Raw genomic sequence first — 57,671 nt, forward strand, 5'->3', positions numbered from 1 at the left:
TTCAATGCAGGTTCAAAACGAACAAATGCAGGAGCTACCGTATTTTCTATAGCTTGAATTGTAGGAATATAGGCTCTCCATTGATTAGATAAAGTAAGATTATTACCAATTAATTTCCACCCATAAGTAATCATAGGTTCTACAGTATAATGACCAAATAATCCAGATAAATCTGAGTTTCCTGTAGGAAAGTGCATTTTCAAACATGCATTCATACCTAAAAAATCACCATTACTCGCGGGAAGGATTTTTCTTGTGTAAGAGATATTCATATCACCTGGAGAATAGATTTTTCTACCTTCTTCTGTGTATTGGGTGCCTATTAGTTCCACCAATAAATGGCTGTTGTCTTTGAAAGTTATCCCTCCTTTTAAAATAAAGTAAGTTGCCTGATGAGTAGAATTGAAATTATAATATTCTTTATGCAGACTTATAGATGTAAGCCTTGTCTTTGATTGAAGATGATCTTCCTGTCCATATGCTGATACTATATGTAGTACAAGAAAAAGCATAAAAAGAGAAACGCGATGAATCATAATAAATCGATTAAGTAGTAAATGTTGGGGGTAGTATTCTCCCCCCTTTTTTAGTGATCTATATTGTTGGTTCTACTACTCTTTTTATAAAATTGAGTAACCTCGTTTCCACAGGAATTCGTCGAGCATCACCAGACATAGACGTGGCCCCTGCCGGGTAAAAGTGCCCAAAACCGGGTACCCAAGCAAACTCATATTCCACACCTGTTTTCTGATAATGTTCTATCATTAATGGATTGGCAATTCTTGCCCCTGTAAGGTCTGTCTGTGCTAAAAATTGAAGAATTGGAGGATAATTTTCTCCTGCCTTTATATTGTCAAGCTCAAAAACAATCGGTGCACCTGATAATAAAAATACTGCAGCAACTGGCTCTTTTAATCCATAAGCTACATTCCATGAAGTAACCGCCCCTGCAGAAAAACCTCCAATAATAATCTTGTTCTTATCTACAAATAATTCCTCCGCATTTTGTTTTACATATTGAACCGCACTTTGCAAATCTTCGGCAGCTGCTAATACAGCATCGGATTGTATTTTTATATGTGATGGATTGTTTGGATCTAATGGAGGTAAGTTCATATCTGCTCTTACTTGCGATGCTCTATCCATCATTAATTTAATACCATCTCTATTTAAAAGAGTATTCTCGTTAATACCTTTAAGGTGAGGAATTGGTAAATCTGGCGTAACTCTATAATTGATAGCAAAGCATACATATCCTTCTTGTGCTAATCGCTTACAATATTCTTCCGGAGAAGTATCTTGTTGTCCATCAATTTCATAACGTTCATGAGGTGTTCCTCTTTGAAATGCTCCCCCATAAGTAAAAAATACTGCTGGGCGTTGCTTATGATCTGAAGTGATAGGCTTATAAATATTCATCAATAGATCAACAGAAGTAGGTTGACCATCTTTAAGAATTAAACCTTCTCCATATTTTATGTTTCTTTCTATCTCAACTTCATATTTATCATTAGCATAAACGACATCATTAAATAATAGTACGCTTGAGAATAACACTACAGTTAAATAATAAATCACTTTCTTCATAATTATTGTTTTTTATTGTTATTGAAGACCTTTGTTTCTAATCACAACACAAAACTAAATATGAAAGCTGCTTAACGCATTATACTATTCCGTCTTAATATATAGCAAAAACGTCAAATCAATTGATACTATTAGGACTTTCCCCAAAGTGATCTTTAAAAATTTTAGAAAAATGGCTAGGAGAACTATAACCTAATTGGTAAGAGACTTCAGTGATTGTAAAAAGACCTTGCTCTAACATTTGTTTCCCTTGTTCCAACTTCATTCTTTTTCTATAGGAGTTCATAGACTCTCCAAAATGGGATTTAAATAATCGTTGAAGTTTGCGCTCACCAATAGCATACTTTTGGGTTATTTCTTGAATCGTCATTTCATTCTCATGGTCTTGTAGTAACAAATTACCGACCTCTAAAACTACTTGAAGATCTTGTTGGTAAATCTTATTGACTCTCCCTTCTTTATTTTCGCTGATTCTTTTTAAAGACCAAAGAATTAAAGTCTCCAAGTTTTGATGAAATAGACTTTTATCTAAAGGTGTTTCAATATCAAGTTCTACGAACTGCTTTATCAAGTTTCTTATTTCTAAAGAATGTGAAGCCTGAAATAACCATCTCTGATCACTCAAGTAATGTTCATATAATCCTTTTGGAAACTGATATCTTTCACAGATTTCATTCAATTTATTTTTATGAATAAATAAATGATACTGATGTATATTAAGGTATGCTGGGTAATATTGATTGAATCGATAATCTTCATCAAAGAACAGAAGTTTCTGCTGAGCCCAATCTTTACTTTGGGGATTATAGGTTAATAAAGGTGAGTGTATCAAAAAGTAAAGTGATAAATAATTCTCTTGCTTATCGATACTTCTTGTAAGGAACATATCTTCATAAATCACAAACTTCTCTTCCTGAAAAATTAAACCATTGTTTAACTCTACTTGCTTTATAAATCCTCGACCATAATTAGAAGGAAAAAATAAAGTATTGTTACTTATAGATGCTTCCATTTGATCACTTAGTCCCTCAAGGAAGTTTGTAATAGAGTTAATATTTATATTCAGCATGATATAATTTATTGATTACAATAAATTTAGAGGATGTTTCTTAAATAGAACGAAAAATTTTGATCAAAAAAATCCCTCACAACTTAAGTCATGAGGGATTATATTGAAATCTATTGAGATAAACAGCATGGCTGTTCTTATCTACATTAAATTAAAGTTCCGCAAAGAAATCATTTCCTTTATCATCAACAATGATGAATGCAGGGAAGTTTTCGATTTCAATCTTACGAACTGCTTCCATTCCTAAATCTTCGAAATCAACCAATTCAACCGATTTGATATTTTCTTTCGCAAGAATTGCAGCAGGACCACCGATAGATCCTAAGTAGAATCCACCATGTTCGTTACAAGCATCTGTAACTTGTTGCGAACGGTTACCTTTAGCTAACATAATCATAGAACCGCGTTTAGCTTGGAAAGGTCCAACGTAAGGGTCCATTCTACCTGCAGTAGTTGGTCCGAATGATCCTGAAGGCATTCCTTCTGGAGTCTTCGCAGGGCCTGCATAGTAAATTGGGTGATTTTTGAAGTACTCAGGCATTTCCTCACCGTTATCTAACATCTGCTTGATACGAGCATGAGCAATATCACGAGCAACAATCAATGTACCTTTCAAATTCAAACGAGTTTTGATAGGATACTTCGTTAACTCTGCTAATACTTCTTCCATTGGACGGTTCAAGTCGATTTCTACAGGATTATCCATTTGTGATTCTTCTGTAGGAATTAAACGACGAGGGTTTCTTTCTAATTCTTCTAACCAAATACCATCCTCATTGATTTTTGCTTTGATGTTACGGTCAGCTGAACAAGAAACACCAATACCAACAGGACAAGAAGCGGCGTGACGAGGTAAACGAACTACTTTTACATCATGTGTGAAGTATTTACCACCGAATTGTGCACCAATTAAACTTTCCTGACAGATCTTTTGGATTTTTTCTTCCCATTCAACATCACGGAAAGCTTGACCTCCCATATTACCTTCTGTTGGTAAATGGTCATAGTAACCTGCTGATGCTTTCTTTACAGTAGCCATATTTGCTTCAGCAGAAGTACCACCTACTACAAATGCCAAGTGATATGGAGGACATGCTGCAGTACCAATAGACTTTAGCTTTTCTTTTACGAAAGCTGTTAAGCTCTCTTCGTTTAGTAAAGCCTTAGTTTGTTGGTATAAGAATGTTTTGTTGGCAGAACCACCACCTTTAGCCATGAACAAGAACTCATACGAGTTACCTTGCTCAGAGTAAATATCAATTTGTGCAGGAAGGTTCGTACCTGTATTTTTTTCCTCAGTCATGGTTAATGGAACCACTTGTGAGTATCTTAAATTTCTTGATTGGTATGTTTCATAGATACCTTTTGATAAAGCTTCAGCATCATTAGAACCAGTAATTACACCTTCACCTTTTTTAGCCATTACGATAGCAGTACCTGTATCTTGGCAAGATGGCAGTTGACCTTCTGCTGCAACTGCTGCATTTTCTAATAATGTACGAGCAACGAAACGATCGTTGTCTGATGCTTCAGGATCATCTAAGATTTTAGCAACTTTTTCTAAGTGGGCGGTACGAAGGTAGAATGAAACATCTGCCATCGCTTCTTTAGAAAGTAACTCCAATCCTTTTGGATCTACTTTTAAAAATTTACGTCCGTCTACTTCGATAGTTGATACATAATCCTTTGTAAGTAATCTATACTTCGTTGTGTCTTTCTTTATTGGGAAAGGCTTTTGATAGAAAAAATCGCTCATAATTTTTCAGAGATTTATAATAATTCCGTGTTCAGTTTGTTTGATTCGTGCTAATAGTATGAACCAAGCCCCGCAAAAATACATAACACCTTGCTAGTCATCAGTGAGATAAGTCATACTTGTTAAATACATTTTAATGATTCTAATAAAAAATTGTGATAATACTACTGTAATTGCTTTAAAAATGAAGATGAAGTAAAAAAATAAGCGTGAAAAGAACATTTTTTCACTTTATGTTATGCATGCATAATATTTTTACATATATTTGAAAAAGAATGTTATGCTTGCATACATTTTAAATGAATAATCACTTCTGTAATACGATTTGTATTTAGTGATTAGATGAACCGATCATCCAATAAACAATACACATAATTGTAAATCATGTAAGGGATGATCACATATTCACTTACTACTTAAATAGAAAGTCTAATGTGATCATTCCACTTTGAATTACATCCAATAACAACACTAAACATTTTCAATTTATTATGAACACTGTAACCAATAAGAAAGCAATCAAAGGTGGAGAATTTTTAATTCGCGAAACAGAAGCAAATGAAATTTTTACTCCTGAAGGGTTTTCGGAGGAGCAAGTAATGATGGCACAAGCCACTAAAGATTTTATTGACACAGAGATTACACCAAACGCTAAAAAAATCGATGGCCATGACTGGGAATTAGTAGAGAAAATTTTCCATAAAGCTGGAGATTTAGGTCTTTTAGGTATTTCTGTACCAGAAGAGTTAGGTGGTTTGGGTATGAGTTTCAACACTTCTATGTTGATTGCCGATGTGTTTGGAGAAGCAGGTTCATTTTCAACAACTTATGGTGCACATACGGGTATTGGTACATTACCAATTATGTATTATGGTACTACAGAACAAAAGGAAAAATATCTTCCTAAACTAGCAACAGGTGAGTGGGCAGCCGCTTACGCATTAACAGAACCGGACGCAGGTTCGGATGCCAATTCAGGTAAAACAAAAGCGGTTCTTTCAGAAGATGGAACTCACTATTTGGTTACAGGCCAAAAGATGTGGATTTCCAACGCTGGGTTTGCCGACCTTTTTATTGTATTTGCCAAAATTGGTGATGACAAAAACCACACTGCTTTTATTGTAGAAAACTCGTTTGGTGGAATCACTATGAACGAAGAAGAAGAAAAATTGGGTATCAAAGGATCTTCTACTCGTCAGGTATTCTTTACTGATTGCAAAGTTCCTGTAGAGAACATGCTTTCGGAAAGAGGAAACGGTTTTAAAATCGCTGTGAATATCTTGAATATCGGTAGAGCTAAATTAGGTGCTGGTGTTCTTGGAGGCTGCCGAGCAGTGATTAATCATGCAGTAAAATATTCGAAGGAGCGTAAACAGTTCAAACAACCTATCGCAAACTTTGGAGCAATCAAACAAAAGTTAGCTCAAATGACTACAAAGACTTATGTTATTGAGTCGATGTGTTATAGAGCTGGTCAAAATATTGAAGACCATACAGAAGAATTACTTGTCGGAGGAATGGACGAAGCAAAAGCGAAACTTAAAGGTGTGGAGCAATTTGCTATTGAATGTGCTATTCTTAAAGTATTCGGATCTGAAGTATTAGACTTCGTAGTAGACGAAGGTGTTCAGGTATATGGTGGTATGGGATTCTCTGCTGAAGCACCAATGGAAAGAGCTTACAGAGATGCTCGTATTTCTAGAATTTACGAAGGAACAAACGAAATCAACCGCATGCTTCTTGTAGGCATGATGATAAAAAGGGCGATGAAAGGTGAGTTAGATATTGTTTCTCCAGCAATGGATGTAGCAAAAGAACTAACTTCTGTTCCATCGTTTGAGACAATTGATACTTCAATCCTATTTAATGTTGAAAAAGACATTTTAAAACGACTCAAAAAAGCAGCTTTAATGGTTGCAGGTAGAGCTGTTCAGGTGTTTGAAGCAAAAATTAACGATCAGCAAGAAATACTTATGAATATTGCTGATATGTTAATTCAAATCTATGCTGCTGAATCTACAATTCTTCGTACTGAAAAAATGGTAGAGGACAAAAGAGAAGAAGCTTGCAAAGAACAAATTAACATTGCAAAAGTGTTTATCAGAGAAGCAGCTGAAGTGATTGCTACTTCAGGTCGCGAAGCAATTGGTGGAATTGCTACAGGAGATGAACAACGAGTAATGTTGATGGGATTAAAACGTTTCACTAAGTATGATTTAGAGAACGTACATGTTTTAAGACGCGAATTAGCTGACACTATTATTGAGAAAGAGTCATATCCTTTCTTCGTAGTTTAAGTCAGTGATTTACATAGATTTTTTATCTGTCTACTTAAAGTAGAAGGATGAAATAGGACGATTAAATACTTGGTTACATGATGAAAAAGCTAATCCGTTTCGGGTTGGCTTTTTTATTGCTGCAAATATTCTTATTCAAAAACGCTTTTAAATTACTGATAAACTTAACTATGAAAATTGTAGACCTTTCAAAACCAATTCAATTCAACAAGAAAGACCCTTGGTTTATGCGAGTAAAGATTAAACATAAACCTCACGCTAAAGCAAAATGGTTGATTCGTTTCTTAGGACTACCTTTTAAATTATTTCCGAAAAACTTTATCGGTTGGGCAGATGATACCATTGAAAAGATGGGAGTTCATTCTACAACACATATAGATGCTCCTTGGCATTATTCCCCAACAGTTGCAGGAAAAAAAGCAAAAACTATTGATGAAGTACCTTTGGATTGGTGCTACGGAGAAGGATTAGTGATTGATATGGAACACAAAAAAGATTTTGACCCTATTACAAAAGAAGATATCACCAATTTTTTATCAGATCATAACCTTTCCCTAAAAAAAGGAATGATTGTATTGATAAAAACTGGTAGAGATAAATTTAATGGAACGGAAGACTTTCATAAGGTAGGTACAGGAATGAGTGCTGAAGCAACGCACTACCTTATTGATCAAGGAATTAAAGTGATGGGTATCGATTCTTGGGGCTGGGATTTACCCTTACCTTATCTTATTGAACAAGCAAAGAAAACTGAAAACCAGGATTTATTCTGGAATGCCCATCTTGTAGGTCAAGAAAAGGAATATTGTCATATGGAACAATTGGTGAATTTAGGATCCCTGCCGTACACTGGGTTTAAAGTAGCCGTTTTTCCTTTAAAAATTGTTGGAGCATCGGCAGCGCCTGCTAGGGTTGTTGCAATGTTTGATAATTAGCCTTCAAGAAATTAATTATTTAAAAAACCTTTCTGGATAGTTCATTAAGAACAACTCCGATTTTGCTCGGGTTAATGCTGTATACTGCCAACGAACAAAATCGGAGTCTAGCATATCATCTCTCAAGAAACCAATATCAACAAAAATTGCATCCCATTGTCCGCCTTGTGCCTTATGGCAAGTAAGTGCATAAGCAAATTTCACCTGTAGAGCATTTAAGTATTCATCTTCTCGGATTCTTTTCATTCGAGACCTCGGATTTTCAATATCGGCATACTCTTCAACAACAGCATTGTACAATTTTCTATTTTCCTCATTGCTTAGTTGAGGGGTAAAAGAATGGAGGGTATCTAAGATAATTTTTGCCTCTACCACATTATGCTCATCATAATCCAATAACCTGAAACGGATATCACAAAATCTTAAACCATATTTCTCTTCAATACCACCCACTCTAGTCACTTCAATAAACTCTCCATTAGCCAAAAAACCAGCAGGTGAATCCTCATCTAACCAAAAGTAATTATTGCGGACAATCATTAGGTAATCACCAGCATCTAGTTCATCTTCTCTATAATGAATTTGCCTTCTTATATATTGATTGTATTGTGTTGCTGCTCGGTTTGATCTGGTAACAATCACCGTATTCTCAATTCCATATTTATCATATCCATATAATAAACCATCTTCCAAACGATCTGACCCCATTTTAAAAATGTCTTTAAAAGGAGAAGTCACAAACTTTATATCTTCATTAGTAACCAATGTATTTCTAAGAAGAGTTGCGTTGTAAAGAATACCAGACTCTGAGGCTTGGCGAACAACCTCTGTCAATTCATGACTAATAATATTCAGTTTGAAGATATTCTGAAGATAAATTTCATCTAGTGCCGGACTAATATCTTGTTTCACAGGAGGTAGCTGTGCTGTATCTCCAATTAGTAATAATTTATTATTGGCCTTAGGGTCTTGAAAAACATATCGGATTAAAGAACTCAATAATCCTTCCCCTTGCATATGTGATTGATCATCAATCATAGAAGCTTCGTCTACAATGTAGATAGTGTTTTGAGCATTATTCTTTGTTCGCTCAAAACACATGGCTCCGGTATCAGGATCTTCCGTTTGCTTATAGATAATTCGATGAATCGTAAACGCTTTTCGTTTTGCATAAGATGACATCACTTTGGCTGCTCTTCCTGTTGGCGCCATAAGTAATGTTTTGTAGCTATAATAACGTAGAATATTAGATAGAGCAGTAATTACAGATGTTTTACCTGTACCTGCATATCCTTTTAATAGAAAAGTGTTCCTTCTGTTGTTTTTCTCCAGAATAAATGGGTCAAATAAATCAAATAATACTTTTTGACCTTGTGTAGGTTCAAAAGGAAATTGTGAACTGATACGTTCAGAAGGTGTGATCATCTATCTAATAATTAATTTATCTATGAAGCTCTCATCGCTTCTACAGGATCCATTCTGGCAGCTGAAACGGCAGGTGCTAACCCCGAAATAATTCCGACTAGCCCAGAGATACCCATTCCTATGATCAAATTTTGAATATTTAGAGAGATAATAAAAGTTTCTGTTGAGAATATTGATAAACAGGAGACCAAAATAAGTCCACCGACCCCTCCAAAGAAACTAAGGAACATCGACTCACATAAGAACTGTAATAAGATAAAGTAATTTTTAGCACCCAATGCCTTCTGTATACCAATTTGTGATGTTCTTTCTTTTACAGACACAAACATAATGTTGGCGATACTAAACCCTCCAACAAGGATGGAGAACATACCAATAACTCCACCAGCAATTTTTAAAGAACCTGTTATACCATTAATAAAATCTGCAATTGCATCCGTTTTATTTAGGGCGAAATTATCTTCTTCTTTTGGCCTAAGTCCTCTATGTCTTCTAATTAATCCTCTAAGTTCTGCATGCATCTCTCCCATATCTTCATCTTGTTTATATCCTTTTGCAATAAGCACTGGAGAAATATTTCGTCCTTTTGAGGTATACATTTTCACTAAGGAATTATAAGGAATAAGGATAATTTCGTCATTACTTGGAGTGGAAAGTAAACTTTCTCCTTGCTTCTCGAAGATACCGATTACCTTAAATTTTTGTCCTTTTGATTTAATCGTTTTTCCAAGAGCATCACCTCTAGGGAATAGTTGTTTGGCTACATCATATCCAATTACAGTATTTTGAACACCTGCAGTCATTTCACTTTTAGTAAAGTATCTGCCTCGATCAATAGGCATAGAAGTGATCTTATTATACTCATATGAGCATCCTACTATCTTTCCATCTTCAAAAGAGTTGTTTTTATATTGAATAGTATTTCCCCTTTTATCTTCAAAGATAGCTATGTGTTTTACCCATTTTGCATTGTCTTGGATAAACTTAAATTCCTTTACATCTGGGCTAGGTCTTCTATAATATTTCCACCAAGGGTAATTGGGTTCATTGAAAGCAAAAGGCCATTTTCCAACATACATTACTTTATCTCCAAAAGCAGATAAACTATTTTGGATACCATTATTCAATGCATCTACTAAGGTAAAAATGGCTATAATCGCAAAGATACCGATGGTCACTCCTAATAGTGAAAGAACTGTTCGTAATATATTTTCTTTCAGTGCATTGACTGCAAATCGGAAACTCTCAAAAAAAAGTTTGAAGAAAAGCATTATTTTCAAAAAAAATTGAAAGATTTTAGATAATAAATCCTTTATCTATTGATCTATTGGAAATTATCTGATCTTTATTTGTTAAATTTACCGTCTTGATTTTCAAGGTACGCATTTTGTGTGTATAGTAGAAAAGTTAAGCGATAATATATCGATATTAATAGATAGATTAAAAATAGTAATTTCACTCCATGAAGCTATCCCAATTTCAGTTTGATCTACCTTCAGATCTAATAGCACAATACCCGGCAGAAAGCCGCGACGAAGCACGTTTAATGGTATTACACCGTTCTACAGGAGAAATTGAGCACAGATTGTTCAAAGATATTGTAGAGTACTTCGAGGAGGGTGATGTATTAGTGACGAATGACACTAAAGTTTTCCCTGCAAGATTATATGGTAACAAGGAAAAAACTGGTGCTAAGATCGAGGTATTTCTTCTTCGTGAACTAAACAAAGAGTCTCATTTATGGGATGTTTTAGTTGATCCTGCTCGTAAAATTCGTGTAGGTAACAAATTGTATTTTGGCGATGGTAGTTTAGTGGCTGAAGTCATTGACAATACAACTTCAAGAGGTAGAACTATCCGTTTCTTAGTAGACGGTGAAGATGAAGAATTCTACAAAACAATTGAAGAACTTGGAGAAACTCCAATTCCAAGAGACTTAGGTCGTGAAGCTGAACCGGCCGATCGTGACCGTTACCAAACAATTTTTGCAGAAAATAAAGGTGCTGTAGCTGCCCCATCAGCAGGTTTACACTTTACACCACAAGTTGCAAAACGTTTAGAGATTAAATCTGTAGATATCACTCCTATTACTTTACATGTAGGTTTAGGTGCATTTAGAGATGTAGACGTTGAAGATTTAACAAAACACAAAATGGACTCTGAGCACTACAAAGTAGGTGAGCAGACAGTAGAGATTGTTAATAAGGCGTTGACTGAAAAAAGAAATGTTTGTGCAGTAGGTACTACAGCATTACGTTCTTTAGAAACTTCAGTTTCGGCATCAAATACATTGAAAGCGAACGAAGGTTGGACAGATAAATTTATCTTCCCTCCATACGATTTCAAAATTGTATCTTCTATGGTTACAGGTTTCCATAAGCCTAAATCAACATTATTAATGATGGCAGCTGCATTTGGTGGTTATGATTTAGTAATGAGAGCATACGAAGAAGCAATCAAAGAAAAATACCGTTTCTTAAGCTACGGCGACGCAATGTTGATTCTTTAATAGAATTGAACATTTTTAAGAGACATCAAAAGAGACAAAGGGTTGGTCTACGAGATTTTAACACCCTTTGTTTCTTTTATTAGTAAAAAATTTAAAAAAAATTAAAATTAAGGGAAACCTTAATGAAGTTAAACCGTATACATAATGACCAAAGTAGACGTTAATGTTGTACAAGAGAATGACTTCACACTAATCAGTGTAGTTGGAGAATTAGATGCAAGCTCATCTATTGAACTTGATACTGAACTTCAAGAGTGCATCGATAAAGGTGATAAGAAGTTATTAATTGATTGTGTAGGATTAACTTATATTTCTTCTGCAGGAATTGGTGTATTTACTTCAAGATTAGACGATATCGAAAAAAATAGTATTACTATGGTATTGTTTAATGTTGCTGACAACATCAAAAGTGTATTCGAAATTTTAGGTGTAGATCAATTTTTAAACTTGGCAGCCAGTAAAGAAGAGGCCATCAATATTTTATAATTTAAAAACAGTGATGTTTAGAAAAAAAGTCAACTGTGAAACGACCAACCTTCATGAAATCCGTGAGTTTCTGCTCTCGGCTTTAGACAACTACAGTGTACCTCTTTCCCAAAGAGATATGATCGTTGTAGCAGTCGATGAGGTCTGTGCAAACAGGATGATTCATTCTAACAGCTGCGATCCTACCAAGGAAATAGAAGTTTCTGTTTCTACTCAAGACAATGAGAAAGAGGTAGTGATTGAAATTAAAGACGATGGCGAAGCTTTTGATATTAAAGCATATCAATCTCCTGCTATTACAGATGTAATAAAAGAACATCGTAAAGGAGGAATGGGACTTAGATTGGTTAAAAATATTATGGATGCCGTTCAGGTTGTACAAGTCGGTAAACATCAAGTATGTAGACTTGTAAAACAGCTTTGAACTCTTCCAAATTGAAAGAGATACTTTTTGTATCTCTTTTTTTGTGCCCTATATTTTCAAAATTTATTATTTACAATGTACATTTGTGCGGTTACTCCCAATAACATTAAAATGGATTGTAGCCGAGAATTTTTAAAGGTCTTTTGAGTTACAGCACCATGAAAGAAATTTTGCTCAATAACGTAAGAGTATCAAATACAACTTCCCCTTATCATCAACAAAATGTTTATATCTTAATTAAAGATGGTGTAATCGATGAGGTTTCAACATCTCCAATTACTGCTCCCAATGCAAAATCGATTGATACAGATGGATTATGGGTATCTGCAGGTTGGTTAGATATGCGTTCTACTTTAAACGAGCCAGGTGAAGAATTCAAAGAAGACATTGCTTCTTTATGTAAAGCAGCTGCTTTTGGTGGGTTTACAGATGTAGCCACTTTACCGAATACAAATCCTACAGTACAGACAAAAGAAAGTGTACATTTTATTAAACAAATGAGCGCTTTTACTCCAGTTCAACTTCACCCAATGGGAGCATTAACTAAGAATGCAAAAGGAGAAGAAATGAACGAGTATATCGATATGCATGAAGCCGGTGCGGTAGCTTTCACAGATGGTATACATCATTCATGGCACTTAGGTGTAATGAAAAGAGCTATCATGTATATGCAAAAATTTGATGGATTGATGGTAGAATTAGCTAATGAGAAGACATTAGACAATGATGGCCATATGAACGAAGGCGTTCCGAGTACCTTAATGGGTACAAGGGGAATTCCTAATGTAGCAGAATGGCTAGCCATCCAAAAAATCCTAGCTTTATTGAGTTATACAGATGGTAGAGTACACTTTGCCAATATATCAGCAAAAGAATCTGTCGATTTAATTCGAAAAGCAAAAGCTGATGGCCTTAAAGTTACTTGTGACATCGCAGCACATCAAATTGCTTTAACAGACGAGTCTTTATCAGACTTTGATACAAATAAAAAAGTATGGCCTCCTTTCCGCTCTCAAGAAGATATTGACGCTCTATGGGAAGGAATTAAAGATGGAACTATTGATTCCATCGTTTCATCACATACACCACAAGATACTGAATCAAAAAGGTTAGAATTTGATTTGGCTGATTGTGGAATCTTAGGTTTAGAAACAGCTTTCGCTAATATCATCTCCAATTTACCTCAGGGTATTTCTGTTGATACAATTATTGAGAAGTTATCAACTACGCCAAGATCAATCTTAAAAGCTGATTCAGCTACTATTAAAGAAGGAGAAAAAGCTACAATAACAGTTTTTGATCCGTTCCATGAGTGGACTTTTGAGAAAAAAGATATTCAATCTAAATCAGATAACACTCCATTTATTGGCACTCAATTTAAAGGAAAAGCGATAGCGGTTATCAACAAAGGACAATTGGTAGAAGCGTAATATTTTTACGTAGCCATATAAAAAAGCACCATATGTATCTTCATATGGTGCTTTTTTAGTATCTCCTAAATGCCTTTCAAAAAGGCTTTATGAGCTTACCCTATAACTATAATGATTTATATCTTTCTAGTGTGAAACATGATAAATAAACTCACCAACTTTTTCACCCACTTTTACAATCATAAAGAATGAGAATCCTAAACTCATTAGAGTGAAAGAGAATTTTGATAATGAGTTTGCTTCGAATAAATTTTTAATATTTTCCATTTAATTATTTGATTTTTCTTAAATAACCATTGAAGGTTAATCGAGTTTTTATTTGGGGTAAATAAAGTGCAATTATTATTAACAACAGATTTAATATTATACCAATAATACTTCCTTCTAACCCAAAATCACCGCCAGTTATATAATCTGAAGTAGAAATAAAATTAGAATTGAAATATCTAACAGGCATTGTTATTCCACTTACATTAAGTCCCAAAAAAGATTGTGTAAAGTTCCAACTAAGATGAATAGATATTGGGTAAATTAAGTTTTTTGTCTTCAAATAGCTTATTCCTAACATTACACCAGCTAGAAATAAATTTAAAGCTCCTATTAGAGTAAGATTTGGGTTAGATAGATGTAAGGATAGAAATACAATTGAACTAATAAGTAAAGCAATAGATTTATTTGAATATAATTTCACTAGTTCTCTTAAAATATAACCTCTACACAATAATTCTTCCTTTATACTGACAAAAAGATAAATAGATACAAGAAGAAATAGATCAGATATATAAATTTTAGATCTCTCGATATCAATTAGATTAAAATAATATAATAACAATACTGAAAAAGAAATGAAAATTAGAGGTAAAATTATACCTATAATAATATCACTAGTTCTAACTGAGATTAATCTATAATATTTGACCTTATACCATTTTATAAATTCTCTTCTATATAAAATTATATATGATAAAATTGCAGCTGATAATGATATACAGTTAACCAAAAATATCATCCGCATTGAACTGAAGTCCTGATAAGAGATATCAGATTTGAATAAAGTATTAACTATAAAAGTTATAAACAATTCAATAAGAATAAATAAAATTATTATTGTAAAAGGTTTAATTGTTTGAATGAGAATTTTCATAGTATATTAAAATATATCAGTCTCATAATTAAAAATTATGAGACTGATTTTGTCTAAATTAAATTCCGTATTTTGTTCTATACCGAACGCTATAGTTAGGTCTACTTGTTGTTTGAAAACTTCCAATTATATAACCTAAGTCATACCAAAAATTTCCACCTTTGATATTGCAAAGCTCTTTTTTATTTAATTTTTTCATATTTTTTATTTTGTTGATTCGACACCATCTCTAAACCCTTGGATAAAACTAGAAAGGATTAAACCATAGGTTACTGCTCGAATTACCCAGAATCCACCTTGAATCTGTCGTACTTCATTAAGTTCTAATTCCTGAAATTTCATAATAATTAGTTTTCAGTTTTATACCTACTCTAAAAAAAGTTTCTATTTATAATTTTCGGTATCCTTATAAATAGATAATCAAATAGTTAGCTATCTTATTTTGATACTTCAAATCTATTCTTTGACACGGAAAAAAAACTTCCGTAATCAATTAACTTGAAAAAAATCAATAAATCATTTTAATATTTCTCCAGAAATCTTTAATAATCGTACCTGAGAAAGAATAAGATCATATTGGGCATTAAAATAATTGAGAGAGGCATTCAAATAGCTATTCTGTACTTGTCTAAAATCAAAAGCAGAGATACTTCCTATATCTAATTGTTCTTGGGATAGTTGTAAGTTTTCTTCCGCAGACTTTTGACCCAATAGTCCTATTTTAGCTTTTTCTTGATTATATAAGTAGTTTGCAAATAGTTGGTACGCTTCTTTTTTAAGACTTAGCTTTTTATTTTCTAATTCTAAGTGAGCTTTATGATATTGAATCTTAGATGACTGTAATTTTCTATCATTTTGTCCTCCATTGAAAATTGGAACCGAAACATTTACTCCAGCAAAGGCTCCATATAAATGACCATTATTAGTTTGAGAAACAATATCTCCTTCTAGAGTAGGATAATCAGCTTTAAGCCAATTTAGATTTCCTTGATACCCACTTTCAAAGGCAACTATAGGTTGTTTGTTTGTTCTTGTAATATCAATATCTATTTTACTTTGTTGTAATAATGATTGAGATATTCCTAATTGGCTATTTTGCTTCATCATGTTATCAATAATTGTTGTTGGGGATAACATAAGTGTTGGTACTTCTAGATTATCCGTCAGAATAAAAATCGTATTGACTTCTTGTTCACCCAATAGAAAATTGAGTTCCCTTAAATCATTTTCGACAGTTAATTTCTGATTTACAAGATGAATAGAATCAGTGAAATATGTCGTTTTTTCTCTACTTAATTCAAACCTAGAATTTTCACCTAAGGTAACTCCTTTTTCAATTCTAGATATTCTTAGTCCTGCGTTTCGATGTACTTTTCTTAGAACATCTAGTTTCTCTTTTTCAAGTAGAATCTTATAGTATTGAAATATTACCTCTTCAATTTTATTTTCTATCACTAATTGATATTGAAGTGATGTTAAATGTTCCTGTTGATCAAATTGTTTTTTTTGAAGACTAACTTTCTGTCCATTAAATAATATCCATTGCAAATCAATAGAAGCATCTAGTTGAATATTATCATTTTGACCTTCTAAAGAAAAAGGAGACGCTGGTTGATTAATTTGAGAAGATGCTCGATTCCTATTAGATATATTTACTTGTGGTAATTTACCTGAGTTTCCCCACGTATTTTGTTGTTGAGCATCTAATACATCCTGATAAATTATTTGTATTTCAAAGTTATTTTGAAGAGCCTTATTTATAGCTTCTTGAAGAGAAAGCGTATTTTTCTGAGCGAAAATCTGGAAAGAACATAGACTCACAAGTAGTATTATAGATATCTTTTTCATCCTAATTAACTTGTTTTATTGAGTTTACAGCATCTTCATGTATGTAGCCAAAGAAGAAACGATGTGGTTTACTATATACATAGCTCATTCGATGAGAATCATAATAAATCTCTGCTCCTAGTTCTCGCATTTGAGCTAAAAGTGAACGTAGAGTACGGTCTGTAATTTCAAGTTTATGAGCAAGCTCTTTTGGTGTACCTGTTCCTCTTTTTCTGATTAAATGATCAATTCTCTCAATTCTTAGTAGTTGTTTTTGAAGTAACATTGTCTGCTTTAATTTAATATTTAGGCTATTATTAATTCTTTTAATCCTTTAGGAATTTGGGACTCCCAAAGTTCATGGTATTTTCCATTTTGTTCTAGTAATGAAAAGTGTACACCTTCTTCTACTAGTTCTCCTTTCTCTAATACAAGGATCTTATCAGCATCTTGTATTGTGGATAATCTATGGGCTATGATTATCACGGTTTTCTCTTTCAGCATAAGCTGTTGTATTGTTTTCTGAACAAACTCTTCTGATTTACTGTCGAGTGATGCTGTGGGCTCATCAAGAATTAGTATTTCAGGGTCACGGTATAAAGCTCTTGCGATAGCCAATCTTTGACGTTGTCCACCGGATAAAGTACTTCCTTTTTCACCTATTTCCGATTGAAAACCATTGGGTAAAGACTCTATAAAATCTATAATACCTAAATCTTTACATATCGAAATAACTTTTTCAACATTTGGATGCAATTCTCCTAGGGCTATATTTTCGATTACACTTCCTTTAAAAAGTTCAATTTGTTGAGGGACAACTCCAATAGTATTTCTTAGAGAGCTTCGTGATAGGTAATTAATATTGATATCACCAATTATAATGTGTCCTTCTTGAATAGGATAAATCTTTTGAATCAGTGCCGCTAATGTAGATTTTCCTGAACCACTTTCACCAACTATTGCAGTTAATTTTCTTCTAGGGATACTAAGGTTTAACTTTTGAAAAACATCTACTCTTGAGCCATAACGAAACGATACATTTTGGAACTGAATATCTCCAATTTTTGAAGGAGTCAGCTCAATTTGTTCTTCTTCAACATTAGATTGTTCATTATCTAAATCTAATAATTCAAATAAACGATCTGCCGCAATTTTTGCATTTTGCCACTGACTATTCATACCAATCAGAGCCGTTACAGGACCTGTTAGGTAATTCAGCAAGGCATTAAAGGAAAGTAACTCCCCAGGAGTAAGTTCTTTATTTAAAACAAAGTGAGCCCCAACACCTAAGAGTACCACAGTAAAAATGACCGAAACAAAATGAGTACTATTTTCTGAAAAGATATTCGTTTGAGATATACTAAAAACATTCTTCAAGGTATCTACAAACCGAATTTCTGTTTTCAAGTTTGAAAAGTCCTCTATACCTAACCTTTTTATGGTCCGAATAGAGTCAATAGATTCTACAAGTTGAGATTCAAGTTCTGCACTACTTTCCATTAGTTTACGTTGAAACTTTTTGTTTCTATAATTCACAAACCAATAAATACCTCCTGAAATAGGAAGTAGTAAGAGCATTACAAGTGCAAGTCTCCAAGAGTAGATAAACATCGCAGCAAATGAAAAAATAAGGATACAGACATTTATTACTAAGGAAATCGCACTATCATTAATAAAAGCTCTGATTTTGACTGCATCATTGATTCTTGAGACGATTTCTCCAACCCTCATTGTATCAAAAAATTGTTGAGGGAGTTTAATAAGGTGTTGGTAATAACCTAATATCAATCTGGCATCTATCATTTGTCCAGTACGTAGTACTAATTGGCTTTTTAATACACCTAATATTGTTTGGAACATTAAAATAACAACCATCCCAATACTCAATAGCCAAAGAAGATTTTTATTACCATCAATAAGTACATAATCAATGATTTTTTGAATATAAATAGATGTACTCAACCCGAGTATTGTAAAGACCAAAGCTCCAATAATAGCCTGAATTAAGACATTCGTATGAGCACTTATCAACTCATAAAATCGACGTGAAATAGAAATAGCTTCATTCTTCTTCTTAAAAGAGATAGCAGGTGTAATTAACACTAAAACACCTGACCATAGTTTTGAAAATTCTTCAAGTGAATAACTATGGAATTGCCCATCTCCTGGGTCCATTACTGTTACTTCTTTTTGTTTTACCTTATTGATAACAACAAAATGATGTAATCCATTTTTTAAGACTAAATGAGCAATAGATGGAGTTGTAGCTTCTGGTAAGGCAGAAATATCCCCCCTTACGCCTTTAGCATCAAATCCAAGTGTTTTAGCGGCTTCGATTAACCCTAATAAATTAGTCCCTTTTTGATCCGTAGAGGCCATCTGACGAATTTTGGCAACCGAATAATCAGCTCCGTAAAATCTAGAAATAGAGAGCAAGCAAGCTGCTCCACAATCTGTAATATCGCGTTGCTTTACTTTGGTTTTAGTCAGTTTCATATATGTACAGTAGAAAAGTTTGCTTTTTGGATTTTATAACTTCGCAACTTTATTAGTAGTTACATGTCTTGAAGGGTTTAACCAATCATCTGTTTGGTCATACAATAGATCAAATAAGCTTCTTTGTGTGACAACAAACCGTGCTTGTAAGGTCATTCCTTTTTTGAGATAACCTTTATAACCATTAGATAATGAAAGAAAGTCTTTATGAAAACTACATTTTACCTTAAAAACAGGTTGACCATCAAGCATAGTAACATCATGGTATACTTGCGTTATCTTACCTTCTAAGGTTCCCCAATCATTATAATTATAAGCATCAATCTGCATAATTGATTTCATATCATTATGTAACCAACCTATATCTTTTGGAGAAACATAACATTCAGCAATCAGTTCTGATTGTGGAGTAATTTCTCCAATATTCTGATTTGCGAATACCATTGTACCTTCATGTATTCCATTAAAATTTTGTAATACTCCAGTAACTGTAGATTTGATATAGTATTTATTGATTTGCTTATTTAATTGCTTGATCTCTGAATTAAGATTTTCAAGCTTTATTTTATGATCATCTAATTCCATAGCCCATTCAGAATGTGCTCTTTTCCACCTTAATGTAAGTTTTGTCTCATTTCTTCTAACAATCAGTTTACTATTTTCAACCTCTTTTTCTGGTATTGCTTGAGTTTGAGCTAAACGCTTTTTTCTTTTTAACTGTTTCTGAGAAATCTCTAACTCTTCTTGTAGAAGTAGGACATCGTTATAAAATTCTTCATACTTTTTAAGGTAGTTTCTTGTTCTTAGTAATTCAAGTTCTTTCAGTTCCTGGACTTCTTTCGTCACTTGACACAAGTGTATTAAATCTTTGTATTGTTTTTCCAGAATTTTAAAATGTTGTAATTCAAAATCTCTTTTTAGAGAAAGTTCTGTGGTATCAAGTACTAGTAAAATTTGTCCTTTAGAAATAACGGTATTGTCTTTAACAAAGATTTGAGAGACATTTTCAGTTAATGGAGCTTTTAGGGTGAATTTTTCTTGAGTAGGACGTATTAACCCTAGTGACTTAATTGTTATCGGAACCTTAATTATTGGAAGACATCCTAGTGCTACAATTACTAAGCTTAAAATAGTAAGATAAATAGCATTTGAAGTTTTATTTAGTTGAGTATAATATTTTGGTAATATTACTTTAATTAGCTCTTTTGGGAGAAGCATTGCGTGAAATGTTATTAATAGTATTTAGTTTATAGGTTAAAATTTTGAAGTTTTTCATTTAAGAAAAAATTAAAATTTGAAATATATCTTTAACCTCATAATGATTCATGAAATAATGATATAATTGATCATTGTTGTGATCTTGAAAATTCAGATGATCAGCTATCCCCCAACAAAGACTTCATATGCGAATAACAATTCTTTAATAGTTTTTAAGGCTTCTTTATCTATCATACTAGATTAGTAATAGTTGGTAAAAATTTCATTATCATGACTAACGTTATACAATAGTTTAATTATTAGTATTTCACTTGCTAGTTGGTACTTATGAGTTAGTCAAAGTTTATCAAATTTAAATTTAGCTACGGAAATAATTCTTCCGCGGTATGGTTATTTTGAACTTTTTATTAACGATATATCATAACAAAAAAGTCCTACTTAACTTAATAAGTAGGACTTTGTTATTGAAGATTATTTAGGTTCTTTATCTAAGGTTTCATGAACCACTTTAATTGAGGTTCCGATTAATACAATTTGATCGTATTGATCTCGATATGACTTTTTCCTATAATCTAACTCTTGTATAGCTAGACCGTTTTTCATAAAAAAGTCATATAAATTTGACCCTGATTGTGAGTTGGTGTATTCTAGCACTCTTCCACCAATTAGATAAACTTCGACATATTCATTTTCACCAAAAGTATATAGTTTAAGGTCTTCTACTCTTTCTATATTTTCAGTGTTATATATTGTTGCAATTTGTTGCCCTTCTAAAATATTAGCTGTTTTCATGTAATAATGAACATCTACATTATTTTCATTAGGATAGTAAGGCTCTACTTCTTCATTTTTATCACATGATGACATAAATCCTAATAATGATAACAAAAATAGAACGTAAGTAAGTTTTGAAGATTTTCTCATTTTCAATTCGTAGTTGTTTAACATACTCATTCTAACGAGATTAATTCGTGTTGTTTTTCCTAATTAGGCCCAAATCACTTCCGAATTCGGTAACTCCTCCTAGTCTATTGGTTGTCTATTACCTCTTTTGGGAACAGAAGCTTTTAGAATTTCCATTTGCTCTTCTGTCAACACTTGGGCTAACATCTGAAACTGCTGTTTTTTAAGGGGTATTAAAGCGTCTCTCATAGCTTCTCTATCTCCTTTATATTGTTCTTTAATTTTAGAAATGACTTGTTCATTAGATGCCTGTATTGCATCATATTTCTCTTTTTGATCAGGTGTCAATTTTAATTTGAGAACTAAAATATATTCTCTTCTTTCTCGTCGATCCAGCATTATAAATTCTTCATAGGTAGTATATGCAGTATCAGGCATAAAATCTTTTACCTTCTTCAAGTGCTTTTGTCGGTACCCATTTAGTTCTACTTTAAGATCCTCTTGGTTGATGTCTCCTTCTTTCTTGGCTATAATCATTGTATTAATGACATCTTCTTGAAGGCGTACATAAGCTTTATTTAATTTTTTCTCAACATCTTCGTTGATATTCAATTTGTCGACAAGTTCTACTGGTAAATCTTTTGGAGAAATATCAGGGAATCTTCGTTGTGCAAATACTGAGAAACATATACTAAATAAAAGAAACGTTGTGATGAATATTTTTTTCATAATCTGTAATTAATTTTAAACTAAAATGGCATCATGCCTCCTCTACGCATACCACCTCTTTCACCGCGTTCTCCCTTCGGGTTTGTTTTTCCTTTTGGACGGTATATAAATGATAGCATAAAGTATCTTGGTAATACATTATATGTACTGGTTTGTATATAACTTTCTGTAACAGTTCTATTAATACTACTATTTTGATTGAGTATATCAGAGACTGAAAAACGAAATTCTCCTTGGCGTTTTTTAAACAGCTTATATGCGATAGCAGCATTCCACTTATAAATATTCTCCTGTATTAAATCATCATCACCGATATAGATATTACCCGTAAACGAAGTGCTTAATTGGAGTCTTTGAATTGGTTCTACTGTTAGTTTTGCTCTGATTTTATTGTGTAGATAATTACCATTAAGAGTTTCATTCTGATCATTATTAATCCAATGATAAGTGGCCATTCCCGAAATATTGAAATCTACATTTTTACTAATATTACTTGCTAGTTTAATCCCCTGACCTAATGAACTATCGAAAGTATACGATTGTAGATCATTAGTAATACCAACATTTCTTGTGTACCCGCCTGTAGTCATAAATGAAATATTGGTTTTAATAGGTTGAATAGGTTTAGAGTAAACTAAAATTCCTCTGGCAGTAAGATATCCATCTAAATTTACAGGGGCTGTATAGGAAGAACCTTTCTTTAACGGTACTCCATTGATTGTAGTATCACTTTCGGCTATGAAAGAATATTGAGTGATCTTATTGTTGGTTTGCTGAGCTGTAAAATTCACAAAGAACAATTCTTTTCTAGCAATATTGAAATTTTTAAAATTGATACGCAGTACATGATTTTCTTCTCCTTCCAAATAAGGGTTACCTGTCGATACATTTAATGGATCACTATAATCTACTACAGATTGTAAGTTGCTCACCGATGGAAGTGTTACATTTTTTTGATAAGAAAACCTTAACCTTTTACTTCTTGAAAAAGCATAGTTGATAAATACACTTGGTAGCAGATAACCAAAATTGGTACTAGTAACTTCCTCATAGGGATAAATACTTTCATTTTGAAGAGTCGAATATTGATATTTTACTGCCGTTGTGATATTCAGTTTATCTTTCTTAAATAATAACCCCGCTTCAGGTCTATAAATATTCTGCTGAGATGTGAAAGTGTTGGATAGGTCTTCTATAAATTCTCCTCCATCGATATTTTGTCCTAGTATATCATAAGTTTTTCGATCAGATTTCTGTTGTTCCCAACTCTGAAAATAATTCAATTTCAACTGTAGGTTTGTGGTTAACTTTTCTGTGAAAATAAGGTTGGCTGACGTTCTAAACTTTTCAGTTTCTCCAAGTATTCGCTGAGCTGTGGAATCATTTTCGATATTATCACTCTCATAATAATTGATGTTCGTAAATGCATCTTGATTGGTATTATCTTGATGGTAATACACTTTCCAATCCAAGGTGATAGTTCTTCCTTCTTGGTTTAACTTATGTCTCAATAAGAAACTATTATTGATATCAGCAGAGTTGGTTGTACTATAATCTGACATCACTGAGCTATTAAGAGCTGTTCCATCTTGAAGATTGGTATTTGATAAGCTAGAAGCAGAACTATTACTATTTTCAAGTTTAACAACAGGACGTATTCGAATAGATGTATTTGGGTTGGCTTCATAGTCTAATCGGAGATTAAAGTTATGATTTTCCTTATGTGAATCTATATCAAGGATTTCATCTACCACTTGATTTGTTGACTCTGAAACAAAGTAATCTGTAGTGGAAGTTTCATCAGTTTCATTGTCCACAATCTTATAAGTATAACTTCCATTGACATCCCATTTATCTCCCCAAGAGTCGATATAATTTGTACCAAGAGAATGTGATGTGTTTATACCATTAGACTGAGCAGTTAAGTTGTTAGTGGGTCCATTACCATTACCTCTTCTTCCTCGACGTCCTCTTTTAGGACCTTCCGATAAGTTATCAGACATAAACCCTTGTTGGTTTACATTATTACTTAATCCAGTAAAAGACAAACGCTGTTCACCCTTAAAAATATTGATATTTCCTCCTGCACTATAGCGTTGGTCTGTTCCAACTCCTACTTCTGCTTTTCCGAAGTAAGAGTATTTTGCATCCTTATTAGTCACAAAATTGATGGTTTTACTTCTTTCTCCGTCATCAAATCCAGTAAACTCAGATTGATCACTTTTTTGATCAATAATTTGTACATAATCTACCATTTCGGCAGGTAAGTTGGTTAATGCATTTTTTGGATCATCGCCAAAAAACTCCTTCCCATCGACTAATATTTTTTTTACTGATTCTCCTTCTGCGGTAATACCTCCATTATCATCGGTTTCTACTCCTGGTATTTTTGTAACAAGATCTTCAGCTGTGGCATCTTCATGGGTTTTGTAATTACTTGATGAAAACTGTATAGTATCCTCTTTAATTACAATAGGAACATCCCCTACAACCTCTACTTCTGTTAGTTCAGTAAACATTGGTTCTAATTCAATGCTTACAGTTAAAGGTTCACTATCATTAATCAACAATTCTTTAGTGACATTCTTATATCCTAGATACATTGCTTCGATTTTGTAGGATCCTTTTTCTTTTAAAGTGATTTTAAAATATCCATCTAAATTGGATAGAACCTGATATCTTGATGTTGAATTTGATATTGTGATTAATGCATTGACTAATGCTTCGTGATTGTCTTTCCCTGTTATCTTACCCTCAATAACTGTAGTCGATTGTGCAAGACCTAGATTTGGTATTAAAAGAAAAAGAATAATATATGGTTTCATTGCTTTATCGAAATGGAAGTGAAGTTGGTAATGACTCGATAGTACAAATAAACCCAATTGATGTATGCAGAGAAGAAATATTCAACGAACGGTCGCTTATTTTCAACAAACGCACCGTAAGTTTTAGTATCTTCATTGCAATCATCAAAGTTGTCACAGTTTCATTCTCTATGATATGATTTTTGTCGGTATTTTAATTTTGGTTTTATTTTACTTTATGATCAGAAAGGAAGATCGGATCATACCTTACGGACAACTTAAGGGTAAACATCATATTACTGTAAATACTAAAAACTATTATGTCGAAATAGTACATTTTAAAACTTACGCTAAAGCACACTCATCCTATTTTAAAGTAGTAGAAGCAATTTCTAATTATGGAAAACAAGTTGATGGTAAGTACGATCTTTATGATTGGAATTATTCTATCTATGAGTTTGAGGATACATTAATGGACCTTAGATATTTTAGAAGTCTACACAGTATTATGCTAATTAAAAGTGAGTCTCCATTAAAGGTAAAGCAGTATTTAAAAGATGAAGCAGCAGTGATAGAAACAGCTAAAAAACTAGTCAAATAACACGGTTGATGTAGAATTAAAAATTTAACTTATTTTTTTGATTTTCATTGTAACCTCTTTAAAACAACCGCCGTATTATAAGCTCTCAGCAAACATCACATAATAATTATTGAAAGATTTAATAAACAAATCTCACCTACTATCTGTTTAACAATAAGGTTTTAATATCCTGAAAATCAATAGTCTTCTTTATTTAAAAGATCTCTTTTAATGACCATTAATAACTAAATAAACCCCAAAGAGAAGCTTTATGGAAATTATAGGAAGAAGTGACAAAGTAGATTTCCCTGAACTGCATTTAGAAAATCTTGAAGTGAAAGTAGATACTGGTGCTTATACCTCTTCAATACACTGTCACGATATAAAAGAAATTATTATTGACGAAGTAAAGCACCTAAGTTTTAAAGTTTTAGATCCCGAATATTCGAAATATCATAATAATACGATTACAGTCAGTAATTATAAATCAAAAATGATAAAAAGTTCATTTGGTGATGTTGAAGAACGTTATGTTATCAAAACATTTGTAATCCTTTTTAATAAGGAATACCCAATTGAACTATCACTTTCTAACCGAAGTGAAATGAGATTTCCTGTATTAATAGGAAGGAAGTTTCTCAACAAAAAATTTATGGTAGACACATCTGTGAAAAACCAATCTTTTCTCTCAAAACAACCTTAATAACTTAACAAAATACTAAAATGAAAATTGCCATCCTTTCTAGAAACACAAACTTATATTCTACAAAACGTCTAGTAGAAGCTGCAGAGCGAATGGGGCATGAAGCTATCATTGTAGACCATCTAAAATGTACTATCGAATTAGAAAAGAAAAGTCCTAGAATATTCTATAATGGAAGTTACTTAGATGATGTTGATGCTATTATCCCAAGAATTGGCTCTTCTGTAACATTTTACGGTACGGCTGTAGTACGTCAATTTGAGATGATGCAGGTATTCTCTGCAGTAGACTCTCAAGCATTGGCAAACTCAAGAGATAAACTTAGAAGTTTACAGATCCTTGCTAAGGCAGGGGTAGGTTTACCAAAAACGGTGTTCACTAACTACGCAAAAGATGTTGACCATGTAATTGAATCTGTAGGAGGTGCACCGTTAATTCTAAAATTATTAGAAGGAACACAAGGTTTAGGTGTTGTATTAGCAGAAACTAAAAACGCAGCTAAATCAGTAATAGAAGCTTTTAATGGACTAAAAGCAAGAGTTATTGCTCAACAATTTATTAAAGAATCAGGTGGAGCTGATATACGTGCTTTTGTTGTTGATGGTAGAGTTGTAGGAGCAATGAAACGTCAGGGCAAAGAAGGCGAATTTCGTTCGAACCTACATAGAGGTGGAAGTGCACAATTAATAGAATTATCCAATGAAGAAGAGCTTACAGCATTAAAGGCTACTAAGGCAATGGGACTTGGAGTTGCCGGTGTGGATATGTTGCAATCTAAAAATGGACCTTTGGTTCTAGAAGTAAATTCATCTCCTGGGTTGGAGGGAATCGAAAATGCGACAAATATTGATATCGCAAAAGAGATTATTAAATATCTAGAAAGAAATGTCTAATGATAAATTTGTCTTATTAGGTACAGAGATAAAAAAAGGCAAAGGTGCTATCCTTGAGTTAGAAGTGGCAAAACTTCATACTCGAAATAGCTTAAAAGTACCAGTGATTGTTGAAAGAGGGAAGAAAGATGGCCCTGTTTTATTGCTACTTGGAGGAGTACATGGAGATGAATCTAACGGTGTCGCGATCGTTAGAGATATAATCAGAAAGAAAATCAATAAGCCTAAAAGTGGAACAGTAATATGTATTCCAGTCTTTAACGTTTTTGGTTATCTAAATCTAACAAGAGCATTTCCTGATGGCAGAGATTTAAACAGGGTTTTCCCTGGGTCATCAAGAGGATCTTTAGCTAGTCAGTTTGCAAATAAATTCACAAAGGAAATCGCTCCTTATGTTGATTGTGTATTGGATTTTCATACAGGTGGTGCGGATAGAAGTAACTTTCCTAACATACGTTGCAATTTTGATGATAAAGTAGAGTTCTCATTAGCTAAAGTTTTTGGAGCTCCCTATATGATGCATTCAAAATATATTCATCATTCTATCCGAGAAACAATTCACAAGATGGGAAAACCCATTATTCTATTTGAAGGAGGTAAATCGCTTCATTTAGATAACGATGTGATATCAATTGGTGTAAATGGAGCGTTGAATGTTATGAAATACCTGAATATGCATGAGGGCGATGTGGAAATAAAACAAGATTCAGTATTAATTAAGAAGAGTAAATGGCTAAGAGCGCCTTATTCAGGAATCTTCGAATCAATGGTTAAAAATGGTCAATTTGTAACTAAAAAGACATTGATAGGTAGGGTCTCTGACCCCTTCGGAGAGTTTGAAAAGAAAATATATGCACCTTTTGACTGCTATATTTTCGGGTTAAACACAGCTCCCAATGTAAATAGAGGTGATGCTATTTACCATGTGAGTGTAAAACATGAATAGAAGGATTTCTATTCAAACTTAATTAGTGACTCTGATTAAAAAGGTTGTATAAATAGTAAAAGCCTGATCTCTTTTTAAGAGTCAGGCTTTTTTATTATTACTATTTACTGATCTTTAACTATGCAGTTACTGCAGATAAAAGTTCAGCAAGCTTTTTACCTGTAGCTTCAGTATTCATTCTCTTGTCTTCAGGAGTTTCATCTGTAGCGATATCAGTAGTTCTGTAACCTTCTTTTAAGAATTGGTCTACTGCACTGATAATAGCATCGCTTTCATCTTTCATACCGAAAGAAATATCTAGCATTAATGCACCTGATAAAACAGAAGCAATTGGGTTAGCAATTCCTTTTCCTGCGATGTCTGGAGCTGAACCGTGAATTGGCTCGTATAGTCCGATTTCTGACCCAACAGAAGCAGAAGGTAACATACCCATAGAACCTGCAATTTGAGAAGCTTCATCCGTAAGAATATCACCAAACATGTTACCCGTTACAATTACATCAAATTGTTTTGGATCTCTAATCAACTGCATAGCAGCGTTATCGATAAACATATGTGTAACTTCTACTTCAGGGTATTCAGAAGATAATTCTTGTACTGTTTCTCTCCATAAACGAGAAGACTCAAGAACGTTCGCTTTATCAACAGAACATAATTTCTTACGACGAGTCATAGCTGATTCGAATGCTTGACGAGCGATACGCTCTACTTCCATTTTAGAATAACGAAGTGTATCGATCGCTTCAGTACCATCTTCATTACGCTCACGAGGAGTACCGAAATAGATACCACCAGTTAATTCGCGGAAGAAAATAATATCAGAACCTTGAAGAATCTCAGGCTTGATTGATGAAGTATATAATAACTCATCAAAAAGCTTGATTGGACGGATGTTAGAGAATAAACCTAATTCCTTACGGATTTTAAGTAGACCTTGCTCAGGACGTACTTTTAAGTTAGGGTTATTGTCGTACATCGGCATACCTACTGCACCAAGAAGTACAGCATCTGAAGCCTTACAAGTGTCAATTGTTTTTTGAGGACAAGGTTCGCCTGTAGCTTCGATCGCTGAGTGACCAATCAATGCTGGAGTGAATTCGAACTCATGTCCGAAACGCTCACCAATGATTCCTAATATATTTTGAGTGATACCTGTAACTTCTAATCCGATACCGTCACCGGCCATCACTGTGATTTTCTTTTTCATTATTGTATTGTAGATTTTGGAATTTGTTTGAGTCGTAATTGATTACACATTGAAAGTATAAGCTCTGTTTGCCTCATATTTGGCAATCTCATCTTTCAAGCTTAATAAATAATCAATATCGTCATATCCATTAATCAAACACATTTTTTTATAATCATCGATTTCAAAAGATTGTTTGTTATCTTCTTTTCCTGAAATCCATGCTTTTTGTGTTTCTAAATCTACTTCAAGAGAAGTAGAAGGATCTGCTTCGATATCTGCAAATAGTTCTGCTAAGAACTCTTCTGAAACCACTAAAGGAAGAATACCATTGTTTAAGGCATTTCCCTTAAAAATATCAGCAAAGAAACTTGATACAACGATCTTGAAACCATAGTCACCAATAGCCCAAGCCGCATGTTCACGAGATGAACCACAACCAAAGTTTTTACCTGCAACAAGAACTTCACCTTTATAAGTATCTTGGTTTAATACGAAATCGGCAATCGGTTGCTCTTGCTTGTCATATCTCCAATCTCTAAAAAGGTTATCTCCAAAGCCTTCTTTAGTTGTAGCTTTTAAGAAACGAGCAGGGATGATTTGGTCAGTATCAACGTTCTCAATGTTTAATGGAACGCAAGTTGATTTTATATATTTCATTTGATTATTTCTTCTTTAGGTGGATTAAGCAGTCGTTAACTCTTTTCTAATGTCTACAATATGACCGTTTACGGCAGCAGCAGCAGCAGTTAACGGAGATGCTAATAACGTTCTAGCTCCAGGTCCTTGTCTACCTTCAAAGTTTCTGTTTGATGTAGAGATACAATATAAACCTGCAGGAACTTTATCTTCGTTCATACCTAAACAAGCAGAACAACCTGGCTCGCGTAGTTCAAAACCAGCTTCAGCATATACTTTGTCTAAGCCTTCTGCAATCGCTTGTTTTTCTACTTGTTTTGATCCTGGAACGATCCAAACATTTACTCCATCAGCCTTCTTCTTGCCTTTTACAAATTCAGCAACAGCTCTTAAATCCTCAATACGAGCATTGGTACAGCTACCAATAAATACATAGTCAATTGGCTTACCGATTAAAGATTCACCTTCTTCTAAGCCCATGTATTCTAATGCTTTTTTATCTGACTCACTCTCAGGAGTTGGTACAGAACTATCAACACCAACACCCATACCTGGGTTAGTACCATAAGTAACCATTGGTGCAATATCAGCAGCATTATAAACGAATTCAGCATCAAAAGTAGCACCTTCGTCTGTAGGAAGACTACTCCAGTAGGCTACTGACTTTTCCCATTCTTCACCTTTTGGAGAAAATTCTCTTCCTTCTAGGTAATCGAAAGTAGTTTGATCTGGTGCGATAATACCACCACGAGCACCCATTTCAATACTCATGTTACAAACTGTCATTCTACCTTCCATAGATAAATTACGGATAGCAGAACCAGCAAACTCAATAAAATAACCTGTACCACCAGATGCAGATAATTTTGAGATTATATATAATACGATGTCTTTTGCACTCACACCTTCTTGTAACTCACCATCTACAACGATACGCATTGCTTTTGGTTTGTTTTGTAAAGTACATTGAGAAGACATTACTTGTTCTACTTGAGATGTTCCGATTCCAAACGCAATTGAACCAAAAGCACCATGAGTAGAGGTGTGGCTATCACCACAAACAATTGTTTTACCTGGTTGAGTAACTCCTAATTCTGGTCCGATAACGTGAACGATACCTTGAAAAGGGTGACCCAATCCGTAAAGCTTTACTCCAAACTCATCACAGTTTTTTGTTAAAGTCTCTACTTGGTGTCTAGATAATGCCTCTTTAATAGGTAAATGCTGATCTTTTGTTGGAACATTATGATCTGCAGTACCCCAAGTTTGGTCTACACGAGCAAGCTGAATACCTCTACCTCTCAGTCCATTAAATGCTTGTGGACTGGTTACTTCATGAATGAAATGCGTATCGATGTAAAGTACATCAGGGTAATTTTCTTTTCTTTGAACGACGTGACTATCCCATACCTTTTCGAATAGTGTTCTCGGTTTGTTGTTGCTCATGTATCTATCTTTTAAATAATTCTCGATTTTACTATCTGTTAAGCTCTAAAAAACTGATTTACTTAATGTTGAAGTTGTTTTTTTATTGAAATTTAGAACTATTTGACTAGGAATTAGTAAAGACCTAAATCTTTGTATTATTTTTGCCTAATCCCCCATAAAGTCTTGGTTATTGAAAACAATTACTATCAGCAGTAAGTTTTCTTTCCAAGATTTTGTTTAAGTTTATGATAGATTACCACACATTTTAAGTGATAATCATGTCAAATTTAGTTTACTACGTAATTTTTTAAAACTCGTTTCGGTTTATAATTACGATTTCAGAACTACAATTTAAGTACTAATTTAACAGTAAAGTTATGCTTATTCAACCAGGTGAACTCCTAGCGAAAATAGACGCACCAAGTGATTTGCGAAAACTTCCTCTTGATAAACTTTATCAAGTGTGCGAAGAGTTACGTGAGTTTATCATAGATAATGTTTCTATCTATGGTGGTCACTTCGGAGCAAGTCTTGGAGTTACTGAGCTTTCTGTAGCTTTACATTATGTATATAATACTCCATATGATCGCATCGTTTGGGATGTTGGTCATCAGGCGTATAACCATAAAATACTAACAGGAAGAAGAGATGATTTTCATACCAACCGTCAATATGGTGGACTTTCAGGGTTCCCTAAAAGAGACGAAAGTGAGTATGATACATTTGGTGTAGGTCACTCTTCTACATCTATCAGTGCTGCTTTGGGTATGGCGATCGCTTCCAAAGAAAAAGGCGAACATGATAGAATGCACATTGCTGTGATAGGTGATGGATCCATGACTGCAGGTATGGCTTTTGAAGCCATGAATCACGCAGGAGCATCAGATGCAAACATTCTAATTATCTTAAATGATAATAGAATGGCCATTGATCCTAACCAAGGAGCATTGAAAGACTACCTTACTGACATTACAACCTCTCCTATGTATAACAAATTGAGAGAGGAAGTATGGAACATGTTGGGAAAAGTAAAGAAAATTGGCCCACATGCTCAACAAGCAGTATCTGCAGCAGAAAATGCTTTAAAATCAGCATTATTAGAGCAAAGTAATTTATTCGAAGCATTAGGTCTTCGTTATTTTGGCCCAGTAGATGGTCATGATATCAACCATTTGGTTCATGTTTTAGATGATCTGAAAAATATACCAGGACCAAAAATTCTCCATGCTGTTACTGTAAAAGGTAAAGGATATGCCTTAGCGGAAAAAGATCAGACCAAATGGCATGCACCTGGTAAGTTTGATAAACTTACTGGCGAGATAAAGAAAAAAGTATATACCACTCCACAGCCTCCAAAATATCAAGTAGTCTTTGGCGAGACAATCTTAGAGATGGCTAGAGAGAACGATAAAATTATGGGTATTACACCTGCAATGCCTTCAGGGAGTTCATTAAATATCATGATGAAAGAAATGCCTGATAGAGCTATTGATGTAGGTATTGCTGAACAACATGCTGTCACATTTGCGGCAGGTTTAGCAGCAGAAGGTATGATTCCTTTCTGTAATATCTATTCCTCTTTCATGCAAAGAGCATATGATCAAGTGATCCATGATGCTTGTATCCAAAACCTTCCTGTAATTTTTACTTTAGATAGAGCAGGTTTTGCAGGAGCAGATGGAGCAACACACCATGGAGCTTACGATATTGCTTTTATGCGTTGTATACCAAACTTGGTAGTCGCAGCACCTATGAATGAAGCTGAACTTCGTCATTTAATGAAGACAGCAGTAGATCATAGAACTTCACCTTTCTGCATCAGATACCCAAGAGGTCAGGGTGTGATGCCAGAGTGGAGAGTGCCTATGGAAAATATTGAAGTAGGTAAAGGTCGTAAAATTCAAGATGGTGAAGAAGTAGCGATTCTTACTTTTGGACACATTGGTAATTACGTTGTTCAATTAAGAGATAGATTCCAAGCTGCCGGATTGAACCCTGCCCATTATGACATGCGTTTTGTAAAGCCACTAGACGAGGAAATGCTCGAAGAAGTCTTTGCTAAATTTGATAAGGTAATCACTATTGAAGATGGTTGTCTTCAAGGTGGTTTTGGATCTGCAATCTTAGAGTGGGTAATGGATCGTCAGATCATGAATAAGAAAGTTGTTCGATTAGGTATTCCTGATACTATTATTGAACATGGTGAACAAATTGAATTACAAGCTGAAGCAGGTTTCGACCACGAAGGAATCTTCAATGCAGTAGTCAATTTATCAGAGAAAGTGAAAAAATCCGTAGATGTTTTAGAAAAAAGTAAGTAAGAAATATCTATTGAGGCAATATTTTTGAAGTAAGGACTGTTTTAAAAGCATAGCTTTTAGCAGTCCTTATTTTTTTGAGGATAGATTTAACAAGATAATTTCATTATGATATTTCACAAGACTGTTCGTTTCCGACTCCTCGTGTTATTTATAATTAACACTACATTACTCCTGTTTACATTAGGAGCAGTGTTTTTTGGTACACGATCTTTGATCGAAACAAATAGTCTTTCTGAACAATTCGGATCATGTAGTTCAATTTATACCGAATCGGAAATATATTTTAAGAATTTCCTATTGGAAGATTTATCAAGTAGTGATTTCTATAAAAATAGAAAGAGTACGAATACCTCTCGTTCAGTACACCTACTTGACTCTGCTCTTTTCACTGTAGAAGAAGTGAGGAAAAAGATGGAGTCACTTAATGACCCTAGAGCAAAAGAGATAGAATTACTCCGTTCTGATCTTGAATTGTTAAAAGCTGAGCAAGACTTCCTAATGCGAAAGTTCCTAGATCTAGGATATAAAGATTGGGGCATGATCGGAAATATGAGGTCTAAAGTACATAAAATTGAAAATTCTGAAATCGATCTCAATCAAGGGCTTTTACTAACAATGAGAAGAAACGAAAAAGACTTTCTTCTTAGAGGAGACTCAAAATACTTAAGAATGTTTGATGAAAGTGTCGAAGATTTTGAGGCACACATTGTTCAATTGTACCAAGATTCAAAAAAGGAAGCATTAAGCGAGCAGGATGTAAGAGAGTTAAGAGCGAGTTTGGCAGGGTATCAGTTTGGCATGCACAAAGTGGTAGACCTTATGAAGGTGATTGGTAAAGGACAAAGTGCTGGTTTAATGAAGTCGGTATCGGACCTGCAAGAAAAGATCAATTCTCGATTATTAAACCTTTCTGAGAATATTTCATCTTCTAATGAAGAATACCTAAGATGGATGTTGGGGTTATTTGTTGTAATCTTTGTGATACAGTCAATTATTCTATCTTGGTTCGTTTTTAATTTCTCAAGAATTCTAGAAAAAAGGTTCACATTTATGCAGTTGATTTCTGGTAAACTTTCAAAAGGTGAATCATTAACGAAAATAAAGAAAGAAGAAGTAGAGGAATATGATGAAATCTCTGATATCTCCACTCACTTCTACGAAATAGATGAACAATTAAATGCTGCTCATAACTTTTCAGTAAAAGTTGGAAATGGCGAAATAGATGTTCAATATGAAAAGAAATTTGAAACAACTCCTTTAGCCAAAGATTTATTAAAGATGAGGAATCGATTTAAGGCGGTTCAGGAGTTGGAACATAAACGTAATTGGGTGACAAATGGTATGGCGAAATTCTCCCAATTACTAAGAGATAAACTAGATTCTGATTCAGAGTGGTATGATAACCTTCTAAGAAATATCATGCACTATGTTGATGCTAGTCAAGGTACCTTTATTCTTATAAAAGATGATTTAGGAAAAGAGCCTGTATTAGATCTAGTCGCTTTATATGCTTACGATAAAAAGCGTTACGAAAATAGACAGTTCGATGTTGAAACAGGTCTATTGGGACAAGTATATAAAGAAAAGCAAATGGTATACATTGAAGATGTACCTAGTGATTATGTCAATATCACTTCTGGTATGGGTGGAGCGAAGCCAAAATGTCTTATCATCTTGCCTCTTATTTATGCTGATAAAATGTATGGAATATTGGAAATTTCTTCTTTCAATACTTTCGATGAGTATCAGGTAAGCTTCTTAGAAAACCTATCAGAAATCATTGCTTCAAGTATTGCCGATATGAATACTTCGAGAGTAGTAATTAAGATGGAAGAGAAGTTAATGGAGCAAAAAGAGAGAATTAGAGAACTCGAATCCATTATTAATGAAGGAGTTGAGAATTAAGATATTTTTCTAAGATTATAACAAAAATTTAATCATTAATATTTAAGGATGTGAATACTTACTTACCAAAAGTTGTATTCACATCCCTTTTTGTTAGTTTTACTGCCAACAATTATTTAACGAGGAATATCCTTTATGACATTGAAGTCTTATTAACAAATAACTATGAGTTCACAACAGAAACAACCTTCATTATTGGAATCTATTATACCGATTATCTTTCTGGTGATACTATTAGGTGCTAACGTAATGGTATTTGGAGATGACGGATTAGCAGGTTCGAATCAAATTGCTCTTTTATTAGCTACTGCTGTCGTTGGAATAATCGCATTTTTTAGATTAAAAATGTCGTTTGATACATTGATGAATGGAGTCGTCGATAGTATTAGTGCAGCGATGTCTTCTATTTTAATTCTATTAATGATTGGAGCTTTATCAGGAGCTTGGTTATTAAGTGGAATTGTACCCGCAATGGTCTATTATGGCCTTCAAATCCTAAATCCAACAATATTTTTGGTAGCAACAGTAATTATCTGTGCTATTGTTTCAGTAGCCACAGGATCATCTTGGTCTACAATTGCTACTGTTGGTATTGCATTATTGGGTATTGGTAAAGCATTGGGCATGCCAGAAGGGTTAGTAGCTGGTGCTATTATCTCTGGAGCATATTTTGGCGATAAGATGTCACCATTATCAGATACAACAAACCTTGCTCCTGCTGTAGCTGGAACAGACTTGTTTACACATATCAGATACATGGTGTATACAACCTTACCGTCGTTTACTATTGCATCGATCTTATTTTTGATTATTGGTTTCGGCTATGATTCAGAAATTTCACAAGATAATGTGAAGTCTGTATTAGTCGCTTTAGATAAAGCATTTTATATTTCACCTGTTCTTTTCGTAGTACCTGCAATCGTAGTATTTATGATTATAAAGAAGGTACCAGCATTGCCAGCATTATTTGTTGGTACGCTTACAGGAGCTATTATTGGTATTTTCCTTCAACCAACAGCAGTGACAGTTATCGCAGGTGGTGAAACAGGATGGGAAGCAACATACATGGTATTTATGAAAGCAATGTATGAAGGATTCTCTATTGAATCAGAAAATCAGATTGTTTCTGAATTGTTAGGATCAAGTGGTATGGCCGGGATGTTAGGAACAATTTGGCTTATTATCGTAGCTATGGGATTTGGTGGAGCAATGGAAGTTACAGGAATGCTAGAAAAGATCACTTCTACTATTATTAAGAATGTAACAAACGAAACGGGTTTGTTTGCATCAGTGGCAGGTACTTGTATTTTCTTTAATACTACAGCTTCTGATCAATACCTTTCTATCGTTGTACCTGGTAAAATGTATGCCGAAGCTTTTAAAGAAAAAGGACTAGCTCCAGAAAACTTAAGTAGAACTTTAGAAGATACGGCAACGGTTACTTCTGTACTTGTACCATGGAACACTTGCGGTGTAGCACAGTCATCAGTTCTAGGTGTAGCAACAATGGCTTACTTACCTTATTGTTTCTTCAACCTTTTAAGTCCTATTATGACAGTATTGTTTGCGGCATTTAAGATAAAAATAAAGAGAATCTCTAAGTAGAATGAAAAGTTCCTATTAACATTTTACTGAAAGACACTTAAGAAGTACTCCTAAATTGAGGAGTACTTTTTTTTGCCTCTAACATTTTAAAACATAACAAAGCCTACATAGTGAAATCACGTTTTTAACGTAATTTTAGGGTCTAAAATGGTATTTATTTAATATTTGTAAATAAAAATTCACAGAAAGTGTTTGTATTAATAAACTTTTTATTACATTTACATCAGATAAGACATTAAAGATTAAAAAACATTAAACGTTTTTGATTGATAATGGGTTAATAAAATTAGGTTTAACAGGAAAGAGCTCGCTGCTTCAGCTAGCTTTTTTTGTTTTTATAGGGTTTTGTGTTCCAATCTTCTTGATAAATTTTGGGTTACACTAAAAACGTTAAATCAATATCTTATCAAAAATCATTTTTAAGTGATGTAACTCTTTTGTTCTCTATCAAAAAAGATATTGACCCAAAGAGATTTTTGTTTTATAGCTATTTCATAACAAAGTATCGATGAATGGATTGAATTTGTAGACGGTTCATCAAAATAGGACTACTTTCAAATCATCTCTTGCCTCTTACATCACTTATCTTTTAAAACGTATTGAATTTCCTTCATTACCTCATATATATCGATATATTATTTTTACAATCGATCTACCAAGTAGGTTTGAGTTATTCATTAATCATTAAACAATTGAGTTATGAGTATTTCAGAGTTATATTATTGGGGTGGTCTTGAGTTTATGAATACTATTTCCATTATAGGTATTATCATGGTGGTTTTTATGGTAATGAGAATCATGAAAGTATCGACTAGTATTTTTTCACCTGCAAAGTCTTTAAATCTTATGAAAGAGGCAGGGACGTTAGCTTTGGTCATTGGTGTTTTAGGGCAGATCATTGGTTTATTTAGTGCAATGATGGCCATTGAAAGTGCAGGTGGTGTTTCTATGGGAGTATTAGCTGCAGGTATCAAGGTTTCAACAATAACAACATTGTATGGTTTCTTAGTGTTTGTAATTAGTAGACTGGCTTCACTAATTATTCAAGCTACAGCAAAATCAGAATAAAATATAAAGGCTCACTCTTTTAAGAAAGGTGAGCCTTTAATTTATTTATACATCCTTTCTCAGTCGAAGTTCTGATGGATAATAGTTGTTTAGTCGATTTGGCAAAGCTTTTACCCAACCTAAGGCTAAACCTTTGTAGGTGATAATTGCCCAACCTTTTACTCCTTGAATAGACTTGATACTCATTTCTTGTTTCTTCAGGAAGTTGATTGCATCTCTATATTCTACTTCTTGTCTTGGAAGTGATTTTGCGACAATATTAGAAACGGCTAATTCATGGTCAGGTATTAATTGATTATTCTTTTTGTTGAATTTTCCCATCTTGATACCTTGATGTCTCACCTTTTGAGATACCTTCATGATTTTGAAATCTTGAACCATATGGGATGGAATGGCGAAAACGTCTTCTCTTTCATCTTGATAGAATTCGTAATCTTTTCCATTCTCCAACCATTTTCTTAAGTCTTCTGCTTCTCGTTTTCTCACCATGAAAACACCTTTCATCTTTTTAGGAGAAATACTAAACTTTTGAGTACGGGAAGGTTCACCTTTCTTCATAAAAGCAGCTAAAAATAACCCCTCTCCTTTTGTTTTATGGAAGATGAAACGATATCCTGTTGCTTTCTCTCCATCTTTTTCTATCTCTATCTTAGTAATACCCCATTCTGGGTCAAAGTCAATATCTAAAGGCTCAAATTCTCCTGTTTCAAGGATTTGTTCAATGCGTCTTTCATTTTCTTCAGGAGCAAAAGTACATGTACTATAAATATATAAACCACCTTGTTTCAATGCAGATGGTATATGATTTACAATATCTGTCTGAATAGAAGCACAAGAATCAATAAGTGATGGAGACCACAGCTCTGAAGCTTTAGGGTCTTTTCTAAACATACCTTCTCCTGAACAAGGTGCGTCAGTAACAATGACATCGAAATATTCTTTTAAAGGAGCAAAACTCTCTGCATAATTACCAGTGACAATAGTATTGGGGTTACCCCAACGAACAAGGTTATCAATCAGAGGTAAAGAACGCTTACCAACGATCTCATTCGATACCAAAAGACTTTTTTCAGTAATTAATGAATTGATCAGTGTACTTTTCCCTCCTGGAGCCGCACATAAGTCCAATACTTTTATATCCTCTTCTAGAGGAGCATATTGTTTTAAAGCTTTCCACAAAAACATAGAAGAAGCTTCTTGTACATAATAAGCTCCAGCAAAAATTAAAGGGTCTTCGGCAAAAGAAGGTCTTTTTGCAATATATTTTGCTTCATCACACCAAGGTACAGGTGTAGTGTCTGAGAACTCAATATCAGCAGGCTTAAATGGATTTACTCTATAGGAAACAGGTACACTTCCATCTATTGCTGTATTGAACGCTTCAAAGTCTTCAGGAGAAAGTTGTCCTTTTAGACGTTCAGTGAATTTCTTTGGTAACTTTTCAGATCTATTCGACATATTCCGAGGTGTTTAATGATCATCATACTGATTCAGAATACGAATATTGTGTTTTTTCGTTAATGAATACTGATATGTTGAATATTATTCGGATTTTTTCTAAAAGATACTTAGTTTTGCACCCTGAAAATTTTATGTATCATTCGAAATACTACGGATTGAGTGTTACTGATTTCGGCACGCGGTAATCGCTGCCAAGAGGGATCAGCATCGTGAAATTCAAGTTTTTTCGCAAAACTAATTTGTGGTTATGGATTATTTAAGCCCTGAGTACAAGAAAGAGATCTTTGCTAAGCACAGTAAAGGTGGAGAAGGTGACACTGGTTCACCAGAAGCGCAAATCGCTTTATTTACTAAGCGTATTGCACACTTAACTGAGCACTTAAAGCAAAACAAGAAAGATCACGCATCTCGTCTAGGTTTGATGAAATTAGTAGGTAAGCGTCGTTCGATGCTTGACTATGTTGCTAAAAAAGACATCAACCGTTACAGAGCAATCATTAAAGAACTTGGAATCAGAAAGTAATTTTTCTGGTTACAAAGTACCACTCAGGGGATTCCATTTTTGGAATTCCCTTTTTGCGTATAATCCCTTCATAAATTTTCACTGAAAAATGGAAATAAAAGGAGGAAAAATGATTAATCCGCGAAAAATTCACTAAATTTTTGAGTTAGAAAAAGAAAGCTTTTACTAGCCGAATTTTGACAGCAGGTAGGACGTGATCCTTAAATATCTGCTTTATGATGTAGAAAAGAACAAAACACAACACAATTACGATGTTTGAAAACGTGATTAAAAAAACAGTTGCTCTTCCTGACGGTCGTGAGATCTCTCTAGAGACAGGTAAGATGGCAAGACAAGCAGACGGATCTATCGTTTTGCGTATGGGAAATACAATGCTTTTAGCAACTGTTGTTTCTAACCCAGAAAAAAGAGATGGCGCTGACTTTTTGCCTCTTTCAGTAGATTATCAAGAGAAATTTGCTGCAGCAGGTAAAATCCCTGGTGGTTTCTTAAAGCGTGAAGGCCGATTAAGTGACCGTGAGATCTTAATCTCTCGTTTAGTTGACCGAGCAATCCGTCCATTATTCCCATCAGATTACTATCATGATACTCAAATCATGATTACAATGGTTTCTGCAGACCAAGATGCATTACCAGATGCTTTAGTGGCATTAGCAGCATCAGCAGCTTTATCTATTACAGATATTCCTTTTGATGGTCCTATCTCTGAGGTAAGAGTAATCAAAGATACAAACGGTGAATACATCGTAAACCCTACACCAGCACAGATGGAAGGTTGTACACTTGATCTAATGATCGGTGCTACTGCTGAAAACATCACAATGGTAGAAGGTGAAATGCAAGAAGTGGGTGAAGATGAAATGATCGAAGCAATTAAAGTCGGTCATGAAGCAATCAAAACTCAGTGTGCAATCCAGGTAGAATTAAGAGAAGCAGTAGGCGTTGAAGGATATAGAGAATTCGTAGGCGACGTTGAAGACGAGGAGTTAAAAGAACAAGTTTTCACTGCTCTTTATGATAAATTATATGCTGTAGCATCTCAAGGTATCAAAGGTAAGTCTGAGCGTAAAGCAGCTTTCACTGAGGTGAAGAAAGCTTACTTAGAATCTTTACCAGAAGATGAAGAAACAGAAGAGAAGTTACCATTAATCAAGCGTTACATTGCTAAATGTGAGAAAAAAGCTTCTCGTGATTTAGTATTGAACACGCAAAACCGTTTAGACGGTCGTGATTTGGAAGAAGTAAGACCAATCGTTCCTGAAGTAGATGTACTTCCTTCAGCACATGGTTCTGCTTTATTTACTCGTGGTGAAACTCAATCATTAACAACAGTAACGCTTGGTACTAAAATGGACGAGCAAATGTTGGATTCTGCAATGGGTTCAGGTACAAGTAAATTTATCCTTCACTACAACTTCCCTGGTTTCTCAACTGGTGAGGTAAGACCAAACAGAGGTCCTGGACGTAGAGAAGTAGGTCACGGTAACTTAGGACACAGAGCTTTAGAAAGAGTTCTTCCTCCAGAAAACGAGAATCCTTACACAATCCGTATCGTTTCTGATATCCTAGAATCAAACGGTTCGTCTTCAATGGCAACAGTTTGTGCAGGTTCATTAGCACTTATGGATGCTGGTGTTAATATCACTGGTACTGTATCAGGTATCGCAATGGGTATGATCTCAGAAAACGATCCTGAAACAGGTGAATTAAAATATGCCATCTTATCAGATATCTTAGGAGACGAAGATCACTTAGGTGATATGGACTTCAAAGTAACAGGTACTGAAAAAGGTATTACAGCATGTCAAATGGATATCAAAGTTGATGGTCTTCCATATGAGGTGTTAAAGCAAGCATTAGAGCAAGCGAACAGAGGTAGAGCACATATCCGTGAAATCATGGATGATGTGATCAAAGAATCTAGACCAGATTTAAAACCACATGCTCCTCGTTCGTCAGTAATGATGATTCCTCAAGATTTAATTGGTGCTGTTATCGGACCTGGTGGTAAAGTAATCCAAGAGATCCAAAAAGATACAGGTGCAACTATCGTAATTGAGGAAGTTGAAAACCAAGGTAAAGTAAGTTTCTTTGCTGTTGACAAAGTAGCTATGGATGGTGCAGTAGGTCGTGTAAAAGCGATTGTTGCTCAACCAGAAGTAGGAGAAACATACCCTGGTACAATTAAGTCATTACAACCATTTGGTGCATTTGTTGAATTTATGCCTGGTAAAGAAGGTCTTCTTCACATTTCTGAAATCGCTTGGGAGCGTACAGATAGTGTTGAAGGTATCTTGAACGTTGGTGACAAAATCGATGTTAAGTTATTAGAGATCGATCCTAAAACAGGTAAATTCAAATTATCTCGTAAGGCTTTATTACCAATGCCTGAAGGTTATACTCCTCCTCCTCCACGTGAGAGAAGAGAGCGTCATGATAGAGGTGACAGAGGAGATAGAGGTGGTTACCGTGGTGGTAATCGTGGTGGTAACAGAGGTGACCGTGATGGTGGCCGCGGAGGTTACAATAGAAGATAATAACCGACTGAAAGACAGTTTAGTAAGTTCTCCAATGCTTTTATGAAATATTGTGAGAATTTACTAAACTTTTTATGTCTTTTTTAAGTCAATTATGTAGGATGTTTAGAACTGCACGCTTTTTGCAGTTTTAAGTATCTCAGTATAAATGTTTTGTCACCATTATTTATTATCTTAATAGAGATATGGTGATAAAATCGTAACAATGGCAAAAAAGAACGGATGAGACAACTCAAGATCAGTAAACAGATCACGAACAGGGAGTCACAATCGCTGGACAAATACTTACAAGAAATTGGTAAGGTTGACCTGCTAACACCTGATGAAGAAGTAACTCTTGCAAAGCAAATTCGTGAGGGCGACCAAATCGCATTAGAGAAATTAACGAAAGCAAACTTGCGTTTCGTAGTTTCAGTGGCTAAGCAATACCAAAATCAGGGATTGTCCTTAGGTGACTTGATTAACGAGGGTAACTTGGGTTTGATTAAAGCTGCCCAACGTTTCGACGAAACGCGTGGTTTTAAGTTTATCTCCTATGCTGTATGGTGGATTAGACAATCTATCCTTCAAGCATTGGCAGAGCAATCACGTATCGTACGTCTTCCATTGAACAGAGTAGGTTCATTGAACAAGATTTCAAAGACTTTCTCTGAATTGGAACAACGTTATGAGCGTGAGCCTTCTCCGGACGAATTAGCAGAAGTTTTAGATGTAACTACAAACGAAGTTGTAGATACAATGAAAATTTCTGGCCGTCACGTATCTATGGATGCTCCTTTCGTACAAGGTGAAGAAAACAACCTTTACGACGTGTTAGAAAATGACATGGAAGAGAAGCCAGATACGGAGTTAATGAATGACTCTTTACGTAAAGAAGTTCAACGAGCTCTTTCAACGTTAACTAAACGTGAGGCAGATGTAATTACTTTATACTTCGGATTAAACGGAGAGCATTCAATGACATTGGAAGAAATTGGAGAGAAGTTCAATTTAACGCGTGAACGTGTGCGTCAGATCAAAGAAAAAGCGATCAGACGTCTTCGTCATACATCAAGAAGTAAAGCATTGAAGCCGTATTTAGGATAATCTATTTACTAGCTTTAAAAAGATAAAAAAGCGGAGTATCTCTAAAATGGAGATAAACCGCTTTTTTTCGTTTCATACTTTATCAAAAGTATACTGAATAAAAAAAGGATATCATTCTATTAGAAGAACGATATCCTTTTTAATAACCAAATAATTGCTTTTTATCGAGTATTGATATCATCGATACTCTTGTAGATATCTTTTACCATATCGCTTTTCTTTAAACCAATACCTTCATATAAGGTAATCGCCCTACGATACGTTTTAAGGGCTGCAGCAGATTTCTCTTCGCCCATATCTTTATAAAGATCACCTAGTTCTTTTATACAAGTTGCATGTTCTAACGTAAGAGCTCCGTAGTAGGCTTCTCTTACTTTCGCTACTTGAATTAATGTTTTCTCCGCCTTTTCTAAGCTATCTTGAGAAGCATATAACACTGATAAACTATAAAGAGAATTACCATAATCGATATGTTGTTTACCTACGCTTTTCTCTCTAGCCGTCATACCTTTCTGGATAGCTTCTTCTGCATCTGCAAATCGTTTAGTTTCGATATAGAAAAAGGCTAAACTATCTAGTGCTTTACCATAAGTAGTATGTTTCTGCCCTAAAGATTTTTCCGTGTCAGCAATAGCCTTTTTATATGCAGCCTCAGCTTCTGATTTCATATTGTTATGGCCAAAAATTCTTGCCATAGTGATGGAAGCTGCAATACCTTCTGGTGAAGTAGCTTTACCTTTAGAATCATATATTGAGATTGCTTTCTCAGTATTTGCTTTAGCAGCTGGAATATTGTTTTGTTCAATTTCCATTTCAGCTAACTCAATTCTCGTAGCGGCACTTTCTAAGCTGCTCTCTCCAAACTTTTTATTGTTTGCAGCAAGCTTCTTTTTCACTAAGCTGTAAGCATCCATTGGAGAATGGAGCTTCATATCGTAGTGAACAGCTAATCGATCTACCTCAGTGATATACTTTTTGTTATCGATACCGTAAGCTTTTCCAAGGTTATCAATATAGATATTGTAAGCTTTGATTGCACCTTGGTTATCTCCATTTTTTTCTAATAGTGTTGCTTCTTTTAAGTATAAGTTAACATATGAAGACTTAGGGGTATTGGTGCCCTCAAATGCTTTTATTGCCATACTTAATTGAATAGAAGCTTCCTCTACCCTTTTCATTCCCATAGAAACATCTGCTTGCTCAGATAAAATTGTAGCAAACTCTGGAGTTCCTTTCAAGTACTTCTCAGCCATTGGCTCTAAAGTACGGTACATAGCGTCTGCTTCTTTGTATTTACGCCCAATAACATATAATTGAGCATGCTTATGAAAGGTAGAAGTATATTGTTTAGAGTCTTTCCCGAATACTTTTTCAGCTGTTGTGATAGCATTTCTGTAGTAAATGTCAGCTTGGGGGAAATTCTTCATTACAAGGCTGTTATCAGCAACTTGTAATTGTGTACTTAGCATCTTTTCTGACTCACCATTCCCTGATTTTTTCAGAAGTTTTTCTAAAGATTGGAAATAGATATTGGCATTGCCTAAATCTTTTTGGGCTTGGTATGAAAGTGCTAAATATTCGATGGCTAAAATATAATCTGGATCCGTGTCACCTACAGCTTCTTGCCCTTGCAAACGAGCTGTTTGTAGTTTCTGGATAGCCTGATTATATTTTTTTTGTTCATATGCTGCTTTCCCGCTATTGAAATTGCTATGAAAATCTTGTGCATAGGTATTTATATTTATAACGAGCGTTAGAACAGTATATGTAATAATAAATTTAAGAGATCGTCCCATAACTGAATAATAGAATTTTTTAAGTCTCATTAAGTATGACGTTTAACCGTAAATCATTATTGCATAAAAATTAGTTAATCTATCTTAAAGTCATACTTTAAGAATACATTAAGCTATTGCAAATCTTAGACCTTAATGTGATATGTGAATACTTTTTGGTAGAATTGTAGATAGAAAACATATGAATATTTACTAACCATACGAGTCTAATGAAGAAATGGATACAATTTCTGCTTGTAATGATGTTGTCATTACAAGCTATGGCCAGTGATTTTGGAAACAACAAACCACTAGATGAGGGGATGTGGCTCCCTATGTTCATATCACGTCTAAATCACGTGGATATGAAAAAAGAGGGGCTAAAATTAACAGCTGAAGAGATTTACAGCGTAAACAACAGCTCTCTAAAAGATGCAATCGTTCATTTCGGCGGTTTCTGTACAGGTGAAATCGTTTCAGACAAAGGTCTAATTTTCACAAACCACCACTGTGGATATGGTGGAATTCAATCTGTAAGTACAGTAGAAAATGATTATCTAACAAACGGATTTTTCGCTAAATCTTTCGATCAAGAAAAAGCAATCGATGGACTTTTTGTTCGCTTTTTACAGAGAATGGATGATGTTTCTGAAAAAGTGAATGGTGAATTAAAAGGTTTATCAGGAGTTGAAAGACAAAAGAAAGCAGCAGAAGTAATGGCTGCCATCAAAGAAGCTAAAGAGAAAGAATTAAACAATGATAGCTATGAAGTATCAGTAAAATCTTTCTTTGAAGGAAACGAATTCTACATGTTTGTATACGAACGTTTCGATGATATTCGTCTTGTAGGTACTCCTCCAGAGGCTGTAGGTAAATTTGGTGGTGACACTGATAACTGGATGTGGCCAAGACACACAGGAGACTTCTCAATCTTCCGTGTTTATGCTAACAAAGACAACAAGCCTGCGAAGTACTCTGAAGATAATGTTCCTTACAAGCCTAAACATCACTTACCTGTTTCTATTAATGGTGTTCAGAAAGATGATTTCGCTATGATCATGGGATACCCTGGTTCTACGGATCGTTACTTAACATCTGAAGGTGTAAAACAACAAATCGAAGTGTTCAACCCACTATTTGTTGAAATGCGTGATGCTATCTTGAAAACTTGGAGAAAGCACATGGATGCAGATCCTAAAGTAAGATTACAGTATGCATCTAAATATGCTTCTACTGCAAACTACTGGAAGTATTTCATTGGGCAAACTAAAGGTTTAAAACGTCAGCATGTTATTGAGAAAAAACAAGCTGAGGAAGCAAAATTCAACCAGTGGATCTCCCAAGATGCTAGCAGAAAGAAAGAATTTGGCGATGTTACTGACATGTTGAAAGAAGGATACGAAGGTAAACGTGACGGTAGAGTTGCTTACGTATTACTTACTCAAGGCGGTTTCCGTATGGAAGCAGTAATGCAAGCAAGAAGAATGGGAAGATTTGTTGGTGAAGCAACAAGTGAAGAGACTTCTAAAATTTCATTAGAGAAAGCTCAAGAAGCAGCTTTAGAACAAGTGGAAGGTTTCTTTAAAGATTACAACTATGAAACAGATAAAGCATTAGCTGTAGTTCTTTTAAGAAAGTACAAAGAAGTACTAGGTCGCAAAGAAAATAAGAACCTTCCTGTACCAAGTGTTTACGAAGAAATTGAAAGAGAATATGACGGTAGCTATGAAGCATATGTAGAAAAAGCTTATACATCTTCAATGTTTACTGACAAAGGACGCTTAGAAGCTTTCATCAAAAACCCTAATGCAGATACTTATAACAATGATATGTTAAAAGTATTACATGATGAGTTTTTCCAATCATACATGACAGTTGCTCAATCAGAACAAGAAGCACAAATGAAAGTAGACGATGGAAACAGATTGTATGTAAAAGGAATCAGAGAGATGAATCCAGAAAAAGCATACTATCCAAATGCCAACTCTACAATGCGTTTAACTTATGGTCAAGTAAGAGATTACATTCCAGGTGATGCGATGTTCTATGCTTACTATACAACATCAAAAGGCTTATTAGAGAAAGAAGACCCTAAAAACCATGAATTTGTATTGCCTAAGGAAATCAAAGAGAGTGTTGTAAAGAAAGATTTTGGTCGTTATGCTGATCAAAATGGTGAACTAAGAATTGCTTTTATTACTAACAATGATATTACAGGTGGTAACTCAGGTTCTCCAGTAATCAATGGTAATGGAGAATTGATTGGTTTAGCCTTTGATGGTAACTGGGAAGCGATGTCAGGCGACATCTCATTCGAGCCAGAATTACAACGTTGTATTAACGTTGATGTTCGCTATGTACTTTGGATTATCGATAAGGTATATGGAGCATCTAACATCGTTAATGAAATGACGATTGTTGAAGGTAAAAAAGCGAAAGGTAAACCTTACGAAGCATTAATGCCGAAAAAATACTAAATCAATATTTAACGATATTTATTGATTTTCAATAAGGAAGCAGCTTTCAGTATTTTGAAAGCTGCTTTTTTATTTTAACTTACTCTTCACTATATAATACCTTAAACCAAATTGAAAATTGATGAATAAGACAATCAAACTATTTTTATTTTGTTTCCCTTTTTTATTGCTTTCTTGTCAGGAAAAACCAAAAGAGCATTTGTTATTAACTTCAGACAGACCTGCTCAGAAATATGTTAGTAAAGACTCTACACCTGAGTTGGTTAATAAAAAATCATATTATATACCGGCATATTCGAACTTATATTATCAAACGGGTGCTTCTAAAGTTTATTTTACTGTTGTCTTAAGTCTTCGTAATACAAGTAGTCATGAAAATATTTACTTTACTAAGATTGATTATTACAATAGTGATGGAGAGTTAATCAGAGCTTATTTGGAAGAGAATTTATTGATAAAACCATTGGGTTCAGCTGAGTTTATTGTTGAGTTTAAAGAAAGAGAAAGTGGTGCTGGAGCTAATTTTATTGTCGAATACGGTACAGAAAAAGAACTAATTAATAAGCCAATTATTGAGGCAATTAATATGGGTTATATCGGACAACAAGGTTTTGCTTTTACATCTAGTGCACAGCTTCTAAAATAAACTATATGTCTGTAGAATTTTTCGTTCTCACATTTGCTGTCCTGATTGTGATTGGTATTCTACTATACAATCCGGGGAAGAATTTTGGGATTCCTGCTGCAATAATTTTTATTGGTGTAGCACTTTTTATTGGAAATGATCAGGAGTTTTTGTTTGTATATAACAATCCGAACTTTACAGATATCGTCAGTCAGCTATCGTTAGTGACAATAATTTTTGTTGGTGGTTTACATACCGAATTCAAAAGTATTAAGGGAGTAATGAAAGAAGCTACTCTCCTTTCAAATCTTGGAGTTTTAGTAACAACCGTAGCATTGGGTGTATTTGTTTCATATGTAACTCCTCTTTCCATAACAGAGGGCTTATTGTTGGCTGCTATCGTTTCATCTACAGACTCAGCTGCTGTCTTTGCAGTGCTAGAAAGCAAAAATTTAAAGTTGAAATATGGGTCTGATAAGGTATTAGAATTTGAGTCTGCTACCAATGATCCAATGGCCATGATTCTTACTTTGATTTTCATCAGTATTTTGGAAAACCCTGGAGAGTTGAATTATGGTGAATATATTTTATTCTTTGTCAAGCAGATTGCGATTGGCCTAAGCGTAGCTTTTATATTATACCACTTTGTTAAGTTCATTTTCAAGAACTTAAAATTTAAAGAAGAAGGGTTAATTCCTATTTTTCTATTGGCCTTATTGGTCATGATCATAGAGCTAAACAGTATCTTAGGCGGCAATCCATTAATCAGTGCTTATTTATTGGGTTTATCAATTAATACTCTTCAGTTTCAAAATAAAGACACAACACTTCATTTTTATAATAGCTTAGCTTGGTTGGCACAATCGGTTATGTTTTTGATTTTGGGATTAGAATTATTTCCAGATAAATTATTGGCAGCTGTACCTAATGCTATCTTACCAACATTGTTCTTATTCTTTATTGCAAGACCTGCGGGAGTGTTTATCTCCTATCTCTTTATTAAAACACCGGTACAAAAGAAGGTTTTTGTCTCCTGGTGCGGTCTAAAAGGAGCGACTCCAATTGTTTTTGCGCTTATGCCTTTATTGCATAATCTAGAGAATGCAGAAATGATCTTCTACATCGTAAGTTTTATGGTATTAGTCTCTTTAATAGTGCATCCTCTAACACTTAAGCCACTAGCGAAGAAATTAAATATCACAGAATAAAAATAGGGTGATTGAAAAGTTGAATTCAATCACCCTATTTATTTTATCTTTCAAACAAAGAATTAAACACCTTCTGCAACCACTTCAGTTACTTGAGGTACCATTCTTTTAAGAAGTTGTTCAATACTCATTTTTAGAGTAAATGTTGATGAAGGACATCCAGAACAAGCTCCTTGTAATAATACTTTTACTACACCAGTTTCTTCATTGAATGAATGGAATTTAATGGCTCCACCGTCTGTTTCAACTGCTGGCTTAATGTATTCGTCTAAAACTCCTTTGATTTTTTTGATAGCTTCAGAATCTGCCGTTTCAACGATTGTTTCATCTACATCTTCAAAAATTGGTTTCTCCGCTTCGAAATAGTTTAATAAAAACTCTTTGAATTTAGGAATGATTTCCATCCATTGTGGAGTGCCTTCTTTTTTTGTGATTGTAATGAAGTTGCTCATATAGAAAATACGCTCTACTTCATCAAAACCAAAAAGCTCTTTTGCTAATGGTGATACAGCAGCTTCTTCTATACTTGGGAAGTCGTAACTCTCTCCTCCTTTTAATATCATAAAGCTCAACATGAACTTCATTGAATTAGGGTTTGGATTCGCTTCAGTATAGATCGTAATATTTTGCTGGGGTCTCCCTGTTGTTGAATTTTCCATTTTTTTGATGATTTATTTTCGAATGAAAATTGTTCGCAATCACAATATTTGGCAAAACAAACATATAGAGTTTTGGAATCAAAAGAATTCGCTAAATCAAACAAAAATTATCTTAAAAATTAACACATTACCATATGATCATATAAAAATAAGACCTTTTTAGAGCTTGATTTCATTATTGATAAACAACTTCGTACTTTTGTAGATGAGTCAGGAACAGTGACTCAAAACGAAAACGGAAAATTAAATGATAGAACTACCAGTAATCTCTTCGGAGAAAAAGGATAAGCCTAAACGTAGACCAGATTGGTTACGTGTAAAGTTGCCTATTGGAAAAGAATATGCGAACGTTCGTAAATTGGTAGACAAACATAAGTTGAATACAATTTGCCAAAGTGGTAATTGCCCGAACATGGGTGAGTGCTGGGGTGAAGGTACAGCAACATTTATGATTCTTGGTAATATCTGTACTCGTGGATGTTCTTTCTGTGCGGTAGCTACAGGTCGTCCAACAGAATATGATGCCGAGGAACCAAAACGTGTAGCAGACGCTATCCATAAAATGGAAGTAAAGCATGCGGTAATTACTTCTGTAAACCGCGATGAGCTTAAAGATAGAGGTGCAGAAATTTGGTATCAAACAGTTGTAGAGACGAAGAAACTTTGTCCTGAAACGACGATTGAAACACTTATTCCTGACACAAGAAACAATTGGGATGCCTTATATAGAATGATTGAAGGTGGTCAAGAAGTAATTTCACACAACATGGAAACAGTGAAAGAACTTTATAGAGCCGTTCGTCCACAAGCGAAATATGATCGTTCATTAGAGCATATCAAACGTATCGTAGATGCGGGTCGTCGTTCTAAAACCGGTGTAATGCTTGGTTTAGGTGAAACTGACGAGCAGATCTTCAGAATCATGGATGATCTTGCAGAAGTAGGATTGCATGTATTGACATTAGGTCAATATTTACAACCGACTAAGATGCACCATGAAGTAATTGAATACATACACCCTGACAAATTCGACTTCTTAAGAGAAGAAGGATTAAAGAGAGGTATCAAATATGTGGAATCTGGTCCATTAGTACGTTCTTCATACCATGCGGAACGTCACGTAAATGTGCCGATTAAGTAAGCATAATAATATTTTTCTATAGTGGCTTTATTTTCCTTCGTGTTGATAAAGCCACTATTTTTTATGATTAAAGATGGAAAAAATCACAAGAAGCCAATTATCTCTCAGAAACGGTCAGGATAAAGAAGAAATCTGGGTTGCTTTCGAAGGAAAAGTATACGACATGTCTAACTCTAGATTATGGAAAAATGGAAAGCATTATGAACATTGGGCTGGACAAGACCTTACTCCCGAAATGAAAGATGCTCCTCATACCGCATTTGTGTTTGATAAATTTGATCCCATTGGAGAGTTAGTCGATTAGTATGTCTAAAGTTCAAGCACATTTATTTCTTGTCGCTGCATCTATGATTTATGGATGCAATTTTGTCATCTCAAAGTTGGCAATGCCTCAGTATATAACACCTTATGCTTTTATTTTCCTCAGAATTATTGGTGCGGCAGTTTTATTTACCCTTCTTCATACATTTACTGTAAAGGAGAAGATCGAAGACAAGAAAGATTATAAAAGGCTTTTCCTTGCTGCTGTATTTGGTGCTTGTGTAAATCAGCTACTATTTTTTGAAGGTCTAGCTCAAACGAGTCCAATCAACGCCTCAGTGATTGTAGTTACTTCTCCAGTTATTGTACTGACACTCTCATTCATTTTTTTGAAAGAAAAAGTCACTCCACTTAAGATCATAGGAATATCTATTGGTTTTATCGGAGCCATTTTGATGATTGGATTAAATGGTATTGCATTTCATTCCGGGTCAGTAAAAGGTGATATCATGGTTTTAGTAAATGCTATATTGTATAGTGTCTATTTGGTCATTTCAAAACCATTGTTGGCAAAATACCACCCTTTTACTGTGATGAAATGGATATTTATTTTAGCTGTTCCAATGGTTACTGCTGCCACATGGCAAGATGTTATAGCAGTAGATTGGAAAGCGATTCCACTACCTATTTGGGAAGCAATAGCTTATGTTGTTATCTGTACTAGTTTTTTAGCTTATCTATTTTATGCCATTGCAATGCGTGTATTAAATGCCAGTACAGCTAGTTTTTATATTTATTTCCAGCCATTAGTGGCCACAATTGTAGCCATCATTGTTTTTGATGAATCGTTGAAAACCGTTCAAGTAATGGCAGCAGCCTTGATATTTACAGGAGTTTACTTAGTGAGTATCAAAAAGAAACAAAAAAAGTCGACTAACTAATCAATACTAAATAAGTTAAGAAGGTTTATTTCTTTCATTTACCATTTAACTAACCAATTCAAATAATGTCAGCAAAACATCTCACAAAACTTCAAGCTCACTTTTTCTTAATTGGTGCAGCTTTAGCTTATGGGGCCAATTATAATATAGCTAAAATCGTAATGCCTGATTATGTTCAGCCTAAGGGCTTTATCTTAATGAGGGTGATTTTTGCCGCCATATTGTTTACTATTATCCAAGGAGTTTTTGTCAAAGAAAAAATTGAAAGCAAGAAGGACTATAGAAAGTTAATTTTTGCTGCTTTTTTTGGGACTTGTTTGAATATGCTCACTTTTTTTGAAGGACTATCATTAACCTCTCCTATTAATGCGTCAGTGATTATGGTGTCTTCTCCAATATTAGTGTTAATTATGTCTGCATTTATATTAAAGGAGAAAGTAACATCAAAAAAAGTAGTTGGTATTATATTAGGATTGATAGGTGCTTTGATTTTAGTAGGTATGAATGGTTTCGACTTTTCTAGTGGAACTGCAAAAGGTGATATCCTTGTAATCATCAATGCCTGTTCTTACGGTTACTATTTAATATTGATAAAACCTTTAGCCACTAAATATCATCCATTCACTATTTTAAAATGGGTATTTATCTTCGGAGTTCCTATGGTTTTACCTTTTGGTATTATGGATTTAGTAGAAGCACAGTGGCTAACTTTTACTCCAAAAGTAATAGGCGCTATAGCCTTTGTTTTAGTTGGAGCTACATGTATCACCTATTTATTTAATGCAATAAGTCTACAAGTTCTAAATGCAAGTACAACAAGCTTCTATATTTATTTTCAACCATTGATAGCTGGAGCTATTGCAATCTTTCTGTTTGATGAACAGCCTAGATGGGAACAATTATATGCTGCCATCTTAATTTTTATAGGGGTTGCCTTAATCTCAAACTGGAGAGGTAAACCCAATAATTAAATTAGTCCTGTACAATCTGTCCATCTCTAACCTTTACGATTCTATCTGCTTTTTTGGCCAACTGAGGGTCATGAGTCACAATAACTAAAGTTGTTTGATGATTTTTATTGAGTTCAAACAATAAGTTTTCAACATGTAAACTAGTTTCTTCATCTAGGTTTCCTGTTGGCTCATCAGCAAATAAAATCTTAGGGGTAGTAATAAATGCTCTAGCCAAAGCTACCCTCTGTTGCTCTCCTCCTGATAGTTGATTAGGGTAATGTTTCTCTCTGCCTTCCAAACCAACACTATTCAGCATATCTAAAGCTTTTTGTTTTGCATTTTTTTGCCCTTGAAGCTCTAGAGGTGTCATCACGTTTTCTAAGGCAGTCAGTGAGGGTAACAATTGAAAATTCTGAAATATAAAGCCTACTTTCTGATTTCTAAGGTCGGCTTTATCATCTTCAGAAAGTGATGTTAGATCAACATCATCAATCAATACTTTACCAGAAGTAGGTTGGTCTAGTCCTGCTGCTAATCCTAATAATGTAGTTTTACCAGATCCAGATGCACCAACTATAGCAATACTTTCTCCTTTTTTTACTTCAAAAGAAACATCTTTTATAATCTGTAAATCCTTTCCTGAAGAGGGGAAAGTTTTAATTAAGTTTTCAATTTTCAGCATCGGATTAGTTGTTTAATGTTACATTATCACCATTATCATTGATTAGGATAAGGTTGTCGAAACAAAAACGAGTAGGCATATAAATGTCAGATGTTTCACTATCTTTTTTACTGGTATTGATTCTAAACTCTAAACCGTGTACCAATCCAAAAGTTGACAACTCAATATTTTCCCAAACACTTTGTGATGTAATGGTCGTAGCTGTAGCACTAATAAGTCGAATAGAGACAAACTCTTCCGTAACTGTTCCATCCTCATTTACTGCTCTTATTTCAACATCATAATAATCTCCAGAACCGAATTTCAATAAAAGATCATCTTCAGTGGGTTCTTCTGGGTCATAATCACCATTAGCAGAGTTAACTACTAAAGGAGAGTTGGCAATGCTTACTCCTAAAGGGCTATAAGCCGCATCAAACTTTAATGTTATTTTCCCTTGAGTATCTGATCTTGCTAAACCGTATGTATTGATCTTATTTGTCAGTAGATAAGCACCATATTTCTCGTATGACTCAGACTCTTCATCAATAATATTTGAATAGCCAAAATCATAAAAATCGTCTGATTCGGTTGGAGAAGTATTTTGGAAAGTGATATTACCCGTTGTAAAAGTACTCTGGGTTCCACTAGTGCCGTCTCCTACCCAATAAGTATTTTCTTCTAGGGTTAGATCTTCAAAAGTAGCGACTCTTTCTACTACGTATACCGTAATTTCAGCACTTGCATCATAACTTTCATTTGAAGCCGAAAATTTAGCAGTTCTAGCTCCTTCTGTGGCATAGGATACAGGTTCAGTACTCAGTTGATTAGAGATTACCTCACCATTCACTTCCCATTTATAAGTATCTGGGTTGGCTCCTCTTTCTCTAGCTTCAAAAACAAACTCCTGGTCTTTCAAGATTAATGCTTGAGCTGTAGTTGGGTTAACCACTGGAGATACAATGGCAACTTCTAACCTTGGTGCCTGTATTGCTTCTGTTGAGCAAGCACTAATAACAAATGGTAGAATAAATAATATGTATTTACAGTATTTCATAGATACTATGATGTCTTTTTAATGTAAGATGGTAAAGGGATTTCTTTTAAAAAAGAGTAATCTCCTTTTTCGAAATTTATTGCACAAAAATAGTGTTGCATACCATTAGTGATACCAATGTAAGGTGCTTTGATTGTAGCATTATATCTAGCTACTTGTTCAAAAGTAGTATTACTAAGTTTTACAGAAGGGGCTTTACATTCAATCAGTAAAAAAGGACTTCCTCCTCTATCAAATAGTAAAAGGTCTGATCTTTTGGCTTGTTTATTTACTTTCAAACCATTTTCTATACCTACTAAACCCTTTGATACTCCCATACTAAACAACATTTGCAAGAATTGCTGTCTTACCCACTCTTCTGGTGTGAGCATCAACATTTTTTTTCTGATCGGATCAAAAATATATTTTTTTCCATCTCTCTCTTCTATTCGAACCTTTGCCTTCGGTAAATTTAAATCTTGCATTATGTAAATTTAGAAAGAAAAAGATGATAATTTGAAAAGAAATTAATGTGATCACCGATTGAGTACAAATTCAACATATAGTACAGAAAATTCATTTTCTTCTTATACAGATAGTAGCCCTGAGGAAAAACAATATTATTATTCTTACAGTTATCTATATAACTGGATCAAGATAAAAGAGAATAATGATCTTGTATTTACGTTTGATGAAGATTCTTTGATGAAATTAACAACGATATTTTTCGAAGTAAAACTACCTAATACACATAGGAAATTCGAACGTAAACAGATCAAATCTTTGTCGGTTAAAAAGAAGAAATTGATCCTTCCATTATTGCTTGGAGGAATCGTTGCTCCTCTGTCAGTGATAGCTGCAGCGTCATATTCACTCTCGATGTTAACGGGATTATCACTTTTCTTGGGATCAGCTTTTCTTTTTTACTATGGTTACGTTGGAAATTATCAAATTGAAGTGAAATTTTTTAACGGAACACAGAATCAGTTTTTTGTTGATGGAAATGTTTCTGATTTACAGAAATTTATCGTTGATTGTCATCAGCAAATCTATAAGAGAAATGTATTTTGATAAAGATGCAGAGTAGATTATTTACAATTATTTGATGATAATTTTTATCAAATGTTTGGTAGATAAAATTTTATACTATACTTTTGCATCGCATTTCGGGGAAACGCTCTCAGAAATTGTCCGATGGTGTAATTGGCAACACGTCTGATTTTGGTTCAGAAGAGTCCAGGTTCGAGACCTGGTCGGACAACATAAAAAAAACTTGAGACATTTTCCCGAAATAATGTCCGATGGTGTAATTGGCAACACGTCTGATTTTGGTTCAGAAGAGTCCAGGTTCGAGACCTGGTCGGACAACAAAAGCTTTACAGTTTTGCTCTGTAAAGCTTTTTTTTTGCTCGCTATTTTTATATTTGTAGAATAGAACGAATCAAAATTATCAACTAACATGTCAAGAAGAATAATAAAGGCATTATTTGCACTATCATTGTCTTTCGTTATGATGGGTGTTAATGCTCAAGAGACTGCAGGTTCAGGAGCTCAAACGAGTTCAACAAAAAGTACAACACAACAAAGTACTCAGACAAGTACAACAACTGCTAAACCTAAGGTTCAAAAGCCAAAAGGACCTAAAGACGATACTCTAAAGTCAAAATATGAGTATATGTCTAAAAGAGGTGGTCGTTGGAAAGAATATAGAATGATCAAGGGTACTTGGTTAACTGAATATTGGAATGAAGTAGATGATACATTGTCTACTGCATATACAGATGCCATTGAAGCCCGTAAAGAAACTGCTCAAGCTCAGCAAGAGGTAAAAGAAATGGAATCTCGTTTAGCTGAAAAAGATAGATTGATCGAATTAGGTGATTATATCACACTGATAGGTCTTGATCTTGAGAAGTATTCTGTGCTTTATACCACTTTTGCTATCGTTGGTTTATTGATCTTAATCTTAATCGTAGGTTTAATTAAGTTTAACTCTAATAACCAAACAGTCATC

The 57,671-nt window shown here is 34.3% G+C and carries 51 protein-coding genes and 2 tRNA genes (2 of these 53 only partly in view); 28 read left to right on the forward strand and 25 right to left on the reverse strand.

What is annotated here, in order from left to right:
• The 4 genes from QL232_RS19980 to QL232_RS19995 form a co-directional block, all read right to left on the reverse strand.
• Positions 1-536, reverse strand: the 5' portion of a protein-coding gene (locus tag QL232_RS19980; protein ID WP_281615519.1) for a hypothetical protein. The gene continues 205 nt to the left of window position 1, outside the view; 536 of the gene's 741 nt are visible here — the first part of the coding sequence; its start codon is at positions 534-536; its stop codon lies beyond the left edge, outside the window.
• Between the two features lie 58 nt (positions 537-594).
• A complete protein-coding gene (locus tag QL232_RS19985) occupies positions 595-1,587 on the reverse strand; it encodes an alpha/beta hydrolase (protein WP_281615520.1) in 993 nt (330 codons plus the stop codon).
• Between the two features lie 118 nt (positions 1,588-1,705).
• Positions 1,706-2,656, reverse strand: coding sequence for a response regulator transcription factor (locus tag QL232_RS19990; protein ID WP_281615521.1), 951 nt, complete (start codon positions 2,654-2,656; stop codon positions 1,706-1,708).
• 151 nt (positions 2,657-2,807) lie between these two features.
• Positions 2,808-4,412 (reverse strand): fumarate hydratase, encoded by a 1,605-nt coding sequence (locus QL232_RS19995; protein ID WP_168883654.1) that lies wholly within the window; start codon positions 4,410-4,412, stop codon positions 2,808-2,810.
• A 491-nt stretch (positions 4,413-4,903) separates the two neighbouring features.
• Between QL232_RS19995 and QL232_RS20000 the strand changes: the two genes are divergently transcribed.
• Complete coding sequence (locus QL232_RS20000) at positions 4,904-6,709, forward strand: acyl-CoA dehydrogenase family protein (RefSeq protein WP_281615522.1); 1,806 nt, start codon at positions 4,904-4,906, stop codon at positions 6,707-6,709.
• Positions 6,710-6,879: 170 nt separating this feature from the next.
• Positions 6,880-7,644 (forward strand): cyclase family protein, encoded by a 765-nt coding sequence (locus QL232_RS20005; RefSeq protein WP_281615523.1) that lies wholly within the window; start codon positions 6,880-6,882, stop codon positions 7,642-7,644.
• Positions 7,645-7,659: 15 nt separating this feature from the next.
• On the opposite strand, the gene QL232_RS20010 is transcribed toward QL232_RS20005, so the two are convergent.
• The gene (locus QL232_RS20010) at positions 7,660-9,069 is read right to left on the reverse strand and encodes an AAA family ATPase (RefSeq protein ID WP_281615524.1); all 1,410 of its coding nucleotides are present in this window, start codon (positions 9,067-9,069) and stop codon (positions 7,660-7,662) included.
• 20 nt (positions 9,070-9,089) lie between these two features.
• Positions 9,090-10,340 (reverse strand): ABC transporter permease, encoded by a 1,251-nt coding sequence (locus QL232_RS20015; protein WP_281615525.1) that lies wholly within the window; start codon positions 10,338-10,340, stop codon positions 9,090-9,092.
• Positions 10,341-10,531: 191 nt separating this feature from the next.
• Here QL232_RS20015 and queA point away from each other — a divergent pair, with 191 nt between their 5' ends.
• The 4 genes from queA (at position 10,532) to QL232_RS20035 (ending at position 13,918) form a co-directional block, all read left to right on the forward strand.
• On the forward strand, positions 10,532-11,578 hold the full coding sequence (gene queA / locus QL232_RS20020; protein ID WP_168883649.1) for a tRNA preQ1(34) S-adenosylmethionine ribosyltransferase-isomerase QueA: 1,047 nt from the start codon (positions 10,532-10,534) through the stop codon (positions 11,576-11,578).
• A gap of 144 nt (positions 11,579-11,722) precedes the next feature.
• A complete protein-coding gene (locus QL232_RS20025; RefSeq protein ID WP_168883648.1) occupies positions 11,723-12,064 on the forward strand; it encodes an STAS domain-containing protein in 342 nt (113 codons plus the stop codon).
• Positions 12,065-12,077: 13 nt separating this feature from the next.
• Positions 12,078-12,488 carry an ATP-binding protein gene (locus QL232_RS20030; protein WP_168883647.1) on the forward strand — a complete coding sequence of 137 codons (411 nt, stop codon included), beginning with the start codon at positions 12,078-12,080 and terminating at the stop codon, positions 12,486-12,488.
• A 158-nt stretch (positions 12,489-12,646) separates the two neighbouring features.
• Positions 12,647-13,918 carry a dihydroorotase gene (locus QL232_RS20035; RefSeq protein WP_168883646.1) on the forward strand — a complete coding sequence of 424 codons (1,272 nt, stop codon included), beginning with the start codon at positions 12,647-12,649 and terminating at the stop codon, positions 13,916-13,918.
• A gap of 126 nt (positions 13,919-14,044) precedes the next feature.
• Here QL232_RS20035 and QL232_RS20040 read toward each other — a convergent pair whose 3' ends face one another.
• The 10 genes from QL232_RS20040 to QL232_RS20085 all read right to left on the reverse strand — a co-directional run bounded on the left by QL232_RS20040 (position 14,045) and on the right by QL232_RS20085 (position 25,060).
• A complete protein-coding gene (locus QL232_RS20040; protein WP_281615526.1) occupies positions 14,045-14,185 on the reverse strand; it encodes a hypothetical protein in 141 nt (46 codons plus the stop codon).
• Positions 14,186-14,189: 4 nt separating this feature from the next.
• Positions 14,190-15,062 carry a CPBP family intramembrane glutamic endopeptidase gene (locus QL232_RS20045; RefSeq protein WP_281615527.1) on the reverse strand — a complete coding sequence of 291 codons (873 nt, stop codon included), beginning with the start codon at positions 15,060-15,062 and terminating at the stop codon, positions 14,190-14,192.
• Positions 15,063-15,266: 204 nt separating this feature from the next.
• Positions 15,267-15,404, reverse strand: a complete 138-nt coding sequence (locus tag QL232_RS20050) for a hypothetical protein (RefSeq protein WP_281615528.1) — start codon at positions 15,402-15,404, stop codon at positions 15,267-15,269.
• Positions 15,405-15,578: 174 nt separating this feature from the next.
• Positions 15,579-16,910: a TolC family protein gene (locus tag QL232_RS20055; protein ID WP_281615529.1), complete on the reverse strand. Its 1,332-nt coding sequence runs from the start codon at positions 16,908-16,910 to the stop codon at positions 15,579-15,581.
• A gap of 1 nt (position 16,911) precedes the next feature.
• Entirely contained in the window at positions 16,912-17,175 is a 264-nt protein-coding gene (locus QL232_RS20060; RefSeq protein WP_168883603.1) for an HTH domain-containing protein, read from the reverse strand.
• A gap of 20 nt (positions 17,176-17,195) precedes the next feature.
• Positions 17,196-19,385 carry a peptidase domain-containing ABC transporter gene (locus QL232_RS20065; protein ID WP_281615530.1) on the reverse strand — a complete coding sequence of 730 codons (2,190 nt, stop codon included), beginning with the start codon at positions 19,383-19,385 and terminating at the stop codon, positions 17,196-17,198.
• A gap of 33 nt (positions 19,386-19,418) precedes the next feature.
• The gene (locus tag QL232_RS20070; protein ID WP_281615531.1) at positions 19,419-20,603 is read right to left on the reverse strand and encodes an HlyD family efflux transporter periplasmic adaptor subunit; all 1,185 of its coding nucleotides are present in this window, start codon (positions 20,601-20,603) and stop codon (positions 19,419-19,421) included.
• Positions 20,604-21,074: 471 nt separating this feature from the next.
• Positions 21,075-21,527 (reverse strand): hypothetical protein, encoded by a 453-nt coding sequence (locus QL232_RS20075; RefSeq protein ID WP_281615532.1) that lies wholly within the window; start codon positions 21,525-21,527, stop codon positions 21,075-21,077.
• A gap of 99 nt (positions 21,528-21,626) precedes the next feature.
• On the reverse strand, positions 21,627-22,235 hold the full coding sequence (locus tag QL232_RS20080) for a hypothetical protein (protein WP_168883607.1): 609 nt from the start codon (positions 22,233-22,235) through the stop codon (positions 21,627-21,629).
• Between the two features lie 20 nt (positions 22,236-22,255).
• Entirely contained in the window at positions 22,256-25,060 is a 2,805-nt protein-coding gene (locus tag QL232_RS20085; RefSeq protein WP_281615533.1) for an outer membrane beta-barrel protein, read from the reverse strand.
• Positions 25,061-25,277: 217 nt separating this feature from the next.
• Between QL232_RS20085 and QL232_RS20090 the strand changes: the two genes are divergently transcribed.
• The 4 genes from QL232_RS20090 (at position 25,278) to QL232_RS20105 (ending at position 28,161) form a co-directional block, all read left to right on the forward strand.
• Complete coding sequence (locus QL232_RS20090; protein WP_168883609.1) at positions 25,278-25,640, forward strand: hypothetical protein; 363 nt, start codon at positions 25,278-25,280, stop codon at positions 25,638-25,640.
• A gap of 250 nt (positions 25,641-25,890) precedes the next feature.
• Positions 25,891-26,322, forward strand: coding sequence for a RimK/LysX family protein (locus QL232_RS20095; protein ID WP_281615534.1), 432 nt, complete (start codon positions 25,891-25,893; stop codon positions 26,320-26,322).
• A gap of 20 nt (positions 26,323-26,342) precedes the next feature.
• Positions 26,343-27,215: a 30S ribosomal protein S6--L-glutamate ligase gene (gene rimK, locus QL232_RS20100; RefSeq protein ID WP_168883611.1), complete on the forward strand. Its 873-nt coding sequence runs from the start codon at positions 26,343-26,345 to the stop codon at positions 27,213-27,215.
• Positions 27,208-28,161: a succinylglutamate desuccinylase/aspartoacylase family protein gene (locus QL232_RS20105; RefSeq protein ID WP_281615535.1), complete on the forward strand. Its 954-nt coding sequence runs from the start codon at positions 27,208-27,210 to the stop codon at positions 28,159-28,161. The genes rimK and QL232_RS20105 overlap by 8 nt, the downstream gene beginning before the upstream one ends.
• 118 nt (positions 28,162-28,279) lie before the next feature.
• On the opposite strand, the gene leuB is transcribed toward QL232_RS20105, so the two are convergent.
• From leuB to leuC, 3 genes are read right to left on the reverse strand one after another with little or no spacing between them, the layout of a single operon-like run.
• Positions 28,280-29,368 carry a 3-isopropylmalate dehydrogenase gene (gene leuB / locus QL232_RS20110; RefSeq protein WP_281615536.1) on the reverse strand — a complete coding sequence of 363 codons (1,089 nt, stop codon included), beginning with the start codon at positions 29,366-29,368 and terminating at the stop codon, positions 28,280-28,282.
• A gap of 42 nt (positions 29,369-29,410) precedes the next feature.
• Positions 29,411-30,007 carry a 3-isopropylmalate dehydratase small subunit gene (gene leuD / locus QL232_RS20115; protein WP_168883614.1) on the reverse strand — a complete coding sequence of 199 codons (597 nt, stop codon included), beginning with the start codon at positions 30,005-30,007 and terminating at the stop codon, positions 29,411-29,413.
• A 24-nt stretch (positions 30,008-30,031) separates the two neighbouring features.
• Entirely contained in the window at positions 30,032-31,432 is a 1,401-nt protein-coding gene (gene leuC / locus QL232_RS20120) for a 3-isopropylmalate dehydratase large subunit (RefSeq protein WP_168883615.1), read from the reverse strand.
• 359 nt (positions 31,433-31,791) lie between these two features.
• On the opposite strand from leuC, the gene dxs reads away from it, so the two are divergent.
• The 4 genes from dxs (at position 31,792) to QL232_RS20140 (ending at position 38,313) form a co-directional block, all read left to right on the forward strand.
• A complete protein-coding gene (dxs, locus tag QL232_RS20125; protein WP_168883616.1) occupies positions 31,792-33,735 on the forward strand; it encodes a 1-deoxy-D-xylulose-5-phosphate synthase in 1,944 nt (647 codons plus the stop codon).
• A 105-nt stretch (positions 33,736-33,840) separates the two neighbouring features.
• Positions 33,841-35,640, forward strand: a complete 1,800-nt coding sequence (locus QL232_RS20130; RefSeq protein ID WP_168883617.1) for a GAF domain-containing protein — start codon at positions 33,841-33,843, stop codon at positions 35,638-35,640.
• A gap of 165 nt (positions 35,641-35,805) precedes the next feature.
• Positions 35,806-37,245, forward strand: a complete 1,440-nt coding sequence (nhaC, locus tag QL232_RS20135) for a Na+/H+ antiporter NhaC (protein ID WP_281615537.1) — start codon at positions 35,806-35,808, stop codon at positions 37,243-37,245.
• 699 nt (positions 37,246-37,944) lie between these two features.
• Positions 37,945-38,313 (forward strand): MotA/TolQ/ExbB proton channel family protein, encoded by a 369-nt coding sequence (locus QL232_RS20140; RefSeq protein ID WP_281615538.1) that lies wholly within the window; start codon positions 37,945-37,947, stop codon positions 38,311-38,313.
• Between the two features lie 45 nt (positions 38,314-38,358).
• Here QL232_RS20140 and QL232_RS20145 read toward each other — a convergent pair whose 3' ends face one another.
• On the reverse strand, positions 38,359-39,771 hold the full coding sequence (locus QL232_RS20145; RefSeq protein WP_281615539.1) for a hypothetical protein: 1,413 nt from the start codon (positions 39,769-39,771) through the stop codon (positions 38,359-38,361).
• Positions 39,772-40,021: 250 nt separating this feature from the next.
• On the opposite strand from QL232_RS20145, the gene rpsO reads away from it, so the two are divergent.
• The 3 genes from rpsO (at position 40,022) to QL232_RS20160 (ending at position 43,920) form a co-directional block, all read left to right on the forward strand.
• Complete coding sequence (rpsO, locus tag QL232_RS20150) at positions 40,022-40,297, forward strand: 30S ribosomal protein S15 (RefSeq protein ID WP_168883621.1); 276 nt, start codon at positions 40,022-40,024, stop codon at positions 40,295-40,297.
• A 251-nt stretch (positions 40,298-40,548) separates the two neighbouring features.
• Positions 40,549-42,834, forward strand: coding sequence for a polyribonucleotide nucleotidyltransferase (gene pnp / locus QL232_RS20155; RefSeq protein ID WP_168883622.1), 2,286 nt, complete (start codon positions 40,549-40,551; stop codon positions 42,832-42,834).
• Positions 42,835-43,056: 222 nt separating this feature from the next.
• Positions 43,057-43,920 (forward strand): sigma-70 family RNA polymerase sigma factor, encoded by an 864-nt coding sequence (locus QL232_RS20160; protein WP_044207596.1) that lies wholly within the window; start codon positions 43,057-43,059, stop codon positions 43,918-43,920.
• A gap of 161 nt (positions 43,921-44,081) precedes the next feature.
• Here QL232_RS20160 and QL232_RS20165 read toward each other — a convergent pair whose 3' ends face one another.
• On the reverse strand, positions 44,082-45,716 hold the full coding sequence (locus tag QL232_RS20165; RefSeq protein ID WP_281615540.1) for a tetratricopeptide repeat protein: 1,635 nt from the start codon (positions 45,714-45,716) through the stop codon (positions 44,082-44,084).
• A 209-nt stretch (positions 45,717-45,925) separates the two neighbouring features.
• Here QL232_RS20165 and QL232_RS20170 point away from each other — a divergent pair, with 209 nt between their 5' ends.
• The 3 genes from QL232_RS20170 (at position 45,926) to QL232_RS20180 (ending at position 50,005) form a co-directional block, all read left to right on the forward strand.
• Positions 45,926-48,172 (forward strand): S46 family peptidase, encoded by a 2,247-nt coding sequence (locus QL232_RS20170; RefSeq protein WP_281615541.1) that lies wholly within the window; start codon positions 45,926-45,928, stop codon positions 48,170-48,172.
• Between the two features lie 121 nt (positions 48,173-48,293).
• On the forward strand, positions 48,294-48,818 hold the full coding sequence (locus tag QL232_RS20175) for a DUF3124 domain-containing protein (protein WP_281615542.1): 525 nt from the start codon (positions 48,294-48,296) through the stop codon (positions 48,816-48,818).
• 5 nt (positions 48,819-48,823) lie between these two features.
• Positions 48,824-50,005: a potassium/proton antiporter gene (locus QL232_RS20180; RefSeq protein ID WP_281615543.1), complete on the forward strand. Its 1,182-nt coding sequence runs from the start codon at positions 48,824-48,826 to the stop codon at positions 50,003-50,005.
• Between the two features lie 62 nt (positions 50,006-50,067).
• Here the strand turns inward: QL232_RS20180 and QL232_RS20185 are convergent, their stop codons facing one another.
• Positions 50,068-50,664 carry a NifU family protein gene (locus tag QL232_RS20185; protein WP_168883626.1) on the reverse strand — a complete coding sequence of 199 codons (597 nt, stop codon included), beginning with the start codon at positions 50,662-50,664 and terminating at the stop codon, positions 50,068-50,070.
• Positions 50,665-50,911: 247 nt separating this feature from the next.
• Here QL232_RS20185 and lipA point away from each other — a divergent pair, with 247 nt between their 5' ends.
• The 4 genes from lipA to QL232_RS20205 all read left to right on the forward strand — a co-directional run bounded on the left by lipA (position 50,912) and on the right by QL232_RS20205 (position 53,978).
• Positions 50,912-51,805, forward strand: coding sequence for a lipoyl synthase (gene lipA, locus QL232_RS20190; protein ID WP_168883627.1), 894 nt, complete (start codon positions 50,912-50,914; stop codon positions 51,803-51,805).
• 73 nt (positions 51,806-51,878) lie between these two features.
• Entirely contained in the window at positions 51,879-52,109 is a 231-nt protein-coding gene (locus tag QL232_RS20195; RefSeq protein ID WP_168883628.1) for a cytochrome b5 domain-containing protein, read from the forward strand.
• Position 52,110: 1 nt separating this feature from the next.
• The gene (locus QL232_RS20200) at positions 52,111-53,007 is read left to right on the forward strand and encodes a DMT family transporter (protein ID WP_281615544.1); all 897 of its coding nucleotides are present in this window, start codon (positions 52,111-52,113) and stop codon (positions 53,005-53,007) included.
• A 65-nt stretch (positions 53,008-53,072) separates the two neighbouring features.
• Entirely contained in the window at positions 53,073-53,978 is a 906-nt protein-coding gene (locus QL232_RS20205; RefSeq protein WP_281615545.1) for a DMT family transporter, read from the forward strand.
• A 1-nt stretch (position 53,979) separates the two neighbouring features.
• On the opposite strand, the gene QL232_RS20210 is transcribed toward QL232_RS20205, so the two are convergent.
• The 3 genes from QL232_RS20210 to QL232_RS20220 are packed head-to-tail and all read right to left on the reverse strand — an operon-like array spanning position 53,980 to position 56,142.
• Entirely contained in the window at positions 53,980-54,642 is a 663-nt protein-coding gene (locus QL232_RS20210) for an ABC transporter ATP-binding protein (protein WP_168883631.1), read from the reverse strand.
• Between the two features lie 4 nt (positions 54,643-54,646).
• Positions 54,647-55,678 (reverse strand): DUF4465 domain-containing protein, encoded by a 1,032-nt coding sequence (locus QL232_RS20215; RefSeq protein WP_168883632.1) that lies wholly within the window; start codon positions 55,676-55,678, stop codon positions 54,647-54,649.
• A gap of 5 nt (positions 55,679-55,683) precedes the next feature.
• Positions 55,684-56,142 (reverse strand): type I restriction enzyme HsdR N-terminal domain-containing protein, encoded by a 459-nt coding sequence (locus QL232_RS20220; RefSeq protein WP_168883633.1) that lies wholly within the window; start codon positions 56,140-56,142, stop codon positions 55,684-55,686.
• A gap of 58 nt (positions 56,143-56,200) precedes the next feature.
• On the opposite strand from QL232_RS20220, the gene QL232_RS20225 reads away from it, so the two are divergent.
• The 4 genes from QL232_RS20225 to QL232_RS20240 form a co-directional block, all read left to right on the forward strand.
• On the forward strand, positions 56,201-56,728 hold the full coding sequence (locus QL232_RS20225) for a hypothetical protein (RefSeq protein ID WP_168883634.1): 528 nt from the start codon (positions 56,201-56,203) through the stop codon (positions 56,726-56,728).
• 117 nt (positions 56,729-56,845) lie between these two features.
• Positions 56,846-56,918: transfer RNA gene (locus QL232_RS20230), tRNA-Gln, on the forward strand.
• 34 nt (positions 56,919-56,952) lie between these two features.
• Positions 56,953-57,025, forward strand: a tRNA-Gln gene (locus tag QL232_RS20235).
• A gap of 91 nt (positions 57,026-57,116) precedes the next feature.
• A protein-coding gene (locus tag QL232_RS20240) for a hypothetical protein (protein ID WP_281615546.1) crosses the window boundary here: on the forward strand, positions 57,117-57,671 show its 5' portion. 171 nt of this gene lie beyond the right edge of the window; 555 of the gene's 726 nt are visible here — the first part of the coding sequence; the start codon lies at positions 57,117-57,119; the stop codon falls past the right edge of the window.

This window comes from Flammeovirga sp. SubArs3, from assembly GCF_947387565.1.
In the GTDB taxonomy this organism is placed as follows: domain Bacteria; phylum Bacteroidota; class Bacteroidia; order Cytophagales; family Flammeovirgaceae; genus Flammeovirga; species Flammeovirga agarivorans.

Coding starts and splice junctions, on each gene's coding strand:
- QL232_RS20095 (WP_281615534.1), top strand. CDS start 25,891: ATGGAAATTATAGGAAGAAGTGACAAAGTAGATTTCCCTGAACTGCAT.
- QL232_RS20035 (WP_168883646.1), top strand. CDS start 12,647: ATGAAAGAAATTTTGCTCAATAACGTAAGAGTATCAAATACAACTTCC.
- QL232_RS20220 (WP_168883633.1), bottom strand. CDS start 56,142: ATGCAAGATTTAAATTTACCGAAGGCAAAGGTTCGAATAGAAGAGAGA.
- QL232_RS20025 (WP_168883648.1), top strand. CDS start 11,723: ATGACCAAAGTAGACGTTAATGTTGTACAAGAGAATGACTTCACACTA.
- QL232_RS20160 (WP_044207596.1), top strand. CDS start 43,057: ATGAGACAACTCAAGATCAGTAAACAGATCACGAACAGGGAGTCACAA.
- pnp (WP_168883622.1), top strand. CDS start 40,549: ATGTTTGAAAACGTGATTAAAAAAACAGTTGCTCTTCCTGACGGTCGT.
- QL232_RS20085 (WP_281615533.1), bottom strand. CDS start 25,060: ATGAAACCATATATTATTCTTTTTCTTTTAATACCAAATCTAGGTCTT.
- leuC (WP_168883615.1), bottom strand. CDS start 31,432: ATGAGCAACAACAAACCGAGAACACTATTCGAAAAGGTATGGGATAGT.
- QL232_RS20040 (WP_281615526.1), bottom strand. CDS start 14,185: ATGGAAAATATTAAAAATTTATTCGAAGCAAACTCATTATCAAAATTC.
- leuB (WP_281615536.1), bottom strand. CDS start 29,368: ATGAAAAAGAAAATCACAGTGATGGCCGGTGACGGTATCGGATTAGAA.
- QL232_RS20215 (WP_168883632.1), bottom strand. CDS start 55,678: ATGAAATACTGTAAATACATATTATTTATTCTACCATTTGTTATTAGT.
- QL232_RS20045 (WP_281615527.1), bottom strand. CDS start 15,062: ATGAAAATTCTCATTCAAACAATTAAACCTTTTACAATAATAATTTTA.
- QL232_RS20050 (WP_281615528.1), bottom strand. CDS start 15,404: ATGAAATTTCAGGAATTAGAACTTAATGAAGTACGACAGATTCAAGGT.
- QL232_RS20170 (WP_281615541.1), top strand. CDS start 45,926: ATGAAGAAATGGATACAATTTCTGCTTGTAATGATGTTGTCATTACAA.
- QL232_RS20175 (WP_281615542.1), top strand. CDS start 48,294: ATGAATAAGACAATCAAACTATTTTTATTTTGTTTCCCTTTTTTATTG.
- QL232_RS20165 (WP_281615540.1), bottom strand. CDS start 45,716: ATGGGACGATCTCTTAAATTTATTATTACATATACTGTTCTAACGCTC.
- QL232_RS20180 (WP_281615543.1), top strand. CDS start 48,824: ATGTCTGTAGAATTTTTCGTTCTCACATTTGCTGTCCTGATTGTGATT.
- QL232_RS20090 (WP_168883609.1), top strand. CDS start 25,278: ATGATCAGAAAGGAAGATCGGATCATACCTTACGGACAACTTAAGGGT.
- QL232_RS20130 (WP_168883617.1), top strand. CDS start 33,841: ATGATATTTCACAAGACTGTTCGTTTCCGACTCCTCGTGTTATTTATA.
- dxs (WP_168883616.1), top strand. CDS start 31,792: ATGCTTATTCAACCAGGTGAACTCCTAGCGAAAATAGACGCACCAAGT.
- queA (WP_168883649.1), top strand. CDS start 10,532: ATGAAGCTATCCCAATTTCAGTTTGATCTACCTTCAGATCTAATAGCA.
- QL232_RS20205 (WP_281615545.1), top strand. CDS start 53,073: ATGTCAGCAAAACATCTCACAAAACTTCAAGCTCACTTTTTCTTAATT.
- QL232_RS20075 (WP_281615532.1), bottom strand. CDS start 21,527: ATGAGAAAATCTTCAAAACTTACTTACGTTCTATTTTTGTTATCATTA.
- QL232_RS20080 (WP_168883607.1), bottom strand. CDS start 22,235: ATGAAAAAAATATTCATCACAACGTTTCTTTTATTTAGTATATGTTTC.
- QL232_RS20055 (WP_281615529.1), bottom strand. CDS start 16,910: ATGAAAAAGATATCTATAATACTACTTGTGAGTCTATGTTCTTTCCAG.
- QL232_RS19985 (WP_281615520.1), bottom strand. CDS start 1,587: ATGAAGAAAGTGATTTATTATTTAACTGTAGTGTTATTCTCAAGCGTA.
- QL232_RS20200 (WP_281615544.1), top strand. CDS start 52,111: ATGTCTAAAGTTCAAGCACATTTATTTCTTGTCGCTGCATCTATGATT.
- QL232_RS19990 (WP_281615521.1), bottom strand. CDS start 2,656: ATGCTGAATATAAATATTAACTCTATTACAAACTTCCTTGAGGGACTA.
- QL232_RS20015 (WP_281615525.1), bottom strand. CDS start 10,340: ATGCTTTTCTTCAAACTTTTTTTTGAGAGTTTCCGATTTGCAGTCAAT.
- QL232_RS20185 (WP_168883626.1), bottom strand. CDS start 50,664: ATGGAAAATTCAACAACAGGGAGACCCCAGCAAAATATTACGATCTAT.
- nhaC (WP_281615537.1), top strand. CDS start 35,806: ATGAGTTCACAACAGAAACAACCTTCATTATTGGAATCTATTATACCG.
- rpsO (WP_168883621.1), top strand. CDS start 40,022: ATGGATTATTTAAGCCCTGAGTACAAGAAAGAGATCTTTGCTAAGCAC.
- QL232_RS19995 (WP_168883654.1), bottom strand. CDS start 4,412: ATGAGCGATTTTTTCTATCAAAAGCCTTTCCCAATAAAGAAAGACACA.
- QL232_RS20105 (WP_281615535.1), top strand. CDS start 27,208: ATGTCTAATGATAAATTTGTCTTATTAGGTACAGAGATAAAAAAAGGC.
- QL232_RS20210 (WP_168883631.1), bottom strand. CDS start 54,642: ATGCTGAAAATTGAAAACTTAATTAAAACTTTCCCCTCTTCAGGAAAG.
- QL232_RS20000 (WP_281615522.1), top strand. CDS start 4,904: ATGAACACTGTAACCAATAAGAAAGCAATCAAAGGTGGAGAATTTTTA.
- QL232_RS20070 (WP_281615531.1), bottom strand. CDS start 20,603: ATGCTTCTCCCAAAAGAGCTAATTAAAGTAATATTACCAAAATATTAT.
- QL232_RS20005 (WP_281615523.1), top strand. CDS start 6,880: ATGAAAATTGTAGACCTTTCAAAACCAATTCAATTCAACAAGAAAGAC.
- QL232_RS20140 (WP_281615538.1), top strand. CDS start 37,945: ATGAGTATTTCAGAGTTATATTATTGGGGTGGTCTTGAGTTTATGAAT.
- QL232_RS20060 (WP_168883603.1), bottom strand. CDS start 17,175: ATGTTACTTCAAAAACAACTACTAAGAATTGAGAGAATTGATCATTTA.
- lipA (WP_168883627.1), top strand. CDS start 50,912: ATGATAGAACTACCAGTAATCTCTTCGGAGAAAAAGGATAAGCCTAAA.
- QL232_RS20010 (WP_281615524.1), bottom strand. CDS start 9,069: ATGATCACACCTTCTGAACGTATCAGTTCACAATTTCCTTTTGAACCT.
- QL232_RS20145 (WP_281615539.1), bottom strand. CDS start 39,771: ATGTCGAATAGATCTGAAAAGTTACCAAAGAAATTCACTGAACGTCTA.
- rimK (WP_168883611.1), top strand. CDS start 26,343: ATGAAAATTGCCATCCTTTCTAGAAACACAAACTTATATTCTACAAAA.
- QL232_RS20065 (WP_281615530.1), bottom strand. CDS start 19,385: ATGAAACTGACTAAAACCAAAGTAAAGCAACGCGATATTACAGATTGT.
- QL232_RS20030 (WP_168883647.1), top strand. CDS start 12,078: ATGTTTAGAAAAAAAGTCAACTGTGAAACGACCAACCTTCATGAAATC.
- QL232_RS20195 (WP_168883628.1), top strand. CDS start 51,879: ATGGAAAAAATCACAAGAAGCCAATTATCTCTCAGAAACGGTCAGGAT.
- leuD (WP_168883614.1), bottom strand. CDS start 30,007: ATGAAATATATAAAATCAACTTGCGTTCCATTAAACATTGAGAACGTT.